Origin of the sequence: Paenirhodobacter populi, assembly GCF_004022215.1 — a bacterium.
In the GTDB taxonomy this organism is placed as follows: domain Bacteria; phylum Pseudomonadota; class Alphaproteobacteria; order Rhodobacterales; family Rhodobacteraceae; genus Rhodobacter; species Rhodobacter populi.
This window is the reverse complement of sequence record NZ_SAUZ01000010.1, coordinates 111,198-165,301: the sequence shown is the minus strand read 5'-3', so window position 1 is coordinate 165,301 and position 54,104 is coordinate 111,198. Positions and strand designations below refer to the sequence as shown.

The window sequence follows — 54,104 nt, the reverse complement described above, 5'->3', positions numbered from 1 at the left end:
TCGGCGACGGTGGCGATGGTTTCGGTCATGGCTTCCCCTCCTTTCGCGGGCAGGCGGCGCAGGCATTGCCGCAGGCCAGCCCACCGCACGATCCCTTCAGCGGCGCGCGCCGGCACAGGACGCCAAGACCCAGCCCCAGCATGGCCAGCGCGAAGACGACAAGGCTCAGGATCACGGTCTGCATGGCATTCCCCTCAGGCCAGATGCGCGGCGAAAGCCGCATTCGATGCGGCGCGCAGGCCGCCTGCGTCGCGGATCAGGTAGAGCACGCCGACCCCCTGCGCCTGTGCGAAGTCAAGCCCGCGTTCCTCCCCCATCACCCAGAGCGCGGTGGCCAGCGCATCGGCCCGCATCGCCGTTTCCGCGATGACCGAGACCGAGGCGATGTCGCCGCGCACCGGCGCGCGGGTGGCGGGGTCGATCGTGTGGCTGTAGCGCCGCCCGCCCATGTCGATCCGGTTCACCGCATCGCCCGAGGTGGCGACCGCACCCTCGCGCAACCGGATGCGGTCGTGCACCCCGCCCGCCAGCGGATCGGCGATGCCGATGGGCCAGCCGCCGTCGGCGGCCAGTCCCTCGGCCCGGATCTCGCCGCCGATTTCGATCAGGAAATCCCCGGTTTCGGCGCGCAGCAGATCCGCGATCCGGTCGGCCGCATACCCCTTGGCGATGCCGCACAGGTCGAGCGTCACCGCGCCCTCGCGCGTCAGCCGGTCGCCCTCGCAGGCGATGCGCCGCCAGTCGGCGCGTTCCGGGCCGGTGATCGGGCCGAAGCCGTAGCGGTGGACCGCCGGCCCCACCGTCGGATCGAAGGCCCCGCCGCTTGCCTGCGCGGTGGCCAGCGCCGCCCCCGCCACGCGGGCGAAATCGGGGGAGACCTGCATCGCGGGCATGAGGGTGTTGAAACGGGTGATCTCGCTGTCCGGGCGGAAGGGGCTCATCGCCCGGTCCACCTGCGCGAGCGTGGCGGCGATGCGCCGCGCCGTCGCCCGCGGATCGGTCAGCCCCGGCGTCACCACATGCCAGTCCGTCCCGAAGGCCCGCCCCGACAGCCGCAGCCGCTCTCCAGCCAGTGCCGCGCCGGGCATCAGCCCCACCCCGGCAAGCCCCGCCAGCACCAGACGCCGCGTCGGCCTAGATCCCGAAGTCATCATTGTGGATGTCCTCCCTGTCAACGCCGCAGTCGGCCAGCATCGCATAGACCGCCTGGATCATCAGCGGCGGCCCGCACAGATAGTATTCGCAGACCTCGGGCGCCGGATGATCGGCAAGATAGCGGCGGAACACCACGTCATGGATGAAGCCGGTTTCCCCCTGCCAGTCGTCGTCCCGCGCGGGTTGCGACAGCGCGGGCATCCAGCGGAAATTCGGATATCGCGCCGCCAGCGCCTCGAATTCGTCGGTGTAGAAGAGTTCCGCCCGGCTGCGCGCGCCATACCAGAAGCTGATCTTCCGCGCGGTTCCCACCTGTTCGAGCTGTTCGTGGATCATCGCGCGCAGGGGCGCCATGCCGACCCCGCCGCCGATGAAGATCATCTCGCGGTCCGTGTCGCGCACGCGGAAGTCGCCATAGGGGCCGGCGATCTCCACGCTGTCGCCCTCGCGCAGGCCGAAAAGCCAGGAGGACACAACCCCGGGCGGCGCATCGGGCGCACCGGGCGGCGGCGTGGCCAGCCGGATGTTCAGAACGACGAACCCCCGGTCCGCCGGGCGCGAGGCCACGGAATAGGCGCGCGACACCGGCGCCCCGCTTTCCGCGGTCAGCGCCCGCAGGCCGAGCCGGTCCCATTCGTCGCGGAATTCCTCGGGCAGTTCGATATCGGCATAGGCCAGACGATAGGCCGGCGCCGTGACCTGCACGAAGTTCCCGGCACGGAAATCGAAGACCGCGCCCTCGGGCAATGCCAGCACGATTTCGCGGATCAGCGGCGTCAGGCTGGTGACCCGCGCCACCCGGCATTCGTGGGTAGCGGAACCCAGAACATCCTCGGGCACCGACAGCGCCATATCGCCGCGCACCGTGACCTGACAGGCAAGCCGCACCCCGGCGCGCAGATCGGCAGGCGACAGGCGGGCGGTTTCCGTCGCAAGCGGGCCCTGCGTGCCGGTCACGTCGCTGACCCGGCACAGCCCGCAGGTGCCCTGCCCGGCGCAGCCCGAGGGCACCGGGATCCCCGCGCCGTTCAGCAGGTCGAGCAGCTTTTCATTGCTGCGCCCGGCGATCCGGCGCTGCCCGTTGATCGTCAGCGTCACCGGCCGCGAGGGCAGCAGCCGGTTGCGCACCCCCTGCAGCGCCAGCGCCAGCGCCACGGTCAGCGCGATGAGAAAGATGAGGGCCACAAGGATCTCGGTCACAGGCTCACCCCCACGAAGGCGGAAAAGCCCATCGACATGATCCCCGCCACGATGAAGGCGGCGCCCAGCCCCTCAAGCCCCTTCGGCATGTCGGCATAGCGCAGCCTTTCGCGGATCGCGGCGAAGGCGGTGATCGCCAGCGCCCAGCCGATGCCGGTGCCCAGCCCGTAGACCACGCTTTGGGTAAAGGTATAGTCGCGCTCGACCATGAACAGGCTGCCGCCGATGATCGCGCAGTTGATCGCCAGAAGCGGCAAGTAGATCCCCATCGCGGCGTAAAGCTTCGGCGCATAGCGGTCGAGCACCATTTCCAGCACCTGCACCATCGCGGCGACGATGCCGATGAAGGTGATCAGCCGCAGGAACCCCAGATCGACCCCGGCAAGCCCCGCCCATGCCAGCGCCCCCGGCCCCAGCACCCATGTATACAGCAGGTTGTTCAGCGGCACGCTCAGCCCCTGCACCACGATCAGCGACAGCCCGACGCCCGCCGCCGTCTCGACCCGCCGCGACACGGCGAGGAAGGTGCACATGCCCAGAAAGAACGACAGCGCGAGGTTTTCCGCGAATATCGCACGCTGGAACAGGTCGATCATGGCCGGGCCTCCTTCTCGCTTTCGCGCAGGGCGAATTCGCGCGCCTCGGCCAGACGCGGGCGGGCGGCATGCAGCGCCCAGACCATCAGGCCGAGGATGATGAAGGCCGAAGGCGCCAGCAGCATCAGCCGCAGCGGCACGAACCAGCCGCCCTCCGCCTGCGGGATCAGCACCTGCGCCCCGAACAGCGTTCCCGCCCCCAGCAGTTCGCGGATCGCCGCCACCACCATCAGCACGAGGCTGTAGCCCAGCCCGTTGCCGAAGGCGTCGATCATGCTGGGCACCGGGGGGTTGTGCATCGCATAGGCCTCGGTCCGGCCAAGGACGATGCAGTTCGTCGCGATCAGCGAGACGAAGACGGTCAGCCGCTGGCTCATTTCCCACGCGAAGGCCTGCAACAACTGATCCGCCACGATCACCAGCGAGGCGATGATCGTCAGCTGCACGATGATGCGGATCTGGCCGGGGATATGGGCGCGGATGGCGCTGATGATCCCGGCGGAGAGCGTGACCACCACCGTCAGCGCCACCGACATGGTCAGCGCCGTGGACATCGAGGTGGTCACCGCCAGCGCCGAGCAGATGCCAAGGATATGCACCGCGACCGGGTTCTTGTCGATCAGCGGATCGGAAAGCTGTCTCAGCGCCATGCCGTTCCCTCCCTGAGGTTTTCGAGGAAGGGGCCGAAGCCTTCGGGCCCCATCCAGAAATGCACCATGTCGATCGCCCCGTAGCCGGTGACAGAGGCGCCCGAGATCGCCTCGACCTCATAGGGGCCCTGCGCGCCGGGGGTGATGTCGATGGCGATGCCGCTGTCGTCGGCGATCCGCTTGCCGACCCAGCCCGCGCCGAAGGCCGGATCGGCGACGCGCGAGCCAAGCCCCGGCGTTTCCGCCTGATCGTAGACGGTGAATGCCGCGACGGTGTTCAGATCGCCCTCCAGCGCCAGATAGGCGCGGATGGTGGACTGATAGCCCGCGCCGCGCACCGGTAGGATGACCAGCACCGGGCGGTCGCCCTCGCGCACCATCCAGACGAGGGATTCATTCTCCCGCCGGCCGATGGCGGCAAGGTCGGCGGCGGGCGGCAGCGCGGTGCTGCGCGCGGGGTCGGCGGCGGCGGCGTCCTGATCGAAATCCACCGGGTCGGTGTCCGAGATCCGCCCCTCGGCCAGATCGACGACGAAGGTTTCCACCCCGCCGCGCGGCAAGAGTTCGGCGATGCCCGGCACGCCTTCCAGCATCGCGGTCATCTGCCCCGCGCGGGCGGCCAGCCGGTTTTCCTGCTGGATCGGGCGCAGCACCACCGCCGTCACCGATACCGCCAGCCCGCAGGTCGCCGCGACCAGCGCGGCGATGCCGACGCTTTTCACCGGATCGGTGTTCGGGCGGGCAAGGAAGCGCCGCCACGGGTTCGGTCGGCGCTCAGCCATGACGCAGCCTCCTTTCCCGCCGCCGCAGCCGGGCGACCTGCACCGCCAGCGCCAGATGGTCGATCAGCGGCGCGAAGACCGAGGTGAGCAGCGTGGCGAACACCAGCGCCCCGAAGGCCGGCCCGGCGGTGGCGAACAGCGCCGCTGTCCCCCCGGCCAGCAGCCCGCAGATCCACCGCCCCGCCGCCGTCGCGCCCGAGGTCACCGGATCCGCCGTCAGATACAGCACCGCCAGCACCAGCGCGCCGGACATCAGCGGCGCCAGCGGATCGGCCCCCGTCAGCCACGACAGCCCCGCAAGCCCCGCCGCCGCGCCCAGCACCGTGCCGACCGGCGCCTGCCCGGTGGCGATCAGCACCACCACCGCGGGCAGCGCCGTCCACAGCGGCAGCTCGGGCCCCGCGCGATAGGGCTGATCGGCGAAGGAAAAGATCAGGAAGGCCAGCACCAGCACCACCGGCTGCACGAAGGACCGCCCCCGCCCGCCAAAAACCGCCTCGCCCAGCACCACGCCGAAGCTGAGGCCGATCACCAGTTGCCAGTGCGGCGCCGTGTCGGGCACGAACAGCGCCACCAGCGCCGCCGTCGCCGCGCCGTGCAGGCTCAGCCCTTGCCCGCGCAGCCGGGCGAACAGCGCCTGCCAGCCGAAGACCACGATCAGGCACAGCGCCAGCCTTGGGCCAAGCCACGGGTCCCCCTGCGCACGCCAGATCACCGGAATGAGCAGCGCCAGCAGCGCCGGGAGATCATCCCTGAACAGCCCCGGGCGCATCATCATGCCTCCGCCTCCAGATCGTCCAGCGTCTGGCGCAGCAGCGCGGTGTAATCCGTGCCCTGCCGCCCGAAGCGGGCGTTGAGCAGGGCCAGATCCTCCTCGATCAGCCCGAGCGCACCCAGTCTGCGCGCCGTCTCGACATCCCCGGCGGCAAGGGCGCGCAGGAAGGGCACCGGGGCGATCCCGGGCGGCGCCAGCCGTTCGTCGAGCGCATTGGGGATCAGCGCCGGCCGCGCCGCATGCGCAAGCTGGCGCAGCCAGCCCCGCCCCGGTTCGCGCAGCCGGTGGCGCAGCGCGGTGACCTGCCGGATGTCGCGGCGCAGGAAGGGCACGGGCAGCCCATCCTCGGCCCCGCCCGCCACCAGCCGCGTCGACCCCGCGATCAGCCGGCCCGCCGCGATGTCATGCAGACGCGCGCCGGGCGGCACGGCCAGCAGCTCGGGCCGCAGGACGCCGGAGCCGGACAGCGCCACGATCCGGTGCCGCCAGATCCGCCCGGTTTCCAGCAGGCAGCCGAGCGCGATGACATCCTGCCAGCCGATCTGCCAGACGCTGCCGCCATGGGCGACGGGATGCAGCGCATGGACATGCGCGCCGGGCAGCCCGCCCGGCCCGTCGGGAAAGCCGCGCGGCGTCACGCCCGGAACCTGCGGGGGCGGATGCCCGCGCCGGTGGCACAGCCATGTCCGTCCCGGCGTCAGCGCGGTCAGCGCCGCAAGGCCGGGGCGGAACCATGGCTCATATTCCGCGATGACGGCAGCCGCATCGGGGGCACCACGCCGCGCCTCGGTCGCGGTGACGAAGAGCGCATCGGGCGTGGTCGCCGGATTGGGCACCCGGCCAAAAGGCCGCGCCCGCAGCGCCGTCCAGAGCCCGCTTTGCACCATCAGCGCGATCAGCCCCTCGCGGCTACCGGCGGCGGTCGTGTCGAATTCCAGCGCCTCATCCCCGCCGGCCCGGATTTCGAGCGCCGAGATTCCGCGCCGCGGCCCCGGCTCCAGCCGCACGACCTCCCCCGCGACGGGGGCGACAAGGACGATCCACGGCCGCCTGCGATCGGACAGCAGCCGCGATCCGGCCGCGACCCTTTGCCCCTCGGCCACCGCCAGCACCGGCCGCAGGGCCGCCAGATCGCTGCCGACAAATCCGAGCGTGCCGTGCAGGCGCACGTCTCCCACCGGCCCCGCCACCAGCGGGACACGGCTCGGTCGCCATGGAAAGCCCATTCCTCATCCTCCGTCGTCGCTACCGGCCAAGGCCGGCACGGCGGAAGCGCGCATGCTCCCGGTTTCCTCTCTCGGTTGTCAGTCTGCGCGGGATTCGCCGAAAGCGACATGATTCAGGTCAATATGGCGGAAATGACCGCAACGACCCTGACCTCCGCGAGATGCATGGCCGGGGAAACCTTGCCATGCAACAGCGGGAATTGCTTATCCAAAACATCAGGATAAGCTTTCAAAACATTGTTTTATTTAAAAATAAAGAACTCTCCCGATACCGGAAGAGGCGATCCGGGACTGCGGCGACGCAGCGATGGCCCATTTCATCGGATACGCCGCCGCAACGGCTCCCCGCCGCCCGTCCTGCCCGAGACGCCGCCCCGGCTCAGAACGCCTTGAAGGTCATCGTCGTCAGGGTGCGGCTGATGCCCGGAATGTCGAACAGCTTCTCGTTCAGGAAATGACCGGGATCGGCATCCTCGGGGATGTAGATCTTGGCGATCAGGTCGAACTCGCCCGAGGTGGAATAAAGCTCGCTCACCACCTCGCGTTCATAGATCGCGTCGGCAACCTCGTAGGTCTTGCCGGGAATGCAGCGGAACTGGACGAATACACAGCGCATGGGGGCCTCCTGTCTGGGGACACGATAGGGCGCGCGCCGGGAAAGGGAAAGGGCTCAGCTCTCCACCTCGGCCTCAAGCCGCAAGGCGGCGGGGCCGGCGGGCAGATCGTCGATCGACAGCGGCGCCGAGGGCCGCGCGAGCCGCGCCCGCGTCACCCACAACAGCCGGTTTTCGGCCCGCGTGATGGCGACATAGGCGAGGCGCTTCCACAGCGGGATCCCCGCCTCGGTCCGGCCGGCGCGGGCGGCGGCGTAAAGGTCGGGGGCGAAGACCTGCACATCGCGCCACTGGCTGCCCTGCGCCTTGTGGATCGTCACGGCGGCACCATGCAGGAAGGCCGCGCCCATCCGCGCGGCGGAGGGGATGAAGGGCTCTTCTTCATCCGGCAGCTCGATCTTGATGATCGAGGCGGCGGAGAGGCGCGGGTCTTCCGCCCCCATCACGTGGATGCGCGCGAAGCCGGGCTTCTTGCCGGGGCCGAGGTAGATCACCTGCGCCCCCTTGATAAGCCCGCGCGCCTCAAGGTCTATGCGCTTCTTGCGGTGCTTCAAGGGCAGCTCGATCCCGTCGCAGATCAGCGGCTCACCGGGCAAAAGCGCGTCCGCCGGCGCGCCATGCGCGGCGCGGAACGCCTGTATCAGCCGGATCCGCGTCGCGTTGCGCCACACCAGCACCGGGGACCGCGCCATCAGGTCGCTTTCCACCCGCTCGGCCCAGACGATGCGCGGATCAGCGGCGGCCATCCTTTCCACCATCCGCTCGAACGCCTCGAAGGTCAGGCTTTCGTCCGCCAACGCATGGGCGAGGTCGAGGATCGGGTTGTCCTCCGCCTGCCGGTGAATGCGGTGCAGGATATGCTTGCTCTCCTCGGGCAGACGCTCAAAGCTCATCTCGCCCGACTGGTTGACGGGGGCAAGCTGCGCCGGATCACCGAACAGCACCAGCGTCGAAAAGATCTCGCGCAGGTCGTCGAACTGCCGTTCGTCGAGCATCGAGGCCTCATCGACAAAGCCGATGTCCAGGGGATCCTCGCGCCGCTTCCAGCCCTGAATGAAATCGGACCCCCGCAGCCCGGCCGAGGCAAGCGCCCCGGGAATGGACTTGTGCAGGTCATAGAACGCCTTGGCGCGGTCCAGCACCTCTTCCGTCAGGCCCATGTCGCCCAGAAGGTCGGGCTTCGGCCGGTCGCCCTGCCCCGCCAGCCATTCGGCGATGCGCTCATATTCGGGATCGTAGACCGGGGTGTAGAGAATGCGGTGGATCGTCGTCGCCGGCACGCCGCGCGAGCGCAGCACCGAGGCCGCCTTGTTCGTCGGCGCAAGGATCGCGAGCGTCCGGCGCTCCTTCTTCTTGCGGCCCTCGAAATCGCCGGAAACGATCTCGACCCCGGCTTCGAGCAACGCCCGGTAAAGCCGCGACAGCAGCATGGTCTTGCCCGAGCCGGCCTTGCCGATCACCGACAGCACGCGCCGCTCCCCGCCCTCCGGCGTCAGCGACCCGTCGAGGATATCGACACCCGCCGCTTCGAGCGCGCCGGCCACGGCATCCCATGCCTCGGCCTGATCGTCGGAAAACTGGATTGCGGGAGGCGTCGGGGATGCGGTCATGGGATCAGTCTACAGGGCGGCGAAAGGCGCGGAAAGGCCCGGCGCGGCGTTTTGTGCGCCCGCAAGCGATCCTCCCTCTCGCGCGCACCGGCCCCCCGCAACTCCGCCCTCTTCCCATCATTCTTCCATAAATATCCCGGGGGATGAGGCGGATCAGGCAGCCTTCCAGTGGAAGGATGCCCCGCCGAATGCGGAACGCGCGAGGGGGCTGGCCCCCTCGCACCCTCTCCACAAACAGCCCGCTCAGGCGGCCGCCTTCTCCGGCACCCCGGCCGCCTTGCGCGCGGCGCGGGCGATGACCAGATCCTCATGCGTCGGCACGATCATCACCGTGGTGCGGGCGAATTCCGAGGAAATGATCGTCGCGCTTTCGGCATTCTTGCCGTGGTCGATCTCGATCCCCATCCAGCCGAGCCGTTCGCAGACCCGCCGCCGCACGACGCGCGAATTTTCCCCGATGCCGCCGCAGAAGACCAGCGCGTCGATCCCGCCCATGACCGCCGTCATCCCGCCAAGCTCGCGCTGCACGCGGAAGACGAAATAGTCGATCGCCCGGTGCGAGGCGGCGTTGTCGGCGGCCTCGAGCGTGCGCATGTCGTTCGACATCCCGCCCGACAGACCCAGCAGCCCGGATTCGTTATACAGGATCTGGCGGATCTCGTCGGTGGAAAGCTTTTCCTTTTCGAGCATATACAGCAGCACGCCCGGGTCGATCTGGCCGCAGCGGGTGCCCATCGGCAACCCGTCGAGCACGGAAAACCCCATCGAGGAGGCGACCGACCGCCCCTTGTAGATCGCGCACATGGACGCGCCATTGCCCAGATGCGCCACCACCACGCGCCCCGCCATCAGATGCGGCGCGATCCGTTCCAGCTCGCCGGTGACATATTCATAGCTCAGCCCGTGGAAACCGTAGCGCCGCACCCCCTCTTCGTAATAGCGGAAGGGAATGGCGAAGGTATCGTTCACGAAGGGCTGGCCGCGGTGAAAGGCCGTGTCGAAGCACGCCACCTGCGGCACGCCCGGAAACGCCTCCATCGCCGTCTTCACGCCCGCCATGTTGTGCGGCTGATGCAGCGGCGCGAAGGACGAGATCGCCACGAGATCGGCGAAGACCTGATCGTCGATCACCACGGGGGCCGCATATTTCAGTCCGCCATGCACCACCCGGTGGCCGACGGCGGCAAGCTGCATGTTCGGGAACCGCGCCCGGATCGCCGCGATCGCCGTCGCCAGCGCGCCGCTGTGCGTGGTCAGGTCGCCCGGCGGAATGGCCAGCGGCTTGCCTTCGCTGTCCTTCAGCTTCAGCGTTCCCTCCGGCCCGATGCGGTCGGCCTGACCGGTGACGATCGGATCGTCGCCATAGGCGCCATACATCGCCACCTTGAACGACGAGGACCCGGCGTTCAGCGTCAGAAAGACCTTGTGGGCCCAGGGATCTTCTTGCGGGATCATGTCGGCGCTCATCATTCGTCCCCCTTGCTGGCATGGCTCAGCGCCGCCACCGCGCAGGAGGCAAGCCGCGACATCGCGCTGTCCGACCGGGAATTCAGGATCACCGGCACCTTCGCGCCCAGCACCAGCCCGGCGCTTTCGGCATGGCTGATGAAGGTGAGCTGCTTGGCCAGCATGTTACCCGAATCGAGCCCCGGCACCACAAGGATGTTCGCCCGACCCGCGACCGAACCCGACAGCCCCTTGGTCCGCGCGGCCGCCAGATCGACGGCATTGTCCATGGCCAGCGGCCCCTCGACCGGCGCGCCCTTGATCTGGCCGCGATCGGCCATCTTCGACAGCAGCGCCGCGTCGATCGAGGACTGGATCGCCGGGTTCACCGTTTCCACCGCCGACAGCACGCCGACGCGCGGCTCCATCCCGATGGACAGCGCAAGGTCGATGGCGTTCTGGCAGATGTCCACCTTGGTCGCCAGATCGGGGGCGATGTTGATCGCCGCATCCGTCACCATCACCGGTTCCGGCTGGCCGGGCACGTCCATCACGAAGACATGGGTGAAGCGGCGCCCGACACGCAGCCCCGCCGCCTTGTCGAGCATCGGCTTCAGCAGATCGTCGGTGTGCAGATGCCCCTTCATCACCGCCGCCGCGCGCCCTTGATGGACAAGCTGGCAGGCAAGGATCGCCGCCTCGATGTCGCGGCCGGGCACGTCGATCAGTTCATAGGCCGAGATATCCTCGTTCATCTCGGACGCGGCCTTGCAGATCGCCGCGGCCTTGCCGATCAGGATCGGCTCGATCAGGCCTTCGCGCGCGGCAAGGATCGCACCGCCCAGAGAGTTCGGCTCATCCGGCACCACGACCGCGGTGGGGATCGCCGGCAGCGGTTTCGCACGGGCCAGCAGCGCCTCGAAATGGCGGTGGCTCTGCACCAGAAGGCCGGGCACCTCGACCCCCTCGCGGTCGAATTTGAAGGTGGGCGCCTCGACCTCGGCCTCGCCGGAAACCAGCAGTTCGCCGCTTTCGGCATGGCGGATATCGGTCCGCAGCAGGATGCGGCCGGCGGGCAGCTTCTTCAGCACCTCGACGCGGCAGACCACCTCGTCGCCCGCGCGGGCGAGATGGTGGAAATCCAGCACCTGCCGGCGGTAGACGGTGCCCGGCCCCGGCAGGCTGGTGCCCAGAATGGCCGAGATCAGCGAGCCGAGGAACATCCCCGGCGCGGTCTGTTCGGGCGTGCCGTCGCCGTCCAGATCGCCGTTCGGCAGGTGGACGGGATTACAGTTCCCCGAAGAGGCCGCGTAGATATACAGATCGTCCGGCGTCACCAGCCGGCGCAGCTCGGCCGTCTGTCCGGGCTCCAGTTCGTCGAAGGTGCGGTTCACAAGATGCATGGTCATTCACTCCGCTGGCGTCGGCAGATGCCGATCCCTGATATCGCGCCGGATCGTGTTAGACCGTGCGGCGGACCGGCGCCTTGATCGAGATCAGAACCATCCGGTTTCGATGCGAAAACCGTTCAGTCGAGCGTCCGAACCCCCGGCAGGTCGTCGATCCCCTGCCCGCGCGATTGCAGCCAGGCGATGAACAGCACCGCCATGCCGGTCAGCGTCAGCGCCATGCCGACGACCCCGGTGGCCCACCAGCCGAACCCCGCCGTCAGCGCGATACCGGCAAGCCAGGGACCAAGCGCGTTGGCCATGTTGAAGGCCGCGTGGTTCATCGCCGCCGCCATCGACTGCGCCTGCCCCGCGACATCCATCAGCCGCGTCTGCAACGGCACCACCAGCCCCGTGCCAAGCCCGAGCGCCAGCGACGACAGCACCATCATCCACCAATTGCCGACGCAGAGCGCGGAAAAGCCCTGCGTCGCCGCCATGAACAGCATCAGCAGGAAGGCCGCGCGGAACACGCCCAGCCGGATCGTCAGCCGCGCGGAAAAGATGCTGCCGAAGGTGCCGCCCACGCCGAACATCGCCAGCGCCAGCGCCACGCCCCAGACGGGCGGCGTCGTGGTCGCCAGCATGGCGGCGGAGAGGAAGGCATAGACGGAAAAGACCCCGCCCGTGCCGATCGCGCCGACCAGCAGCATCAGGATCACCGGCGGATCCACCAGCGCATGCAGCTCCTGCATCGGCTGCACATCGGGCGGCGCGACGCCGCGCGGGGCGAAGCGCAGGATCACCACCGCAGCGATCAGCGCGACCACGCCCGGCAGCGCAAAGCCCCACCGCCAGCCCAGCCCCTGCCCCAGCAGCCCCGCCAGCGGCACCCCGATGATATTCGCCACCATCAGCCCCAGCATCACCTGCGTCACGCCGCGGGCGCGCTGTTCCTTGGGCAGCGCATCGGCGGCGAACAGCATCGCCGCCCCCAGAAACCCGCCATGCGGCAACCCCGCCAGAAACCGCGCCCCCACCAGCGAGGAATATCCCGGCAGCACCGCCGCCAGCAGGTTCATCGCCCCGTAGATCGCGATCAGCGCCGCCAGATAGCGCCGCCGCGGCAGTCTGGCGCCCAGAATCGTGGTGATCGGCGCGCCAACCACGACGCCAAGCGCATAGACGCTGACCACATGGCCGGCCTCGGGTTCGGTGACGCCAAGGTCGCTCGCATACCAGGGCAAAAGCCCCATCGCCGCGAATTCGGACGTGCCGATCGCGAAGGCCCCGAGGGCCAGCGCCAGAATCGCGAAGCGGAAGGATTTCGGATCGGACATGTATCACCCGGGGCACGAGATTTCCGCCCTGTTAGCGATACCCGTGACGGCTGTCCATAGTGCCTTCGGGCGCCGGGGCCTGCGGATGCGGGCCCCGGCATCGCGCGCCCCGGAACGCCCAGATATCGAGCGTGTTTTCCCGTTCCCGGTGCGAAAAATGGGTCACGAAGGAATTCCGTTCCTGCACCTTCAGCCGGATGCAGGCGGCGGAAAATTCCTCCCCCATAGCGGCCTTCAGCGGCGCATCCGCGTCATAGGCGCGAATCGCATCCAGAAGATTCAGCCGCAGCTTCGGCGCGCCCCCGACCTTGTGGCCGTCGGCATAAATGTCGATGTCGTCGCGCGGGCCGGGATCGGCTTTGGATTTCAGCCCCACCGCGATGATGTTGGCCCGCAACCAGACAGGGGGTCACCGCCCCGTCGGCAAACTCAGCCGGGCCGGGCACGCGCACCATATGGGTGCGGTTGTTGCCGGTCCATCCGGGCCCGCTGCCGGCGTGTTTCGTCATCCGTTGGCTCCCCGTGCGTTCGCTTTCGCAAGTCCGCTTGCGCATGCGTGGAAAATGCAACCTGCCGCGTGCCCGCCCTGCACGGAGGGCGGGCGGAGGACTAGCGCGGCTGGTCGGAGACGATGGCCGACAGAAGCCCGAAGGCCGAGCGCCGCCCCGTCTGAAGCCGGTAGGCCAGCATCGCCTTCGACCGGCTGCCGGGCAGCATCGCGGCAAGGGTGAAGAAGGCGGAGAGGCCGACCTTGTTCTTCAGCCGCAGGTCGCGCTGCTGCCAGACGCGGCGCACCAGCCGCATGCAGGTCGCCGCGGGCGGCCTCCGGCCCACGGCGATGTCCCGATACAGGCTGCGCTCGAGATGGAAATACATCTGGTCGGGGGGCGTCATCTCATGCCCCCGCCCGAGGCGGGCGAGGATCCGGCCCAGATGTTCGGTGCGCCGTCTGAAGCGGCTGATGTCGCGCTCCAGAACCGCCGCCTCGGGCGTCCGGCCCAGACCCGAATCGTTGCTGCCGTGGACCCGGTAGCAGCCGAGTTCCTCGGAAATGCTGACCACATCGCCGAGGAAGGGAGCGGCGAAGACGATCGCGCCATCGACGAACTTGTCGTAGTCCGCCTCGCGCAGCATCTCGCACAGGTCGCGGCGGAAGACGTTGCCCGAGGTGGGCGGGCTGCGATAGGCGCCCTCGGCCAGCACGTTCCGCGCCAGCTCTTCGCTGTCGCGATAATCGTCGAGCGCGGGCACCGCGGTCGAGATCACCTCGTCGTCCGGCCCGATGCGGGTCAGCGCGAACTGAAGCTTGGCGACACGCGCATCCAGCATCGGGATGATCTTCGCCAGCGAGCCGGGCTTGAGCGCGTCATCCGCATCCAGAAACAGCACGAAAGGCGCGGTGGTGTGGTCGAGGCCGTAAAGGCAGGCATTGCGGGCGCCGGAATTGGGGATGCGGAAGGCCGGAACGCCGGTGCTGAGGATCGCGGACCAGGACCCGTCGGTGGATCCGTCGTCCACGACGACCACCTCGACATCCTGACGGTCTTGCGACAGCACGCTTTGAATGGCGCGGATGACGAAGGCTTCGTAGTTATAACATGGAATGACGATCGCAAGCGCAGGCGGAGCCGGAGGCCCCGTCGAAATTCTTTGACCCATAGGAATACCCATTCACTCATGACAAGAAACGGAACTCACCCCGGACGGGGCGCACCAAACAAAGCACCTGAATTTCCCGCTTTGCGCCCGTTTGAGGAGGGGGCGCGCAGCATCCGAAGTCATCTTCCAGAACGATGTTAATGATGGCTCTTTTGGCGAAAATGTGCAATATCGTCCAAGGTCGGTCGCGCGCTCATTGTCCGCAAGACCCGGGTCAGACAAGACTGGATCCGAATTCCTGTCATTTTAACCAGTTCGTGGACGGCGTTTCCCGCAATGGATGTTTTTCTCCACCCAATCTATCAACCCACAGTCGAAAAAACCGACCTGAAAGGCCTTGGCGATTTCCTGCCGAGGCAATGCGCGCCGGGAAAAACGCCCGTTTTTTCAGCAAATCCCGGCGGTGAAATGCCGTATTCCGCGGCCGGCGGCGGGGCGGGATCGCAATGAATGTCGCCCTGTTGCTGAGCTGCGGCGCGTTTGAAGGGTATTTCGGCCGCGTTCAGGGGCTGACTCGCGAAAGCTATCTGGCGAATTACCGGAACGACTGGTCCTGGTATTACGCGGCGGGGCTGCTGGCGAATGGAATACAGCCGCTGATCTATATCCCCTCGCTGCATGAAACGGGCCGGTATGACACCGATGTGGGCGTGCCGGTGCGGTTCCTGCCGCTGGCGCGCTGGTATCATCCGTTCGAGGGGGTCTGGCCCAAGCGGATCGCCCGGCGCAGCCCGGTCACGCTGCATGCCGATGACGTGCTGAACACGCGCGCCTTCATGGCGCCGCTGCGGGCGGCGCTGCGCGAGGACGGGATCGCCCTCATTTACGTGCAGGAATACTGGACCGGCCGGTTCGACCATCTGGTCACCCATCTCGACCTGCCCGTCGCGGCGGCGGATCATGGCGGCGGCGCGCGGGGCGCGATGACCCGGCGCAAGCGCGAGACCTTTGCCCGTGCCGCGGCGATTTACAGCCAGACCCCCGACGAATGCGACAGCGTGCGCGCCCATGGCGGCGATCCGATCCTGCTGCCGAACGGCTGCGACACGCAGGTCTTTTCGCCCGACCCGTCGATCCCGCGCGAAAAATCGGTGCTGACCATCGCCCGGCTGACCAACAAGCAGAAACGGACGAGCGACCTGATCGACGCCATGACCCATCTGCCCGAGGACTGGCGGCTCGACATCCTCGGCACCGGGCCGGACCTGGCCATGCTGCAACGCCGGGCCGAGACGGCGGGCGTGGCCGGACGGGTGAATTTCCTGGGCTTCGTCGGGCGGACAGAGCTGCGCGACAGGCTGCGCCGCGCCGGCGTCTACGCCATGCCTTCGGAGAACGAGGCCGTCGCCATCGCCGCGCTGGAGGCGATGGGCTGCGGCACGCCGCCGGTGCTGACGCGCATCCGCGCCTTCGAGATTCTGGTGGAGGACGGGGTCAGCGGCAGGCTGGTGCCGGTGGGCGATCCCGCGGCGCTCGCGCAGGGGATCCTCGACGCCTGGGACAATCGCGCGGCATGGGGGGCTGCCGCCGCGGAAACGGTGCGCGCGCGGTTCGATACCCGGGTGCTTTATCGTGAACTGGCGCGGACCCTGCGCGCGGCCTGTGCGCCACCGCCCGGTGGCGGGGATGCGGCCCCGCGGCCCGCAGAGGCCGGGGCCTGACATGCTGTCGATTCAGGCGCTGCGCGGCGCGGGCTGGCTGGTTCTGTCGCGCTTCCTCGGGCGGTTCGTGGATTTCTTCACGCTGCTCATCCTTGCCCGGCTGCTGACGCCAGCGGATTTCGGGCTGACCACGCTGGCGCTGACGCTGATCGTCGTGCTGGATGCGGTGCTGGAAATCCCGGTCACCCAGGCGCTGCTGCGTCTGCGCAGCTTTGACAAGTCGCATCTGGATACCGGCTTCACGCTGGGGCTGATGCGCGGCGCGATGATCGGCGCGGTGACGCTGGCCGCCGCCTGGCCCTTCGCCGCCTTCTACGACGACAGCCGGCTGATCCCGCTGATGGCGGTGCTGTCGCTCGGCCCGATCGCGCGCGGGCTGGCGAGCCCGGGGATGATCGTCTACATCCGCGCGATGAGCTTCCGGCAGACCTTCACCGCCGAGATCCTCGGCAAGATCTGCGCCTTCGCGCTGGCGATCACGCTGGTCCATCTGGGGGCGGGCTACTGGGCGATCGTGGCGAATACCGTGACGGCGGCCGTCGCCACCTCGCTTGCCACGCATTTCATCGCCCCCTATCGCCCGAAGATTTCCTTTGCGCGTTTCAAGGACTTCGCCGGCTTCACCGGCTGGTTTTCCTCGGCGCAGATCGTCGGCGCGCTGAACTGGCAGTTCGACCGCATCCTGCTCGGCCGGTTCGTGGACCGCCCGACGCTTGGCAGATTCGCCATCGCGAGCGACCTGTCCGTGATGCCGACGCAAAGCCTGATCGGCCCGGCGATGCAGCCGGTGATGGCCGCTTTCGCCACGATCAACGATCAGCCGGACCGGATGCGGACGGCCTTCCTCAAGGCCGCGCGCTTCGCCATGTTCGCGGCCCTGCCGACCGGGGTCGGCATCGCGCTGACGGCGGATCTGATCGTAGCGCTGCTGCTCGGCCCCGGCTGGGAAGAGGCGGGGCCGCTTCTCAGCCTTCTGGTGCTGGCGGTGCTGCCCGGAGCGTATTTCCAGACGCTTTCGTCGCTCTGCGTGGCGATGAACCGCCCCTCGGTGCTGTTCCGCGTCTGCGTCTTTGAGCTTGGCCTGCGCATCCCCCTCGTCTGCATCGGGCTTTTTCTCAGCGGGGTCGACGGCGTCGTCTGGGCGCGGGTCGCCATTTCGATGGCGATGCTCGGCATCTACATGCTTTACGCCCGGCTGCTGGTCGGTCTGGGGTTCCGCAGGCAGATCATCAACCTGTGGAAGCTCGCATTGGCGACGGGGCTGATGGCCGTCGCGGTGGCGCTGCTGCGCCCCGCGCTCGACGATCTGGGCCTGCCGGTGATCCTTGAGCTGCTGCTGGCCGCCGCGACGGGTCTGGCGATCTACGGCGCGGCGCTGTTCGTCCTTGGCGTGCGGCTGGAACTCGGCCGGGGGCGGTTCGCGCTGACCGACCGATGGGCCCGGCCTCAGGCATAGACGCGGACGTTGTCGACCCGCATATGCGTTTCATGATGCTCGGGCAGGAGCGGATCGGGAAAGGGATAATCCGCCCGCAGCGCCAGCGTGAGAAGCAGCCAGAACCCGTCATCCGCCGCATCCATCTGGCCCGAGCGCATCAGCGTCCATACCGCGGGCTGGCCGGTGTTCATGTCGATGACGGGGCGCCGGTTGAAATAGGTCGCGCAATAGTCGCCCTCGACCAGCATTCCGTAAAGATTGTAGCTTTGCGTCAGATCCTCGGTCGTCCAGACGCCGGTGCCCGCGTGATTGTCCTCGGGCGGGCCCCATTCATGGACATTGGTGCCGTAAAGCTTCGGCTCGAAGCCCTTGTGTTCCACGATGTCCAACTCGACCGCCGTTTCCGGTTGCAAGATCACCCGGTCGTTCAGCAGCCAGAACGCCGGCCAGGTCAGCGGATGCGCGGGAAAGATCATCCGCGCCTCGAAATAGCCGCGCCGCCAGCTGCGCATCACCGTGCCGTCGGATTTGGCGGTCTGGAGATTGCCGCCCACCCATTGCGCCTCGGGCTCGGAATTGCCCCAGTAGTTCGGGATGTTCATCTCGCGCCCGATATAGCGGGCGGAAATCTGCAGCGCCTTGCCGTTTTCGGTCAGCGGATCGTCGACGATCGCATAGGGGTCGAAGCGTTCCTCCCCGCCGAAGCGGGCAAAGGCCGCGCGCCCGTAATGGCCCGGGTCGGCCGTCCCCGCCTTCGGCCCCGCATCCCAGATCGAGCGGTCGATCCGCGTGAAGCTGTCCTCGAAGACAAGGCTCCGGCCCGCGACGGGATCGGCGGGCGGCGCCGCGGCCCATGCGGTGCGGACAAGTGCGGGTGTGGCAAGCGTCGCGGTCGCAGCCGCAATAAGCCCCCGACGGGACAGTGTGACCATCTGGCAACCTCCTGAAAACCCGGCGGACGATGGGGCCGCGCCGGCATACTCGTCAAAGAACCCGGTCGCGCGGGCTGTCATGTTCCGGATCGGGCAACATTCCCGAACGGAAGGCAGTCTCGTCAGGCCGGGAGTATGTGCGAGAATCGCCCCGCGGTCGAGAGCGCAGGCACCCCTTCCAGCGGTTTGCCGCATCGCGGCATGCGCGGCCCCGCATGCGGCGTTGTGAGGCCGGTTCTGACCCCGGAGCCGCGGCGCGGCGGACAGGCAGAAAGGGGGCACCGCCCCCTGCGGGCGTGGCCGAATCCGTTTCCCCCGCCCGCGCAGAGGATTGTCCCGATCGCCCGTGCGGGAATGGCAGATCTTGCCGCCGGTCCCCCGTTAGGCTTTCATCAACGATACCGGACGGGGCCGCCCCCGCCCTTCCCCGCGCGGAACCTCCGCGCCGCAACGCCCGAGGCCCGATGACCCTTCTGTTCAATTCCGATGCGACCCGCGGCACGATCTTCGCCGATATCCTCCGCACCGCCTTCCCCGACATCCCGGTGCGGATCGGCGCCGACAGCGTGGCAGGCCCCGAGGTGCGCTACCTGATGACCTGGACCGCCCCCGCCGACCTGTTCACCCGCTATCCGAATGTCGAGGTGATCTTCTCGCTCGGCGCGGGGGTGGACCAGTTCGACCTGCGGAGCTTCCCGCCGGGGGTGCAACTCGTGCGGCTGGTGGATGAGGATCTGGCCGCGATGATGCGCGATTACGTCTGCATGGGGGTGCTGGCCGCGCATCGGAACCTGCCCGAATATCTTGGCCAGCAACGGGATGAGGTCTGGCGCGCCCTGCCGGTGAAACTTGCGTCGGAACGGCGGGTCGGCGTGCTCGGCCTCGGCCAGCTCGGACAGGCGGCGCTGGCGGCGCTGGCGGGCTTCGGCTTCCGGCTTTCGGGCTGGAGCCGCAGCCCGCGCGAGATCGCGGGTGTCCGCTGCCATTCCGGGGCCGAAGGGCTGGACGCGATCCTGCGCGAAAGCGATATCCTCGTCTGCCTGCTGCCGCTGACGGCGGAGACGCGCGGCATCCTGAACGCCGATCTGTTCGCGAAACTGCCCGAGGGCGCGGCGCTGGTCCATGCCGGACGCGGGGCGCAGCTCGACCCGCAGGCGCTGCGCGCGGCGCTCGATTCGGGGCGGCTGTCGGGGGCGATCCTCGACGTGACGAACCCAGAACCCCTGCCGCCCGGCGATCCGCTCTGGCATCATCCGCGCGTCATCGTCACGCCGCATATCGCCTGCCAGACCCGGCCCGAGGTGATGGCGCGTCATACCATCACCGTCCTCCGCGCCCACCGGGAAGGCCGCCCCCTGCCCGGTCTTGTGGAAAGCGGGCGCGGGTACTAGGCCAGACGCCCGCGCCGGCGTTGCGGGCTTTCTGCCTTTCATCTTTCCTTAAATATCCCGGGGGTGAATTGCCCGGCACGGGCAAGAGGGGGCGGCGCCCCCTTTCTTGCGGTCTCCATCTGTCCGCGCGCCCGGGTTTTGGACAGGCCTTCGTGGCAGGCCCAAAGCCCGTGGGCTGGCTCGCGGTATGAAAGGAACCCCGGCGGGTCCGGGCTTACAGGCCGCCGATATGCAGCGCCTTGGTTTCCAGATATTCCTCGATCCCCTCCGCACCGCCCTCGCGGCCGAGGCCCGACAGCTTGACGCCGCCGAAGGGCGCCACCTCGGTCGAGACGCCGCCGCTGTTCAGCCCGATCAGGCCGAATTCCAGCGCCTCACCCACGCGGAAGCCGCGCGCGAGATCGCGGGTGTAGAAATAGGCGGCCAGCCCGAAGGGGGTGCCGTTGGCGATGGCGATGGCCTCCTCCTCGGTTTCAAAGCGGAAGATCGGGGCGACGGGGCCGAAGGTTTCCTCGTTCGCCAGCTGCATCCCGGTCGTCGCGCCGGTCAGCACCACCGGATCGGCATATTGCGGGGCCAGATCGCGCGCGGGCGTCGCCCGTTTCGCGCCCTTGGCCAGCGCATCCCCGACATGGCGGCGGATCTTGGTCAGCGCGGCCTCGTTGATCATCGGGCCGATGTCGGTGCCGGGCGCGGTGCCGGGGCCGACCTTCAGCGCCGCGACGCGGGCCGCGAGCTTTTCGACGAAGGCGTCATGCACCCCCGCCTGCACCAGAATCCGGTTGGCGCAGACGCAGGTCTGCCCGCCGTTGCGGAACTTCGACACCATCGCCCCCTCGACCGCCAGATCCAGATCGGCGTCGTCGAAGACGATGAAGGGCGCGTTGCCGCCCAGCTCCAGCGACAGCCGCTTGACCGTCGGCGCGCATTGCCCCATCAGCAGCGCGCCGACGCGGGTCGAGCCGGTGAAGGACAGCTTGCGCACCACGGGCGAGCCGGTCAGCACCGCGCCGATCACCTCGGGCCGGCCGGTCAGGATGTTGATCACCCCCGCCGGTATCCCCGCCCGTTCGGCCAGCACGCCAAGCGCCAGCGCCGAATAGGGGGTGAAGTCCGAGGGCTTGATGACCACCGTGCAGCCCGCCGCCAGCGCGGGCGCGACCTTGCGGGTAATCATCGCATTGGGGAAGTTCCATGGCGTGATGATCGCGCAGACGCCGCCCCCCTGTTTCATCGTCAGGATGCGCCGATCGCCCGTGGGCGAGGGGATGGTGCGGCCATAGATCCGCCGCGCCTCCTCGGCGAACCATTTGACGAAGCTGGCGCCGTAGCGGATTTCGCCCAGGGCCTCGGACAGCGGCTTGCCCTGTTCCTCGGTCAGGATCGCGGCGAGGTCGGATTCGTGCGCGACCATCAGGTCGAACCATTTCATCAACAGATCGGCGCGGTCGGCATGGGTGCGGGCACGCCAGGCGGACAGCGCGGCCTCGGCGGCGGCGATGGCGGCCTCGGCCTCGGCCCCGGTGCAGTCGGGCATGTGGCCCATGACCTCGCCCGTCGCGGGATTGGTCACGGGCATATCCGCGCGGTCGATCCATTGCCCGCCGATCAGGGCGGATTGGGTGAACAGGGCGGGATCGGCGAGCTTCACTTATGCCTCCAGCGCGGCCAGAACCGCGGTCGTGATCGTTTCGGTGGAATGGCTGCCGGGGCGGATGCCGATGCCCTGCGCGGTCGCGGCCTCGATCGCCGTCAGGATCGCGGCGGCGGCCTCCGCCTCGCCCAGATGGTCGAGCATCATCGCCGCCGACCAGATCGCCGCGATCGGATTGGCGATGTTCTTGCCCGCGATATCGGGGGCGGAGCCGTGCACCGGCTCGAACATCGACGGCGCAGAACGATCCGGGCAGATATTGGCCGAAGCCGCGAAGCCCAAGCCCCCCTGAATCGCCGCGCCCAGATCCGTCAGGATATCGCCGAACAGGTTCGAGGCGACGATCACGTCAAGGCTTTCGGGCGCCATCACCATCTTCGCCGCCATCGCGTCGATATGGGTATGCGTCACCTCGACATCCGGGTATTCGGCGGCCAGTTCGTCCGTCACCTCGTCCCAGAACACCATCGAATATTTCTGCGCGTTGGATTTGGTGACCGAGGTCAGCTTGCCCCGCCGCGACCGCGCCATCTCGAAGCCAAAGCGCAGGATGCGTTCCACCCCGGCCCGGGTGAAGATCGAGGTTTCGACCGCGACCTCGATCGGCGTGCCTTCGTGGACGCGGCCGCCCGCGCCGGAATATTCGCCCTCGGTATTCTCGCGGATGCAGAGAATGTCGAAGCCCTGCGTGCGCAGCGGCCCCTCGACACCCTTCAGCAGGCGGTGCGGGCGGATGTTGGCATATTGGCGAAAGGCCTTGCGGATCGGCAGCAGAAGCCCATGCAGCGAAACGTTGTCGGGCACCGCCCTGGGCCAGCCCACCGCACCCAGGAAGATCGCGTCGAAGGGGCGGAGTTGTTCGATCCCGTCCTCGGGCATCATGGCGCCGGTCTTCAGGTAGAAGTCGCACGACCAGGGGAAGCCGGTCCTGTCCAGCGCGAAGCCGAATTTCGCCGCCGCCGCATCCGCGACCCGCATCGCCGCATCGGTCACGTCGACGCCGATCCCGTCGCCGGGGATGAGCGCGATCGAATAGCTGTTCATGAAAGTGCCTTTCCGCATTTGCCGCAGGCATGATAGCCGCGCATCCCGGTATAGGGGACACGGTTTGCGGGCGGGATACACAATTTGATGCCGCAGGCGGGAAGCCGCGCGGCATGGAATGTGCCGGGCCGTTTTCGCGGGCCGGGAGGCGATCAGCTTGCGGGCGCGTCGGCGGCGGGCAGCCAGATGAAGAACCGCGTGCCCTCGCCCAATGTGCTTTCGGCGCGGATCTGCCCTTCCTGCCGGGCGACGATGGCCTGACAGATGGGCAGGCCAAGCCCCGTCCCCGCGCTGCCCCGCGTGGTGAAGAACGGATCGAAGATGCGCGACAGCGTTGCCGCATCCATCCCGGCGCCGGTGTCGCTGACGGTGAACAGGACCCCGGGGCGCCCGTCCGGCGCGGCTTCATCGCGGCAGGCGATGCGGATCACCCCGCCCGAAGGCATCGCCTGAATCGCGTTGACCGTCAGGTTGACAAGGATCTGCTGAAGCTCGTGCCGGTTGATCCGCAGCACCCGTCCGCTGTGCAGATCGGTTTCCAGCGTCACCCCGCTGCGGTCCAGCAGATGCCGGATCAGCGGCCGGATCCCCGCGACGGCGGCCTGCGGATCGGTGCTGGCGGCGCGGCCATCGGCGAATTCCTCGGGCCGGGCGAATTGCAGAAGCTGCCCGACCAGTGCCGAGATGCGGCGGATCTGTTCGTCGATCAGGGTCAGCTCGACCGTCGCATCGCCGCCCGCCTCGGCCACGATCATCCGCAGGATTTCGAGGTTGCCCTGCATGACCGCCAGCGGGTTGTTGATCTCATGCGCGACGCCGGCCGTGACCTCGCCGATGGTGGCAAGCTTTTCCGACAGGACAAGCTGGCGCGACGCGGCCTCAAGCGCCAGATTGCTGCGGGTCAGATCGGCGGTGCGTTCCTCCACCCGGGTGTTCAGATCGGCGTTCAGCTCGCGCAGGTCGCGTTCGCGCGCCTGCAGACGGTCGAGCAACTGGTCAAGGTGCTGCGACAGCCGGGTGATTTCCTCGGCCCCCTGCACCGCGCCCGTGCGCGCCCCCATGTCGCCCGCATCGACATGGCCGATGGTGCGGCCCATCGCCTCCAGCGGGCGAAAGATGCCGCGCGCCCAATGCAGGAACAGCGGCACCGACACCAGCGTCAGCGCGGTGAAGACGCCGATGATGATCGTCCATGTGATCCGGCGCGCCTGCCGGTAAGGGGCCTCGGGGATGCCGGCGTAAAGCATGCCCACCCGGTTTCCCCGGCTGTCGCGGATCGGCTCGTAGGCCGACAGATACCAGTCGTTCACGACAAAGGCGGTGTCGTTCCATGTCTCCCCCTCGACCAGCACCCTTTCGCGCACCGGGGGCGCGGCGCGGGTGCCGATGGCCCGCGCCCCGTTCGCCGCCCGCGCGGTGGTGGAGATGCGGATATCGTCGAGGAAAAGCGAGATGACGCCGTGATCGAGCGGCCCGTCGACCCGCCGCGCGACGCCCGGATCGCTGACCGGATAGACCAGCGCGCTGATCCCGTCGATGAAATCCGCGTTGTGGTTCAAGAGGATGCCGCCCACGATCCGGCCGCCCCCGCCGCGCAAGGGGCTGGAGGCGAGGATGACGAGCCCGCGCCGTTCCACCCCCGTGGGCGGGTCGAGCGCGATCTTCGCCCGTTCCGCGAGTGCCGGCGACAGCGCGGCCAGTTCGTCGGGACCCAGCACCTCGATCCCGCTGCTGGCCGGGCTGTTCGCCCCATCGTCGAGCCAGAGGAAATCGAGCCCCAGCCTTTCGCGGTTTTCCTCCAGCCAGCCGGCGCGGGCCGCGCCCTCGGGCATCTCGGCGGTCTCGCCGAAGACGGCGACGTTCTGCCCGGTGCTGTCGATCAGATGCGCAAGATACTGATGCGCGACGACAAGATCACTGGTCACCCGGGTCAGCAGGATCTGGTCGGTGCGCGCGATCCAGCGCTGCATCGTCACCCCGATCAGCACCGGCATCAGCACGAGGATCGGCAGGAGCGCGATCACCAGCAGCCGGAACCGGACCGAGGTATCCCGCTGCCAGAGCGGCGCGCGCCCGTCAGTCATCAGGCCCCGTCAGGTCGGGCTGCGTCAGGTCGGGCGGAAAGGTCCCGAGGATCAGCGCCCGCTCGATCAGGTTGCGCAATTCGCGCACATTGCCGGGCCAGTCGCGGCGGCGCAGGGCCGCCTCGATCCGGGGGGTGATGTCCAGCGCGGGCATGCCCAGCTGGCGCGACAGCCGTTCCATGAAGAAACCGGCCAGCGCCACCACATCGTCGCCGCGCTCCCGCAGGGGCGGCATGTGCAGATGGACGATGTTGATCCGGTAGAACAGATCGGCGCGGAAGCGCCCGGCGGCGACCTCGGCCTCAAGGTCGGTGTTGGTGGCGAAGATCAGGCGCAGATCGACGGGGATTTCCCGTTCCGCACCCACGGGACGGACGCGGTGATCCTCGATCACCCGCAGGAGCTTGGCCTGCGTCGACAGCGGCAGGCCCGAGACTTCATCGAGGAACAGGGTGCCGTCCTGCGCATGCAGGAACAGCCCCTCGCGCCGGTTGGTGGCACCGGCGAAGGCGCCCTCGACATGGCCGAAGAGCTCCGCCTCGACCATCTCGGCGCTCATCGCGGCGCAGTTGACCGGCACGAAATGGTGCTGCGCGCGGGGCGACAGGTCGTGGATCATCCGCGCCGCGACCTCCTTGCCGGTGCCCGAGGCCCCGGTCAGCAACACGGACGACGGCAGCGGCGCCACCCGGGCGATGGCGGCGCGGATCGCCTCGATCGCCGGGGAGTTGCCGGTGAGACGGTCCGAGGTCAGGCTGCTTTCGGCGGAACTGCGCAGCTTGTGCCGCAGCACGTGGTTTTCGTTTTCCAGCCGCATATGTTCGGCCGAGCGCGCGACGGCGTTCAGCAACTGGTTCGAGCGGAAGGGCTTGAGCAGCATGTCCACCGCACCGGCCTGCATCGCCTCGATCGCCGTTTCCAGATCGGCGAAGGCCGAGATCAGCACCACGGGCGGCAGGAACCCCCGCCCCCGCTGCCGCGCGAGCCAGTCAAGCCCGCGTTCCGCCCCAAGGATGTTGTCGAGCACGATCACGTCAAACTGCGCGCAGGCGAGCCAATCCTCGGCCTCGGCGATCGAGGCGGCCAGTTCCAGCCGCTTGCATTGGGGCCCAAGGATGCGGGCGATGAAATGCCGCATTCCCGGTTCGTCATCCACGATCAAGACGGATATGCTGGCCAGCCGGGTGCCGTAGGCCGAGGCGCGCTGCGGCAGGGCCGCGGCATCTACCGGATGGGTCATCTTGGATCTCCTCTTCCCGAACCGGGCATTTTCGGAGTGGAGCCCCCTTGTCGCATGTCCGCCACGGGCGGGCAAGCCGGGGTCAGGTTCCGGCGGCCTGCGCGGGCAGGCAGTCGCGGAAGGCGCGCACCATGGGCGATTGCGGATCGCGCGCGGACAGCACCGCCACCAGCGGCAGGCGCAGCGCCGGCGCGGTCATCGGGCGCAGCGCGATGCCGTCGCCCGGCGCCAGCAGCGCGGCGAAACTTTGCGGCACGACCGCGCACCACAGCCCGCCCCGCAGATGCGCCAGAATGCCCGCCAGCGAATTGCAGGTGATCCCCGCGCGGATCAGCGGCTTGCCCGCCCCATCCCCGGGCACCGGAAAGCCCGCGCCAAGCGTGACCAGCGGCTGGGTCATCGCATCGCGCCACGGGATCATCTTTTCCGCGGCAAAGGGATGATCCGGCGGGCAGGCGAACATCATTTCCTCTTGTGCGAGCACGATCCGCGACAGCGCGGCATTCCCCGCCACCGCATCGTCGAGCCACAGCAGCCCCCCGTCCAGCGCGAAACCCCCGATCCCCTGCACGATCTGTTCGGCACTCATCGGGCTTGCCGTGATGCGGGCCAGCGGGTTGCGCTCCTCGAACCGTTCGGTGATGCGCGGCAGGGCGGCCATCGCGGCGGGCGTGACGCCAAGCCGCAACTGCCCGGTCAGCCCGCCCTTGCGCCGGCCGCTCAGATCGTCCTTCAGGCTGCCGAAATCGGACAGGATCTGCCGCCCCCAAGGCAGGACCCGCTCCCCCTCGGCCGTCAGGCCCATGAACCGCTTGCCCCGGACGATCAGCGCGACGCCCAGATCCTGTTCGAGCTTGCGGATCGCCTGCGACAGCGTGGGCTGGCTGACGCCGCAAAGCTCGGCCGCGCGACCGAAATGCTGCTCTTCCGCGAGGGTGACGAAATATTCCAGATGCCGGATCAGCATGATGCCCCTGCCCGTCACGACGGACTTGATTTACGTTATGTTAATATGAATATATCGAAGTGGTAAGAATCGCGCCGCCGGTGACGGCATGCGCCGCATCGGCCCGCATGACCGCGGATTTCCCTGCATCTCCTACCTCTCACAACTGCGTGATCGACTTTGGCTATTACGAAATAGCTTACACCAATCAAAACGGAATTCCACTTGCGGCGCAAGATCTTGATTATCCCATGGAATTCATCAGGTTTTGCGAAAATGGCGCGACATATTGACCGGGGTGGAGCCGTTGCCCGCAAGCCTGTTTTTCAGCGCTTGTGCCCAAGTCGCAGGCAACATTACAGCTGAATGACGGCGGTGTGCCACGGCACACAGTCCGATCCAGGCATTATGGCAAGGGCAGGCGCGGCACCATGTATGGCACCAAACTCAACCTCGGACGGCGGCAATTCCTGAAGATCCTCGGCGCGGGGGCGGCGTCGGTCACGGCGACGGCGATGGGGCTTTCGACGGCCGAGGCGCAGGTCGCGGCCGCGGTCCGGCCCTACAAGCTGCTGCGCTCGAAAGAGACGCGCAACAACTGCACCTATTGCTCGGTCGGCTGCGGGATCTTGATGTATTCGATGGGCGACGGCGCGCGGAACGCCAAGCCGCGCATCTTCCATATCGAGGGAGACCCCGACCACCCGGTCAGCCGTGGCTCGCTCTGCCCCAAGGGGGCCGGGCTGCTCGACATGATCCATTCGAAGAACCGGCTGCTGTATCCCGAATACCGCGCGCCGGGGTCCAGCGAATGGAAGCGGATCGGCTGGGACGAGGCGGTCAAGCGCATCGCGCGCCTGCTGAAGGACGACCGCGACGCCAATTTCATCGCCAAAAACGACAAGGGCCAGACGGTGAACCGCTGGCTCAGCTCAGGGATGCTGGCATCGTCGGCGGCGTCGAACGAAACCGGCATCCTCGACTTCAAGTTCGCCCGGTCGCTCGGTATGCTCGGGCTCGACTGTCAGGCGCGGCTTTGCCATGCGCCGACGGTTTCGGCGCTGGCGCCTTCGTTCGGGCGCGGCGCGATGACCAACCACTGGGTCGACATAAAGAACGCCAACGTGGTCATGGTCATGGGCGGCAACCCGGCCGAGGCGCATCCCGTCGGCTTCAAATGGGTGATCGAGGCCAAGATCAAGAACAAGGCCAAGGTGATCGTCGTCGATCCGCGGTTCAACCGGACGGCCTCGGTCGCGGACATCTTCTCGCCGATCCGGGCCGGGTCTGATACCGCCTTCCTGATGGGGGTGGTGCGCTACCTGCTGGAAACCGGGCAGATCCAGCATGATTACGTGCGCGCCTACACCAATGCGCCGCTGATCGTGCGGGCGGATTACAGCTTCGACGAGGGGCTGTTCTCGGGCTTCGACGCGCAGACCGGCAATTACGACAAGACGAGCTGGACCTACGAACGCGACGCCGATGGCAACGCGCTGCGCGATCCGTCGATGAGCCATCCGCGCTCGGTCCTGCAGCTGCTGAAGAAACATGTGGACCGCTACACCCCCGAGGTGGTCGAGGAAATCACCGGCGTCAAACAGGCCGAGTTCCTGCGCATCGCCGGGATCATCGGCTCCTGCGCGGCGAAGGACAAGACGCTGACCTGGCTTTACGCGCTTGGCTGGACGCACCACACGGGCGGCGCGCAGATCATCCGCGGCGCGGCGATGATCCAGCTTCTGCTGGGCAATATCGGCATGGCGGGCGGCGGCGTGAACGCGCTGCGCGGGCATTCCAACATTCAGGGCTATACCGACCTCGGCCTGCTGTCGACGCGGATCCCCGGCTACATGAACCTGCCGACGGACAAGCAGCAGACGCTGGCGCAATACCTTGAGGAAACCACCCCCAGGGCGATGCAGCCGGGTCAGGTCAACTACTGGTCGAACACGCCCAAGTTCTTCGTCTCGCTGCAAAAGAACCTGTTCGGCAAACATGCGACGAGGGAAAACGACTGGGCCTACGATCTCTTGCCGAAATGGGACCGCAGCTACGACATGCTGGCCTATTTCGACCTGATGTATCAGGGCAAGGTCAACGGCTACATCGCGCAGGGCTTCAACCCGCTGGCCGCGATGCCGGACAAGAACAAGACCTCCAAGGCGCTGTCGAAGCTGAAATTCCTCGTCATCATCGACCCGCTGGTGACCGAGACCTCGAACTTCTGGCGCAACGAGGGCGCGTTCAACGACGTCCCCACCGAAGAGATCATGACCGAGGTGTTCCGCCTGCCCTCGAACTGCTTTGCCGAGGAAAACGGGGCCATCGTCAATTCCGGCCGTTGGCTGCAATGGCACTATGCCGGGCAGGAACCGCCCGGAGAGGCACGGCACGATCCGCGGATCCTTGGCGAGATCATGATGGAGATCCGCCGGCTTTACGAAACCGAAGGCGGCGCCTGCCCGGAACAGGTCCTGCACATGACCTGGGACCACGACACCTATCACGATCCCCATTCGCCCGAACCCGAGGAAATGGCGCGCGAGGCGAATGGCTATGCGCTTGAGGATGTCTATGACGACACCGGCAAGCAGATCCTGAAGAAGGGCCAGCTGCTTGACAGTTTCGCGCAGCTGCGCGACGACGGCACCACGGCCAGCTATTGCTGGGTGTTCACCGGGTCGTGGACCGAAAAGGGCAACCAGATGGCCAACCGGGACAACACCGACACCGGCCTTGGCAACACGCCGGGCTGGGCCTGGGCGTGGCCCGCGAACCGGCGCATCCTCTATAACCGCGCCTCGATGGACGAGATGGGCAACCCGTGGGATCCGAAGCGCCAGATCCTGCACTGGGACGGCGAGAAATGGACGGGCGCGGATGTGCCGGACTTCCCGGCGACCCTGCCGCCCGGCAGCCCCGCCCAGCCCTTCATCATGCTGCCCGAAGGCGTGGGCCGGCTGTTTTCGGAAAAGGGCATGGTGGACGGCCCCTTCCCCGAACATTACGAGCCGATCGAAAGCCCGATCGCGGGCAATCCGCTGCATGATCAGGTCGTCCACAACCCGACGACCCGGCTGTTCCGCGACGATGCCGAACGCATGGGCACCCGCGCGGACTACCCCTATGTCGCGACGACCTATTCCGTGACGGAACTGTTCCGCCACTGGACCAAGCACAGCCATCTGAACGCCATGCTGCAACCCGAACAGTTCATCGAGATCGGCGAAAAGCTCGCCGCCGACAAGGGCATCGCGCATGGCGACACGGTCAAGGTAACGACGAAGCGCGGCTACATCACGGCGAAGGCCGTGGTGACCAAGCGGATGCGCACGCTCAACGTCGCCGGGCAGGAGGTGCAGCAGATCGGCATTCCCTGCCACTGGGGCTTCGAGGGGGAAACGAAGAAGGGCTACCTTGCCAATACGCTGTCGCCCGGCGTGGGCGATGCGAATTCGCAGACGCCGGAATTCAAGGCCTTCCTCGTCAACCTCGAGAAACTGGAAGGAGCGTCGGCATGAATTCGCAAAACATCATCCGGCGGTCCGCCACATCCTCGCTGACCCCCGCGCCGCAGATCCGCGACCATCAGGTCGAGGTCGCCAAGCTGATCGACGTGACCACCTGCATCGGCTGCAAGGCCTGTCAGGTTGCCTGCAACGAATGGAACGACCTGCGCGGCGAGGTGGAAACCAACGTCGGTGTCTACGACAACCCGCGCGACCTGCACCCCGATACCTGGACGCTCATGCGCTTCACCGAGCATGAGACCGAGGACAACGGCCTCGAATGGCTGATCCGCAAGGACGGCTGCATGCATTGCGAGGATCCGGGCTGCCTCAAGGCCTGCCCGGCGCCCGGCGCGATCGTGCAATATGCGAATGGCGTGGTGGATTTCCAGTCCGACAACTGCATCGGCTGCGGCTATTGCGTGGCGGGTTGCCCCTTCGACGTGCCCCGCATCTCGAAGAAGGACAACAAGGCCTACAAATGCACGCTCTGCTCGGACCGTCTGGCGGTCGGGCAGGAACCGGCCTGCGCCAAGACCTGCCCGACCGGGGCGATCGCCTTCGGCTCGAAGGAGGACATGAAGGAACTCGCCGCGACGCGCGTGGCCGAATTGCAGGAACGCGGCTATGACAACGCCGGTCTGTATGACCCGGCGGGCGTCGGCGGCACCCATGTGATGTATGTGCTGCATCACGCCGACGAGCCGGGCCTTTACGCCGGGCTGCCGAAGGATCCGAAGATCTCGGCCGTGGTCGAGGGATGGAAGGATCTGCTCAAGCCCGCCGCCGCCGTCGCGGGCGCCGTGGCCGTGGGCGCGATGGCCGCGCATTTCATCGGCGTCGGCCCCAACACCACCGACGACGACCACCCCGACGGCCGTTCCGGCCTGCGCCCCGAGGACGAAACCGACACGACCGAGGCGGGCAAGGTCACCAACCTGCCCCGCCACGCGGCCGAATGAGGGAGAGAGCGAATGGCCCATAAACAGGACCAGATCCTGCGCACGAAATTCACCGAGCGGCTCTGCCACTGGTCGATCGTCGTGTGCTTCTTCCTCGCCGCGACCTCGGGGATCTCGTGGTTCTTCCCGACCTTCTCGTGGATGTCGAACTTCCTCGGCACGCCGCAGATGGCCCGCGCGCTGCACCCGTTCCTGGGCATCGCGGTGTTTGTCGGGCTTTGCTATATGTTCAAGCGCTTCGTCCATCACAACATGCCGGTGCGGTCGGATTCCATCTGGTTCCGCAATGTCAAAAGCGTGCTGCTGGCCGATCACTCGAAAAAGCTGCGGATCGGCAAGTACAACGCCGGGCAGAAGATCCTGTTCTGGCTGATCATGTCCTCGATCGTGGTGCTGCTGCTGTCCGGGCTGGTCATGTGGCGCGCCTATTTCGCCGAATTCTTCCCGATCTGGATGCTGCGCCTCGCGATCCTTGCGCATTCCGTCGCCGGGATCGGGCTGATCCTGCTGATCATGGGGCATATCTATCTGGCGATCTGGGTGCGCGGTTCGATCACCGGGATGGTGACGGGCTATGTCTCGAAATCCTGGGCGCGGCAGCACCATGACCGTTGGGCCGAGGAACTGAAGGCCAAGGAAAGCGAGAAGGCATGACGACCATCCCGGCGCTGCGCCCCGCCCCCGAAGGCAGCCATTTCGACCCGCTGCTGCGGCCGGATCTGGGCGGGCTTTATGCCGCGCGCGCGGATCGCCTGCGCCATCTGGCCGAGGGGCATGAACTTGCGGGCTATCTGCGCCTTGCGGCCGATGTGGCGCAGGCGCAGGCGGATTGCCTCGGGCCTGTCGCGGGCGAAGATCGCGTCGATCCGCTCGCCATCGCCGGTGCGGGGCACTGGATCGCGCATCTCGACCGGATCGTGGCCGAGGTGGCGCCGAAAGCCCCCGAAACCGCCCGCGAACATTTCTCCGCGCTTGCCGCGATGGACAGGGCGGATCGGCTGGCCGCCGGCAAGGCGCTGGCCGAGGGCCGGTTCGCCGATGTCGATCCCGCGCTTGCGCCGATCTTCTGGGCCGCCCTTTCGGTCGAGGTGGCGATGGTCGCGCGCGCGATCCCCCTGCCCGACCTTGGCACGCAGGAGTCCACGACCTGCCCGGTCTGCGGCACCGCCCCCGTCGCCAGTGTGATCCACATCAGCCCCCGGCAGGGCTTTCGCTATCTGCATTGTCCGCTGTGCGAATGCGAATGGCACATGGTGCGGGCCAAGTGTTCCAACTGCGGCGACGCCAAGACGCTGGACTATCTGAGCTTCGACACCGCCGATGCCACCGTCCGGGCCGAGGCCTGCGGCGCCTGCGGCGGCTATCTCAAGGTCGTCTCGCAGGAACGCGATCCTGCGGCCGAAGTGGTGGCGGACGATCTTGCGACGCTGGCGCTCGACGATGCCTCGGTGGCCGAGGGGTATGGCCGCAGCGGCTTCAACCCCTTCGCATTGCCGGGTTAGCGCCAAAGGCCGGACGGCCCTGTCATGAGAAATACCATAGGCACAAGACCAGCCACAAAAACGCGGCAGCGGCCCCGCGCAGCAGCATCGGCGCAAGATAGGACTGCCGGCCCCGGTTGACGGCGATGCAGATGGCAATGGTGCCGGACATTGCCACCCAACCTCCCCCGATGACGAAAGCCGCCCGGCAGAGAATCGACAACAACTGGTCCATCAACGAAAACTCCCGATCCCGGCGCATCAGGACGGAATGTTCCGGCCACCGGGACCGGCATCCTGCGCCGGAACCACCCCGACCCGAATGCCGCCGCGGAAGACCAGCCCCACCTTGAGCGCCCCCCGAAAGGGCGCGTCAAGGGCGTCCGCAAGGACATCTTCCCGGAAATCCGGTTGACAGCACAGGGGAGCGCGACCGTTACACCGAACGCTATTACTGTACGGCACAGTACAACACCGCAACGGGATAGCGAACCCGGATCATGTTCCGCGATACCGCGGAATGATCGATTCCCGGCGAAAACGACACTCCCTGCCGATGTGTTCGGCAACTGGGCGGCTGGCGGAAGATCACGGGCGTCCTGCTCAGGCCCGGAACGGCCGATTCCGCGCCGGGCATCCGGCGCGGGACGCAGGCCCCGGATTCGCCCCAGCGGCGGCTTTCGGCGCCACAATCCGAACCCTATCCTGCCTGAACACACCGCAAAACCCGACCGAGCCACGCCCGGTTGTTGCAGCAGTCGGCATGCCATGTTAGGAGCGGCTGTCCCCTCGTGTTTTCGCAGCGCTGCCATGAAAACCCGGGTCCGGTGGATGCCGGCTCGGCACCGAAGGAAACGGACATGCCGCGTTAGCTCAGCTGGTAGAGCAGCGCTCTTGTAAAGCGAAGGTCGTGGGTTCGATCCCCTCACGCGGCACCAATGTCTTTCCTCCGTGAAGGTCATCACTGTCCGGATCGGTGAAGGACTGCCGCCGTCCCCCTCGTGCCGCAATCCATCCCCTCCGCCGCAGGTCCCGAAACCGGCCTCCGACAAGCTGTGAAAAGGCAGAGCGGGCGAACCATTCCATTCAAGGCCCTGTGAAATGGAACGATTTCTCCTTATCTGTCTGCGTCTTAAGCGGCGTTCTTCATTCGCCCTTCCATGCCCGCCCATCGGCAAATCCCTTGAACCGCGCGGTGAAACGCCGCCACCGCGCACAATTCCGCGCCGACATTCTTATGCGGTTGCCCGTGCGGCGGCGGCTGCGTATCCTCCCGGTGCTGAACGGAGGATTCGATGAAATACGCAGCCATCTCGCTCGCCCTGCTGCTGGCCGGTTGCGGTTCAGGCAATGCGCTCGACGCGCTTTACGCGCAGCGCGCGGCGGCGCAATGCAGCCAGCAGGGCCTGACACAGGACAGCCCCGGCTGGCAGGCCTGCTACGAACCCGCCTTCGCCAAGGCCCGCGACGTCCGCTGAGCCCCTTTCGGCCGGTTTCCGCCCCTGCCCCGCTTGCCCCTTGATCCGGGGAGCGTTTGATGTATATTCCCCAACGTTAGCGATATCACCCTGCGCAGGCCATGCCTGCCCATATCGCTCCCCCACAGTTATTGGAGAGACAGGAATGCATGTGAAGAATGCCGTGTTGACGTTCGTCGCGATGGGCGGATTTGCTGTCCCCGTGTTGTTCCAATCCCAGCCGACCGGCGGCGTGCCCGCAACTCCCGCGGTGCAAAGCGCCAACACCGATACGCCGGACGACCGCAAGGCCGGCGACAAGGCCTGAACTCCTTTTCGCAGATCCTTTTCAGGGGCCCGGTTCCGTCGGGCCCCTTTCGTTTGCGCCGCGCCGCGTCAGAGCCCGATGACCGAGATCAGCCGCCCGTAATCCGCCTCCCCGCGATGGGTGGCGCGGCGATAGGAATAGAAGCGGTCGGGATCCGAATAGGTGCAGCGGCCGATCCATTCGGCCTCGCCCACGCCCGCTTCACGCAGACGATGGAGGCCGAAGGACGGCAGGTCGAACATCGGCCGGCCGTTCGGCCCGCCCGAGAAGAAGCGCCCGTAGGCATCATCCTCCATCAGGAAGGTCTGCATGAAATCCTCGCCGACCTCATAGGCGCGCTGCGAGATGCAGGGGCCGATGACGGCGGTGATCCGGCCGCGCGCGGCGCCAAGCCCCTCCATCGCGTCGAGGGTCGCCTCCAGCACGCCGTTCAGCGCGCCCTTCCAGCCGGCATGGGCGGCGCCGATCACGCCCGCCTCGCGGTCGGCGAACAGCACCGGCTGGCAATCCGCCGTCAGCACCGTCAACAACAGGCCGGGCGTCGCCGTGACCAGCGCATCCACGGCGGGCAGCGCGGCAGGCACGGCGTCGATCACCGCGACATCGGCGGAATGGGTCTGGTTCATGCCCACCATCGCCTCGGGCGCGACATGCATCGCAGTCGCCACGCGGGTCCGGTTCAGCATCACGATCTCGCGCTGGTCCGAGGATCCGTGGCCGCAGTTCAGCCCCTGGAATATGCCCGAGGAGGCCCCGCCCTTCCGCGTGAAGAACCCGTGCGAAACACCGGAAAGCGCAGGTGATTTCAGAATTTCGAGTGTGGTCGCCATCGTCTCGTATCAAACCTTCGCCGCGTCGAATCCCGGTGGGAGGGTGGCCTGCCGTGGATGGATCGCCAGCGTCCGGAACAACTGTCCCATTTCCGCCGGGTGGGTCAAGCGCCGATGCGCCGCGACGTGATTTTCCAGCGCCGCACCGGCCAATCCTTGCGCAAGTGCCTGCGCGCGCGCCGTGATGCCCAGCCGTTCCAGCAGCACGCCCTGCGGCACCAGCGCGCTGACCGCCGCGCCCTGCGCGCGCGCGGCGCGGGCCAGCAGCTCGAAGGCGACATGGGCGGTCAGATCGGCCTCACCGGGCGCGGCGAAGGGATCGCAGGGCCGATGATCCTTCAGCGCCTGAAAGGTATCGCCAAGGCTGCGCCAGTCGCCGTAATCGACGAAGATCGCCGCCCCGCCGTGCCGCGCGATCCGGCCCGCGATCGCCGCGACGATCGGTTCAGCGGCGGGACAGGTCTCAACGATATCCCCCTCGCGCGTGTCGTTCAGCCGCTCCTGCAACGGCGCGAAGGGCACCGGCGGCGCAAGTCCGGGCGCCAGCCTGTGGTCCGCCAGCCCCACCTGCCGTTCGGCCCACATCGCGCCGCGGCGTTCGAACTGGCGGATCGGCAGGGCGTCGAAGAATTCGTTGGCGACGAGGAAAAGCGGCATTTCGGGCAGCGTCTCGACCGTATCGTGCCAGCTTGTGGCATGACCGCGCAGCCGGTCGCGCTGCACCGCGCGCAGGGTGGACGAGGCCTCGACCAGATGCACCTGCGCCGCCCCGGTCATGCCCGGCACGGCGCGCATCGCGCGCAGCATGTCGGCCATCAGCGTGCCGCGCCCCGGACCGCATTCCGCCAGCGCGAAGGGCGCGGGGCGCCCCTGATCCAGCCAGACCTGCGCGAGGCAGAGGCCCAGCATCTCGCCGAACATCTGGCTGATTTCCGGCGCGGTGATGAAATCCCCGGCCCGTCCGAACGGGTCGCGCGTCGCGTAATAGCCGTGGTCCGGGTGCAGCAGGCATTCCGCCATGTAGTGGTCGAGCCGCATCGGCCCTTCGAGCGCGATCCGCCGCGCGAGGATATCGCCAAGCGCCGTCACGCGCGCCGTGCCCTCAGCACGAGGATCAGCCCCGCAAGGATCATCGGCAAGGACAGGATCTGCCCCATCGTCAGCCCATAGTCCCCGAATTGCAGCGCGTAGCCCAGCGGATTGCCCGGCCCCTGAAACTGCGCATCGGGCTGGCGGAAGAATTCCACGAAGCCGCGCGCAAGCCCGTAGCCGATCAGGAACACGCCGAAGACCGTGCCGGGGCGGCGCAGCGCCCCCGCCCCCCAGACCAGCGCCACCAGAATGGCACCAAGGAGCAGCCCCTCCAGCCCCGCCTCATACAGCTGCGAGGGATGGCGCGCGCAGATGCCATCCACCTGCCCGGCGATGCCTTCGCAATATTGCGCGGCCTCGACCGGGAAGATCACGCCCCATGGCACATCGGTCGGACGGCCCCAGAGTTCGGGCTTGATGAAATTCGCGATCCGCCCGAGCAGCAGCCCGATCGGCGTGACCAGCGCCGCCGCGTCGCCCACGCTGAGGATCGGCAGCCGGTGGCGCAGGCAGAAGGCGACGATCGCCACCACCGTGCCGAGGAAGCCGCCGTGGAACGACATTCCCCCCTGCCAGACCTTGAGGATCTCAAGCGGATGGGTCAGGTAATAGCCCGGCTCGTAGAACAGCACGAAACCGAGCCGCCCGCCCAGCACCACCCCCGCCACGACCCATGTCAGCAGGTCCTCGACCTGCTTGGGCTGCATCGGCGGGGTGCCGCCCCAGAGTGCCGGGCGCTTCATCAGCCGCGTGATGATCAGCCAGCCCGCGACCAGCCCGCCGATATAGGCCAGCGCATACCAGCGGATCGGCAGGCCCAGCCCCGGAATGACGAAGGCATTGGGGTCGATCTCGGGGAAGGCGATGGCCATGATATGCTCCGGCAGGTTGCGGCGGCAGGAAGCATGGCCCGCGCGGCCAAGTCAACCTTGTGTCTGCACCCGCCTCCGCCCATATAGGGCAAAACCCCGTGACCCAGAGGATCCACGATGAGCGCCCAGAACAAGTTCTTCGACGAGATGTCCAAGCTGATGACCAATGCCATGGGCGTCGCGCAAGGCGCGCGGACCGAGGCGGAGACGGCGATGAAAAGCTGGATGGACCGCTGGCTCGCCGAGCGCGATTTCGTCACGCGCGAGGAATTCGACGCAGTGAAGGCGATGGCACAGAAGGCGCGCGAGGAGAACGAGGCACTGAAGGTGCGGCTCGATGCGCTGGAGGCGAAGGCTTCGGCGGAAGCTCCGAAGGTCTGAGCCTTGTGGGGGCGGAGTGAGGGGGCCAGCCCCCTCGCGGCTGAAGCCGCTCACCCCCGGGATATTTATGGAAAGATGAATGGCAGAAGGGGCGTCTGTCGAGGATGCCCTGAAGCGGATTGGACGCAACGGTTTTGACCGGATGCAGCGGGGTCCGGGCGGCGCGCGGTTTTCGGTCGTGCGGCATCATGGGACCGGGTTCCGGGCGTGGGTTTGCTAGCTGCGCGCCCAAACGAGGGCGTGGCGCAGGACGTCATCGACGCCCTCGACCATCGCGGGGCTTTGCGGCAGGCGGTGGGCGAGGACATCCTCGATCCGCGCCCATTGCGCCGCCATCGCGTCGTCGGCGGCCAGAGGCTCGCCCGCGCGCCAGTGGCAGCCCACCGCGACCAGGTGATAGTGGAAGGCGACCTTGCCCGCGGCATCGCGGCTGAGCGCGTCGAGGCTGGTCAGCACCGGCCCCGGATCGGCGAGAAGGCCGGTTTCCTCATGCAGTTCGCGCAGGGCGGCCTCGAAGATCGTTTCGCCCCATTCGACCTTGCCGCCCGGAAAGCCCCATGTTCCGGCGGCGGGCGGGTGGCGGCGCTGGACGAGCGCCACCTCGTCGCCGCGGATCGTCACGGCCAGAACCCCGAGGCGCGGAATGTTCATGGCGCGATCCTCGTTTCGCCGATCAGGGCGCCGTCGGCGCGGTAGACCAGCACCCGGTCGTCTTGCGTCAGCACCACGATCCGGTCGCCTGCGAAGCTGAGACTGCGGGCGGTGGCGCCTTTGGGCAACTGGATGGCTTCGGGCAGCGCCGGCAGCACCGGCGCCCCCGGCAGGCGGGTGACAAGCAGCCAGATGATCGCTACAAGCCCGAGGATCATCGTGACGGCCAGCGCCGTCACCAGCAATTTCAGGAACCGGAGCAGCGGCACCGGAACCTCAGCCGGATCGGAAGGCGTCATGTCGGATATCCTTCGCATCGAAATCGGGGACCCCCCCGCCGACCGCCTTGATAAGGCCTTGGCGGCCCTTGTGCCAGAGGAAGCGGCGCTGTCGCGGTCGCGTCTGGCGAAGCTGATCGCCGAGGGGGCGGTGACGAAGGACGGCACCCCGGTGACCGACCAGAAGGCCAAGGTGGCGGAGGGCGAGGTCTACGAGATCGCCCTTGAGGCGCCGCGCCCGGTCGAGACGCAGGCGCAGGACATCCCCCTGACCGTGGTGTGGGAGGATGCCGACCTGATCGTCATCGACAAGCCCGCGGGGCTGGTGGTGCATCCCGCGCCCGGCTCGCCCGAGGGGACGCTGGTCAATGCGCTGTTGCATCATTTCGGCGGCAACCTGTCGGGCATCGGCGGCGAGGCGCGGCCGGGGATCGTCCACCGCATCGACAAGGATACCTCGGGCCTGCTGGTCGTGGCGAAATCCGACCGGGCGCATCACGGGCTGGCCGCGCAGTTCGAGAAGCACAGCGTCCACCGCCACTATCTGGCCGTGGTGCATGGCACGCCCGATGCCGCCGATCCGCGCCTGCGCGGCACGCGCGGCGTCAGTTTCGAGGCCGGAAACGTGCTGAAGATCACCTCGCAGTTGGCGCGCCACAAGACCGACCGGCAGCGGCAGGCGGTGATCTTCGAGGGTGGCCGCCACGCCGTCACCCGCGCCCGCGTGGTCGAGGATTTCGCCGGCGCCGCCGCGCTGGTCGATTGCTGGCTGGAAACCGGGCGCACGCATCAGATCCGCGCCCATATGGCCCATGCCGGCCACGGGCTGATCGGCGATCCGACCTATGGCGGCCGGCGCCGGCTGCCCGCCAAGGTGGTGGGCGAGGCGGCGGCCGAGGCGGCCGCCCTGTTTCCACGTCAGGCGCTGCATGCCGCGACGCTGGGATTCGTCCATCCGGTCAGCGGTGAGACGCTCAGCTTCTCCTCACCGCTGCCGGCGGATATCGAGGCGCTTCTGGCCGTTCTGCGGGCCGGCGCGGGCGGAAATACGAGCGCGAAAAAGTAAACAACACCGTTCACTTTTATGTAATAGGCGCTAGACAGGGAACGGAACCCCCTGCATCCTGCGTTATGAATCCGAGAGTGTGATCATCCCCCACGCCTTGAAACCCGCCAGCGGCAGTCCCAGATCCGGGAGTCCGCCGGCCGGAACGGGAGAAAGAAAGGGACATATGACGAGTTATGCAAACCTGCCCGCGCCCAGCCCAGAACAGGGCCTGAACCGCTACATGCAGGAAATCCGCAAGTTTCCGCTTCTGGAACCGGAAGAGGAATACATGCTGGCCAAACGCTGGGTCGACCACGAAGATCCCGAAGCGGCGCATAAGCTTGTCACCTCGCACCTGCGGCTCGCCGCGAAGATCGCCATGGGCTATCGCGGCTACGGCCTGCCGCAGGCCGAGGTGATTTCCGAGGCGAACGTGGGCCTGATGCAGGCGGTCAAGCGCTTCGATCCGGAAAAGGGCTTCCGGCTGGCGACCTATGCTATGTGGTGGATCCGCGCCGCGATCCAGGAATACATCCTGCGGTCCTGGTCGCTGGTGAAGCTGGGCACCACCTCGGCGCAGAAGAAGTTGTTCTTCAACCTGCGCAAGGCCAAGTCGAAGATCGGCGCCTATGAGGACGGCGACCTGCGCCCCGATGCGGTAAAGAAGATCGCCCATGATCTGAACGTCACCGAGACCGAGGTGATCGAGATGAACCGGCGCCTGTCGGGGGGCGATGCCTCGCTCAACGCGCAGGTGGGGTCTGGCGAAGGCGACAGCGCCGCGCAGTGGCAGGACTGGCTGGAAGATCAGGATGCCGATCAGGCCGGCGCCTATGCCGAGGCGGACGAGCTTGAGGCCCGCCGTGCCATGCTGACCGCCGCGATGGACGTGCTGAACGAACGCGAACGGGACATCCTGATGGAACGCCGCCTGCGCGACGAACCCGTCACGCTGGAAGAGCTTTCGACGAAATACGACGTGTCGCGCGAACGCATCCGCCAGATCGAGGTGCGCGCCTTTGAAAAGCTGCAAAACCGGATGCGCGTTCTGGCGAAGGACAAGGGGATGGCGATCCCCGCCTGACGACGCCGGACAGAAAGCCCGACAGAAAGACGAAGGCCGCCCACCGGGCGGCCTTTTCACTGGATCGGATCACCGCCACCCGGCGGACCGTCCGGGGCGCGTTCCTCTTCCTCGGCCAGATCTCCGGGGATCACATAGGACCCGTTCAGCCATTTCGCCAGATCGATATCCGCGCAGCGTTTGGAACAGAACGGGCGGTATTTCGGATCGGTTTCCTTGTGACAGATCGGACAGCTCATTCCCGTCCCTCCAGCAGCGCGCGCAGGGCGACCCGGTCGCGCTTGCGCACCAGTTCGAACATGCCAAGCGGGGTCCAGCCGGCAAGGCTGGTTTCCGCGGCCTCGCCCTTGAAGGCGGTGCGCAGCTGCTGTTCCAGCGTGGCGCGGTCCTTCTTGGGCATCGGGGCGAAGTCGATGACCACCTGCCCGCCCAGACCCCGCAACCGCAACTGCCGCGGCAGATCACGGGCGGCGGCGATATTCGCCTTGAGCGACGCGGCGGGCGAGGTATCGGCCCCGGTGTTCACATCGACGGCGATCAGCGCGCGGGTCGGCTCGATCATCATGTGACCGCCGCCCGGCAAGCCGACACGCGGCGACAGCAGCTCGTCCACCGCCTCCGGCACGCCATGGTCGGCGAAGCCTTCCGTCACCTCGTCCGGGGCGGGATCGGCCCATTCGCGCCAGGCTTCCTCATGCGGGCTGGCCGCATCGACCAGCAGCTCGGGCCCGCCCTCGGCATCAGCCAGCACCGCTTCGGCCAGCGCGCGCAGCGCGGCCACATCCTCGACGATCTCGCCATCCTCCGCGCCCTCGCAGGCGGAGCGCAGGATCAGCCCCAGATCGGAGCCTTCCAGCACCACCTGCGCCAGCGCCTGAAAATCGGCGCGCAGATCCTCGTCCCGGATGCGGCGCGAGACATTGATCCCCGGCGCGCCCGGCGTGACGATGCCGTAGCGCCCCTTGAACAGCAGCCGCAGCGAGACCGGCAGCGCCTTGCCCGGCTCGGTCCCGCCCGTCACCTGACAGACCACCGACTGACCGGGGGAAAGCCCCTTGGCGTCGCGCAGAAAGCCCTTCTCGTCGCCCGGAAGCTGGACGAATACGCCGCCCTGCCCTTTCATCTGCCGGTCCACGCGGCCGCGGCAGATGGCGCCGGGCGCCAGCGTCATGACATCGGAACTGTCGACCAGCAGGTCTTCCAGCCGCCCGTCGACCATCAGCGCGGCGGCTTCCAGCCCGCGCAATTCGCCAAGGATCACGATCCGGCCCTTCATGCCGAAACCCCCGCCGCGCGCAACAGCACCGCGGTTTCCGCCAGCGGCAGGCCGACGACCCCGGTGAAGGAACCCTGTATCCACGGGATGAACGCCCCGGCCCGGCCCTGAATCGCATAGCCGCCGGCCTTGCCCTCCCACTCGCGCGAGGCGAGGTAGGCGTTGACCTCTTCGTTCGACAGGGGACGGAATTTCACGATCGTATCGACCAGTCTTTCGCGCAGGCCGGATGCCGTGCGCACCGCGACCGCCGTCAGCACATGATGGCGTCGCCCGGACAGAAGCCACAGGAATTCCGCCGCTTCCTTCTCATCGACGGGCTTGCCGAGGATACGGCGCCCGCAGGCCACCGTCGTATCGGCGCACAGGACCACCTCATCCGCCGCGCAGTCCAGCACGGACGCCTTTTCCCGCGCCATCCGCGCCACGTAATCGCGCGCGACCTCCCCCTTCACCGGCGTTTCGTCGATGTCGGGCGCCCGCACCGCGTCGGGCGTCAACCCCAGCTGCGCGATCAGTTCCCGCCGCCGGGGGCTTGCGGACCCCAGAACCAGCTTCACTTGAAGCGATAGTTGATGCGGCCCTTGCTCAGGTCATAGGTGTTCATTTCCACCTGCACCTTGTCGCCGGCCAGAACGCGGATGCGGTTCTTCCGCATCTTTCCTGCCATATGCGCGATGATCTCATGGCCGTTCTCGAGCTCGACCCGGAATGTCGCATTCGGCAGGAGTTCCTTCACGACGCCGGGGAATTCGAGCATTTCTTCCTTGGCCATGGTCACTCCTGAATATGCACCCGCAGAAAGTCACGGGCGCGGCTCATATGCGCTGCGGGGCGGTAAAATTCAAGCGATATGTCAAGTTACGCAGGGGTTTTCCGGCGCAATCGTGATCCGTCGCCGCCCCGGGCCGGTATTGGCAGGCCTGACGGCGGCGTTCCTGCATATCGGACAGGCGCCCGGAACCGGCTCCTCATCGACGACCGCGCAGGATATCGGCCCCGCTCCGGCACGGACGCCAGATGCGTTCCGAACGATCAAAAGACGGGATTGGCTGGGGCGGTAGGACATTAATCCAACTTTTTCTAAGCCCATAAAATCACGCATCTAATTGACTATCAAGGCATTTCCGACCTAAAAGTGTTCCGGACGACTGTTCCGGACGGCTGGTCCGGCACCGGGTTTCAGGAGGCGCTTTTATGGCTCGTATCTCTTACCTCTGGCGGCGTGGAGCCACCTATTATGCGCGGATAGATGTGCCTCTTGATCTTGTTCCGATCCTGAAAAAGCCGACCCTGAAAAGATCGCTTCATACGAAGGATGAGGCTGAGGCGAAGCGCTTGCTCAACGCGGTCATCGAGGATTGGCGGCGTGAGTTTGACGACCTGCGCGCCCGTCGCGTCCTGACAGACGCCGACCGGGATCATGCCGTATGGGACCATTATGAGGCAGCACTCGACCATGACGATGCCGTGCGGGCAAACCTGCCGGGCGAGACTGAGATAGAGGCCGCGACGGAAGCCGCCGTGGAACGTGTCAGAACCGAGGGGGTCGACATGCGCGACCCTCTGGCGGCGCTAGACGTTGCCCTTGACGTTCAGGTGGTCAAGGACGCTGCCAGCGTTGACGCCACCGCCCGACAAGCAAAGTTGACCGACATGCGCAAGCATCTGGCGAAAGGCGAAACGGCCCTGATCGCGGACGAGGTAAACGAATATCTCAAACGAAATCGGGTTTATGTGGAGCCGAGAACGCCCGACTGGATCAGTCTCGCCAGACGCATGATGCGCTCCGAGATCGAGGCGCTACAGCGCACCCTTGAGCGCGACAAGGGCGACTTCACCGGCCAGCCCGCCGACCCTCTGGTGAAGCCCGCTATCGGCCCTCGCAGAGAGACGGCAAAGCCGGGCGAAACGCTTATGGAAATCTTTGAAGTCTTCGCCAGTGAAAACCCGCGTGGCGTCGCGAAGGACCGCGTTGACCAATCCCGGCGCGACATTGGGACGTTTGTCGAACTTGTTGGTTCCAGCTTCCCTATCGCGAAGATCACGAAGGCCGAGGTTCGGGAATGGAAACAGCTTTTGGTGAAGTATCCGGTGAAGGCCACGGAGACGAAAGCCTTTGCCGGGATGAACATTCGACAGATCGTCAAAGAGAATGAAGGTGTTGGCAAGCCCGTGCTGGCCGACCGGACTGTGAACCGCTATCTATCCAGCCTCGGCGCGTTTCTGTCGTGGGCGGTGAGCAACGGATATCTCGACAAAAACCCGACCGAAGGGCTGATGTTGAAAAAAGAGACAAAGACCCCGACGCTGCCCTTCACCACCGACCAACTGACAACCCTGTTCAACTCGCCGTGGTTCACGGGCTGCAAGAGCGCCGACGAATGGCGGAATGTGGCGAAGCCGGGCAATGTCCTGATCCGCGATCACCGATATTGGGTTCCTCTAATCATGCTGTTCTCGGGCGCGCGTCCGGGTGAAATTGGCCAGCTTGCCGTGAGCGATGTTCGACAACAGCATGGTCATTGGATCATGCACATCACCACCGAGGGCGACGACACCGCCGAAGGCAAATCGGTAAAGACTGAGGGGTCGATGCGCGTGGTTCCTGTTCATCCCGAACTGATCCGCCTTGGCTTCATCGACTATCATGCGCGCCGGATCAAAGAAGGCGGCTCCGCGCTCTTCCCCGGTGCGAAACGAAACGAGCGCGGGCAGATGATGGCTGATGTATCGCGGGAATTTGGGCGCTACATGACGCGCATCGGCCTGAAAGAGGGGCGCGGCCTGTCGCTCTATAGCTTCCGTCATGGCGCTGCGGATGCCCTTCGCCGGGCCGGATACCTCGACAATCAATTCGGCTTCATCCTCGGGCACACCGAGGCATCAATGACGGGCCGATATGGGCAGATGCCACAAGGGATGCTCGAACAGCGTGTCGAACTCATTAACGCGATAGCCTTCCCCGGTCTGAACTTGGATCACTTGAAGATGTAACACTATAACATTCCCTCTTGTCGCCCGGATCAACCGTAGGCATATTAATACCCATGGTTGATTAACGAGTGTGGCCCGATGGGTTGGTTTTCCAAGTCTCGCCACGCCCCCGACAAAGGGCGTGGCGAAATTGAACAAAAAAGCGTCAAGCTGACCGATCCGGCGATTTTCGAGTTGTTCGGGATCACGCCAGCTTCCTCTGGCGTTTCTGTCACCGCCGCCAGCGCGATGCGTGTTCCGGCAGTCAAGCGCGCGGTTTCCCTGATCTCGGAATCTATCGCCACCCTGCCATTCAAGACCTACACCGAGAACAAAGACGCCGCGAAGGATCATCCGGCCTATCGCCTTGTCCATGACTGGTCGAACGACTGGCTTAGCGCCGAGGCCCTGCGCGAACAACTGACCGCCGACGCCCTGTTGACCGGCAACGGCTACGCGCAGGTCACCCGCAACAGCGACAGCAAGCCGCTTGAACTGCTGCGGATGGACCCCGCCGCCGTCTCTGTCGATTACGATGACTTCGGTGAGCCGTCCTATACCATCCGGCTCTCGGATGGCGGCGAAGCGACCCTCCCCTATCACGATGTTCTCCATATTCAGGCGCTGGGCGGTGTGTCGCCTGTCATGCTGGCGCGTGAGGCGATTGGCCTTTGTCTTGCTGCTGAGAAGCACTTGTCCGGGTTCTTCGCCAATGGTGGCCGTCCCTCGGGCGTTATCAAGCACCCTGAGAAATTGACGCCGGAAGCTCTTAAAAAAATCAGTGCCAGTTGGTTCCGCGACCACGGCGGCGATCAGGCGGGCAAGACCGCTATCCTCGACGAGGGCATGGACTTCAAAGAGGTTGCCCTCAAGCTGGCCGACGCCGAGTTTTCCGAGGTCCGGCGCGAACAGGTGCGCGAGATCGCCCGCGCCTTCAACGTGCCGCCTGCGCTTCTCTATGAACTGTCACGCGGAACATGGTCGAACTTTGAACAGAGCCACCGCGACTTCCTGACCGGCACCCTGCGCCCTTGGATTGCCCGCTGGCAGGCAGCTTATACCCGCGTGCTGCTGACGCCCGAGGAACGCGCATCCTTTTATATCGAGGCTGTTGTCGATGACATGCAGTCGGTGGAGTTTGCGGCCCGTGCGACCGCCTATTCTCAATATCGCGGCATGGGTGCCATGACCGCGAACGAGGTCCGGGCCGGTCTGAACCTCACACCCCTGCCCGAGGGCAACGAACTCGCCAATCCCTTCACCACCACGTCCGGCGGTGCACCTGCCCCGGCTGCACCCGAGGAACCCAAAGATGAATGACCAGATCACCCACCGCGCATTCTTCGGTGACGGTGAACACGCCTTCACCCTAACCGATCCCATGATCGCGGAACTGGAACGCCTGACCGGCACCGGCTTCGGTGCCCTCGCCTTTCGCGTCATGCGCCATGAATTCCACCTGTCCGATCTGGTGGAGATCATCCGGCTTGGCCTGATCGGCGCTGGCACCCACCCCGAGGAAGCCGCCCGCATGGTGGACACTTACGCGCACAACCGCCCCGTGTCCGAAATCCTCCCGCTGGCGCTGGACGTTCTGATTGCCCGCGTCGGTGTTCAGGATGAACAGGAGCAACCGGCATGACCGAAGCACTGGAACAAATCGAGACCAAAGCCACGCTGACTGTGGCCGAGACGGGCGAGATCACCGGCATGGCTTGGCCGTTCGGCACCACGGACCTTGTAGGTGACGTGATTGAGAAAGGCGCGTTCGATCGGCCTCAGTCGCTTCCGATGCTGGCGGAACATGACAGCGGCCAGACTATCGGTGTCTGGTCCGAAATCACCGAGACGCCGGAAGGCCTGCACGTCAAGGGCAAGCTGTTGATCCATGACGTGCCCCGCGCCCGCGAAGTGGCAGATCAAATCCGCCAGGGCGATCTTGGCGGGCTGTCCATCGCATTCGTCACCAAAGCCGCGCAGCGCCACACCAAGGGCCGGAACATCACCGCCCTTTCGCTACGCGAGGTCTCAATCGTCAAACAACCCTGCAATCCGGGCGCGCATGTCGTGAGCCTGAAATCCATCGAAAAGGAATCCCATATGGAAAACGAAGCATCCCAGACACCGGCCAATGATGCGCCCCAGATCGACGCCAAGGCTTTCGACGCCGTTGTGCAGCGCCTCGACAAGCTGGAAGCCAAGGGCAACCGCCTTGGCGCGCCTGCTGTCGTTCAGGGCGATGCCGAACAGAAGGCTTTCGTCAACTACCTGATGACGGGCAGCGAAATCGACAAGAAGGCCCTGACCACCGCCGCCGACACCTCGAACCATATCCTGATGCCGGATGAGGTCAGCAACGAGTTTATCCGCAATCTGGTGGAGTTTTCGCCGGTGCGCGCCATCTCGGACGTGCGTTCCACCGGCGCGGCGAACATCATCCTGCCCAAACGCACCGGCATCACGAATGCCATCTGGGTGGGCGAAACCACCCCGCGCACCGGCAGTCAGCCGACGTTTGATCAGTCGGAAATCGCCGTGAAGGAACTGGCAACCTATGTGGACCTGTCGCTCCAACTGGCCGAAGACAGCGCCAACGTGCTTTCCGAAGTCACCACCGCGCTGGCCGAGGACTTCGGGCAGAAGGAAAGCCTCGCCTTTGTGAACGGCTCGACCGCGCTGGAACCCTCGGGCTTCATGAAGGACGCGAACATCGCCACCACGGCGAACGGTAGCAAGACCGCACTTTCGCCGGATGCGCTGATCTCGCTGATGTATGCCCTGCCCGCCACCTATCGCGCGACCGGCACATGGGTGATGAACGGCAAGACCCTCGCCACGATCCGCACCCTGAAAGACGGCCACGGCAATTACCTCTGGCAGCCGTCCTATCAGGCCGGGCAGCCGGAAACGATCCTCGGGCGTCCTGTCGTGGAAGCCGTGGACATGCCCGACATTGCGGCAGATGCCACGCCGGTCATCTTCGGGGATTTCAAACGTGGGTATCGCATCTATGACCGCCTGAATGTCGCGGTGCTGGCCGACCCCTACACGGTGCGCGTCAACGGCCTCATGCGTTACCATGCCCGCCGTCGCGTCGGTGCAAGCGTCGTGCGCCCGGATGCCTTCCGTAAGCTGGCAATGGCGGTCTGACCCATGCCCGCGATCACGCCCGCACCGGAAGTCCTGTTGCGCCACGGCCCCCATGCCGTGACGCTGCGGGCATCCCTGCGGGCGGCGGTTGCCCTCGACAGTCAGGAAGGCGGCATGGGGGGTCTGTATGACCAGATCGGCCGCTTTTCCCTCACCGCGATCAAGACGGTGATCCGCTGCGCCTGCACCGACAAGGCCGAGGCCGAGCGCCTGCTGACCTACGCATCAACGCAACCGCTCTTGCCCTTCATGCTCGACGCACAAGCCGCGTGTTTGGCGATCATGCAAGTGATCCTGCTGAACAACGACGACACCCAGACGGGCGAGGCGATCCCGCTGCGCGATTACTACGCGGACTTGTTCAGATGCGCGACCGGCTGGCTTGGCTGGACGCCTTCCGAGGTCTGGACCGCCAGCCTCGCAGAGATCGAAGCCGCGATGAACGCCCATTGCGACCGGCTGATTGCCGCTTCACCGGACGCCGAGCGTCCGCCCACCACCAGCGCCAAGCAGCGCGCCGAGAACATCGCCGCCGGTCTGGACCCCGAGTTTGACCGCGCCGCCCTTCACGCCCTGAAAGCGAGACACCAATGACCATCGACCTTTTCGCCGACCGCGCCCCGAACATGGCATTTCCCCGGAATGCCGTTCCCATCACCCCCTCGGATACGGAAGCGCTCGAATATGCCGCTGATAGTCTCTGGATTGGCAGCGCGGGCAACGTCAGACTCAAGACGATTAGCGGGCAGATCGCGACCTTCAAGAACATTGCATCCGGGACGATCCTTTCCGTTCGGACGGCGCAGGTCTTTGCGACCGATACCACGGCGGGGAGTATCGTCGGACTTGGCACATGGCCGATTGCCACCAGCACGAACGAGGAACCTGCGCCGGTGGAACCGGCCAAGGTGATGCTTGCTGGTCCGCGCTACGCCACCAACGGTGACAGCCAAATCCAAATGACGCAATCTGGCTACAGGCCAGCGACTGTGGGGCGTAGTATCAACCATAGTGTGTCTGGCTGGTCCGCGCCCCTGCATGACTTACTCGGGTGGAAACTCCGGCAAGTATCTGGGGAAGGAACCGGGGGAACTACCACGGCTCAAATCCTTAGCGCCACACCGCAACGAGTCGCGGATGCGGTTGCCTCCGGTGCTGACTTCGCGTTCATCATCGGCGGGGGCAACGATGGTCCTTCGGCGGATATCAACATCACCATAGACAACATGACCGCCATCTATGACCTGTATGAGGCCGCTGGCATCCAACAGGTGACCTACATCGTGCCCAAGAATGGGGCACCGACGCATGTTGCGCGGCGGGCGTGGTTTGCAGATGTGGAGGAACGCCGGAAACGCTGGCCTCGCTACATCTACGTTGACGTGTGGAATGAGCTGGCCAACCCGGCCAACGATCCCGATAGCGCAGGTGGGCCGGGCATCAATCCCCTCTACTCCGAGGACAACACGCACCTGAACACTCTGGGGAGCCGTGTTCTTGCCCAGACACTGGCAACGAAGCTGGCTCCGCTGATGCCCGCGGACTTCGGCGATGTGGCACCGAACCTGAACACTCCGATTGTCCCGGCGTTCATCACCCAAACCACGGGTGGCACGATCACCAACAACAGCACCGCTACTGTCACGGGGCAGCTTCCCACTGGTCTTACCATGACCATCCCGGAGGCGTTCAACGGATGCTCCATCGCGCTGTCCACGAACTTGTCCGGCGGCGTGCCGGAACTTGCCGTGCATGTAACGGGGCGCACGGGGGAAGCTGTTCCCGCTATGGTTGGTGGAGCAACCATCAATATTGCACCGGCGATCATCACCGACACCGCCATCCTCAATGCACTATCCGAGGGGGACGTTCTGGGAACCTATGCCGACCTTACAATCGACGCCGGGAGCAAGGGTGCGCGCTGGTCTACCGCCTTCCTGCGCTTCGCCGGAAACGGACACGTTTCCCGGGAACTCAGCACGGGCTCAACCGGGACTGCTTCCCTGCAATATCCTGCTAATAACACGGACACTGTGACCCGGGCGGATCGCGCAAATGTCGCATGGACACACCGGGCGCTAACTCCGGGGATGCCGCTCAAGTCGAACTGGGTTGGCTCTGCCAGCCGTAGCGTCACCTCGCGAATTGACCTGAACACCAACGCGGCCGGTGAGGTCGATGCCACGTTCCGCATCAAGAACTTCAAATTGGTGAAGGCTCACCCCACGCTCTATCCGTGGCCTTGGATTTAACCCCACTCCCGGCAAGCCGGGATTTCCCATCCCACCCGACAGACCACCACACTGGATGTAGAGGCATTATTGCCCCTGCATCCTGAAAGGCCGCAAGCATGAACACCGTTTTTCTATATGGCGCACTCGCCAAAGAGTTTGGCCGGGAACACCGCTTCAATATCGAAACCGCTGCGGAAGCTATTGACGCCTTGCGCGCCAACTTCCCTCGTTTTTTCAATACGATCCGTCATGGTCACTACCGCGTCATCGTCGGAAATGACCGCAAGACCGGCTTGCCGCTCGATGAAACGGAAATGCCAGCTTTCAACCTCGCCATGAAGCCGATCCATATCATCCCCGTCACCAAGGGCCGGAAACGTGGCGGCGTCGGCAAGGTGATCGCAGGCGTGGCCTTGATTGGCCTGTCTGCGATGACTGGCGGCAGCGCGCTTATGGGCACGGCCCTGTGGCAAGGGGGCATGACCCTTGGCGGCATGACTGGCGCGATGGGCATGGGTCTGGCGCTGACCGGCGCGGCCTCTCTGATCGCCCCGCAACAGAAGGCGGGCGAGACGAAGCAATCCTTCACCATGTCCGGTCCGACCAATGACACCCGCGAAGGCGGGATCGTTCCGATTGCCTACGGCGAGGTCATCACCGGCGGCATGATGATCAATGGCGCAGTCAGCATCAACAAGAAGGACAACACCACGTCCTCGGACGTGCTGGCGAACTTTCTGAGGTAATCCCATGCCTGCCCCGCCCCGTCTCTGCCGTTGTGGCAATATCGTTCCCGCTGGTGAGGTCTGCACTTGCCAGCGTGAGGCCATACGCGCCCGGAAGCGCCGTGCCGACAAGAACCGGCCTTCATCCTCGCAACGCGGCTACACCGGCGGCTGGCGGAAACTAAGGGCCGAGTTTCTGCGCCTGCATCCGTTCTGCAAAATGTGCGGGAACACCGCCGAGCATGTTGACCATATCAAACCGCACCGGGGCGATCAGGCGTTGTTTTGGGACTGGCGCAATTTGCAAGCCCTCTGTGCGCATTGCCACAATTCCGTGAAACAGCGACAGGAACGCGCCAATGTCCGAACTTGATCTATGGTGCGCCGTTCTTCTGAGCGCCGTTGATGATGCGCTTTTGGGGCCATCCAGCCGTGACCCGGCACACCGCGCCTTACAAGCCCAGATCATAGAACACGCCCGGTCCTACCTGACGACGCCGAGCAAAGACCTTTCAACGGTCTGTTCGCTTGCTGGTATCGACATGCCATGCCTGATTGACCGCATGAGGGTTCAAATCGCACAAGCCCCATCGGTCGATGAACTGCTAGGGCAGAAGCGGAAAACCTCTCTGAACGCCATCACAAAGAAACCGAAACCACCCAAACCAAAACGAACAGCCGAAACATATACCTACAACGGCGAAACCCTGACAATCCGGCAATGGTCAGAGAAGACCGGAATCCGTTGCGACACCATCCGAGGTCGAATCAATCGCGGCTGGCCTATCGGTGAAGCTGTTACGATGACCAAACAGGAAGCCGCCGAGCGGGAAAGCATCCGCAGGCACAAGACGACCAAGATCAGGCATAAGAGATCAAGTCCCGGCATCGCACCCACCCTATACGAACATAACGGCGAACGCCTGTCCCTGTCTGACTGGTCTATCCGCACCGGGATAAAGAAGGTGACGCTCTATGCGCGGCTCATGAAGGGCTGGCCTATGGAGGATGTATTGCGCCCCGACAACCTGCGGGGACGCACACTCATAACAGCTTAATCCTCTTAACTACCGGCATCTTGGCGTGACCGACAGGAATTGTCAAAAACACATACCCCTTATTGAATTGCTTCATCTGATCTGGAAAAACTGTAATTGTGAATTTTAGTGCTCCACCCTGCTCCAATCGCACGGGAAAATCTCCATTTGATACACGGACATTGAAACCTTTCAGCATAGGCAACACAACCTCCGGCTTCATAATTGTCCAAATTGGAAGGCGCCGACGTTCCACCCGCACAGATATAAGAGCCGCTGGAACTGGTCCTATATTCACGGCCGTTGCCTGTATACAATATCCACCGCTCAATTGATCTTTTTTAACGCTCACATCAAGCTTTATCTTCGGTCTATTTCCGAAATGGCTTATGACTTGAGCTATTGAGTTTATCACTGACAATGTTAGTGCAGCTACTGCAATCCAGTCGCTGTTAGTGAATTGTGCCATTTTCAGTCCTAAGGCATGAGACAAGACAACGGACCATATCGCACGGCGCAGGATGCTCAAGCATGTAGATTACCGGGCGGCGGGGGGTGGTTCTCAATTTGTCCGGTGATTTTCTAAACCGGCGGCATGTCCTCGACACAAGACACGCCGAATATAACTTTTCCATCTGAATGTTATGATGTAACATAACTCACAAGTTAACTACCTTGTGAGTAACGAGTTATGCCCATCTCCCCTGCCCTGATCCGGGCGCACCTGAACATTGACGACGACCGGGACGCGGAACTGTTGGAACATTACGCGAACGTGGCCGAGTCCTACGTCGCATCCTACACCGGCCAGCCCTTCACCGCCGACAATCCCCTGATGGTGCAGGCCGCGCTTCTGCTGATCGCCTGCCAATATGAATCGCGCGAAGCCGTCAGCTTTTCCAGCGTTCATCAGCTTCCCTTCGGTGTTTTCGACCTTCTGGCGTCGCTGAAAGAGCGTGTGACGGGCTATGTGCCGGAAGGCGGTGCAGCATGAGCGCGACCCGTCAATCATCGCTCGACCTGCAAAAGCGCCTGCTGAGCATCCCGAAAGAGATCGTCGCAGCCCTGCGCGCGCCTCTGGTGAAGTCCGCCGAGGAAGTCGCGGATGATGCGCGCACTCTGGCGAACGCCCACCGGCGCACGGGCAAGCTGGCGGACTCGATTGAGGCGACCGGCCCGAACGAGATCACGCCCGCTTACGCCGCCGATGGCGGACGGCGCACGGCGGGCGACCTGCAATCGTTTGTGACCGCTGGTTCCCCGGAAGCACGGCAGGGTCATTTGCTCGAATTTGGCACCGAGGAACGCCACCACAAGGACGGCGGAAGCACGGGCAAGATGCCGGAAACGCCCTTCCTTCTGCCCGCGTGGCGGCTGAACAAGCCGCGAATTGAGCGCCGTTTGAAGCGCGCCGTTACCAGCGCAATCAAGAAGGCGGCTCAAAATGACTGACCCGACCATCGCCCTGCAAAATGCCATTGCCTCCGCGCTGATCGCCGATCCGGTCATTGCCGCCCATGTCGCACCGGAACGTATCCGCGCCTCTGGTGTGCGCCCCGAAGAAATGCCGAGCCTGCTGTTTAGCCCGTCCAAGGTCACGATCTTGGGTCATGCGTCCGGTGGGCAGATCGTCGCAGAGGTGCGCCAGACGCTTCACCTCTGGGTGGTGCAGGACGGCACCGACACCGCGCAAGAGATCGCAAACGCGGTGCTGCTGGCGCTAATGGATGCACCCGTTGCGGCTGGCGTCTCCATTGACGCGTGGGATCGGCCCGTGCTGGCGTGGGCTTCGGACCCTGACCCGGCACAATCGTTTGTTCATGGTGCGTTCAGCCTGAACGCTGTTCTTCGGTGGAGGGTCTGATGCAGGCTGGCCGACTTCAACATCTGATCGAACTG

General features: G+C 65.9%; 58 protein-coding genes, 1 tRNA gene and 1 pseudogene (2 of these 60 cut by a window edge). 27 read left to right on the top strand and 33 right to left on the bottom strand.

Annotated elements, in window-relative coordinates; translation table 11 throughout:
- From D2T30_RS10095 to D2T30_RS10025, 16 genes and pseudogenes are all read right to left on the bottom strand, one after another.
- Positions 1-29, bottom strand: partial view of a CBS domain-containing protein gene (locus tag D2T30_RS10095; protein ID WP_128208768.1) — the start only. It extends 373 nt beyond the left edge of the window; the window shows 29 of its 402 coding nt (coding positions 1-29); it begins with the start codon at positions 27-29; its stop codon lies beyond the left edge, outside the window.
- Positions 26-184, bottom strand: coding sequence for a hypothetical protein (locus D2T30_RS23065; RefSeq protein ID WP_164882310.1), 159 nt, complete (start codon positions 182-184; stop codon positions 26-28). Before D2T30_RS23065 ends, D2T30_RS10095 begins: the two co-directional genes overlap by 4 nt.
- A gap of 10 nt (positions 185-194) precedes the next feature.
- Positions 195-1,154: an FAD:protein FMN transferase gene (locus D2T30_RS10090; protein ID WP_164884275.1), complete on the bottom strand. Its 960-nt coding sequence runs from the start codon at positions 1,152-1,154 to the stop codon at positions 195-197.
- Entirely contained in the window at positions 1,135-2,355 is a 1,221-nt protein-coding gene (nqrF, locus tag D2T30_RS10085) for an NADH:ubiquinone reductase (Na(+)-transporting) subunit F (RefSeq protein WP_128208766.1), read from the bottom strand. The genes D2T30_RS10090 and nqrF overlap by 20 nt, the downstream gene beginning before the upstream one ends.
- Positions 2,352-2,951 carry an NADH:ubiquinone reductase (Na(+)-transporting) subunit E gene (gene nqrE / locus D2T30_RS10080; protein ID WP_128187527.1) on the bottom strand — a complete coding sequence of 200 codons (600 nt, stop codon included), beginning with the start codon at positions 2,949-2,951 and terminating at the stop codon, positions 2,352-2,354. Before nqrE ends, nqrF begins: the two co-directional genes overlap by 4 nt.
- Positions 2,948-3,601 (bottom strand): NADH:ubiquinone reductase (Na(+)-transporting) subunit D, encoded by a 654-nt coding sequence (locus D2T30_RS10075; RefSeq protein ID WP_128208765.1) that lies wholly within the window; start codon positions 3,599-3,601, stop codon positions 2,948-2,950. The genes nqrE and D2T30_RS10075 overlap by 4 nt, the downstream gene beginning before the upstream one ends.
- On the bottom strand, positions 3,592-4,383 hold the full coding sequence (locus D2T30_RS10070; RefSeq protein ID WP_128208764.1) for an FMN-binding protein: 792 nt from the start codon (positions 4,381-4,383) through the stop codon (positions 3,592-3,594). Before D2T30_RS10070 ends, D2T30_RS10075 begins: the two co-directional genes overlap by 10 nt.
- Entirely contained in the window at positions 4,376-5,161 is a 786-nt protein-coding gene (locus D2T30_RS10065; protein WP_128208763.1) for an RnfABCDGE type electron transport complex subunit D, read from the bottom strand. Before D2T30_RS10065 ends, D2T30_RS10070 begins: the two co-directional genes overlap by 8 nt.
- A complete protein-coding gene (locus D2T30_RS10060) occupies positions 5,158-6,384 on the bottom strand; it encodes a hypothetical protein (protein WP_128208762.1) in 1,227 nt (408 codons plus the stop codon). The genes D2T30_RS10065 and D2T30_RS10060 overlap by 4 nt, the downstream gene beginning before the upstream one ends.
- Before the next feature lie 379 nt (positions 6,385-6,763).
- Positions 6,764-7,000, bottom strand: coding sequence for an Lrp/AsnC ligand binding domain-containing protein (locus D2T30_RS10055; RefSeq protein ID WP_128187537.1), 237 nt, complete (start codon positions 6,998-7,000; stop codon positions 6,764-6,766).
- A 54-nt stretch (positions 7,001-7,054) separates the two neighbouring features.
- Positions 7,055-8,608, bottom strand: coding sequence for an ATP-dependent DNA helicase (locus D2T30_RS10050; protein WP_128208761.1), 1,554 nt, complete (start codon positions 8,606-8,608; stop codon positions 7,055-7,057).
- A 243-nt stretch (positions 8,609-8,851) separates the two neighbouring features.
- A complete protein-coding gene (locus D2T30_RS10045) occupies positions 8,852-10,063 on the bottom strand; it encodes an acetate/propionate family kinase (RefSeq protein WP_128187541.1) in 1,212 nt (403 codons plus the stop codon).
- 11 nt (positions 10,064-10,074) lie between these two features.
- The gene (locus D2T30_RS10040) at positions 10,075-11,457 is read right to left on the bottom strand and encodes a bifunctional enoyl-CoA hydratase/phosphate acetyltransferase (RefSeq protein WP_128208779.1); all 1,383 of its coding nucleotides are present in this window, start codon (positions 11,455-11,457) and stop codon (positions 10,075-10,077) included.
- A gap of 125 nt (positions 11,458-11,582) precedes the next feature.
- Complete coding sequence (locus D2T30_RS10035; protein WP_128187543.1) at positions 11,583-12,782, bottom strand: MFS transporter; 1,200 nt, start codon at positions 12,780-12,782, stop codon at positions 11,583-11,585.
- A gap of 121 nt (positions 12,783-12,903) precedes the next feature.
- Positions 12,904-13,261, bottom strand: a pseudogene (locus D2T30_RS10030) (type III glutamate--ammonia ligase); the annotation flags it as partial.
- A 130-nt stretch (positions 13,262-13,391) separates the two neighbouring features.
- Positions 13,392-14,441, bottom strand: coding sequence for a glycosyltransferase family 2 protein (locus tag D2T30_RS10025; protein ID WP_128208760.1), 1,050 nt, complete (start codon positions 14,439-14,441; stop codon positions 13,392-13,394).
- Positions 14,442-14,717: 276 nt separating this feature from the next.
- Between D2T30_RS10025 and D2T30_RS23060 the strand changes: the two genes are divergently transcribed.
- From D2T30_RS23060 to D2T30_RS10015, 3 genes are read left to right on the top strand one after another with little or no spacing between them, the layout of a single operon-like run.
- On the top strand, positions 14,718-14,891 hold the full coding sequence (locus D2T30_RS23060; RefSeq protein WP_164884274.1) for a hypothetical protein: 174 nt from the start codon (positions 14,718-14,720) through the stop codon (positions 14,889-14,891).
- Positions 14,888-16,102 (top strand): glycosyltransferase family 4 protein, encoded by a 1,215-nt coding sequence (locus D2T30_RS10020; protein ID WP_128208759.1) that lies wholly within the window; start codon positions 14,888-14,890, stop codon positions 16,100-16,102. Before D2T30_RS23060 ends, D2T30_RS10020 begins: the two co-directional genes overlap by 4 nt.
- 1 nt (position 16,103) lies before the next feature.
- The gene (locus tag D2T30_RS10015) at positions 16,104-17,558 is read left to right on the top strand and encodes a lipopolysaccharide biosynthesis protein (RefSeq protein ID WP_128208758.1); all 1,455 of its coding nucleotides are present in this window, start codon (positions 16,104-16,106) and stop codon (positions 17,556-17,558) included.
- On the opposite strand, the gene D2T30_RS10010 is transcribed toward D2T30_RS10015, so the two are convergent.
- A complete protein-coding gene (locus D2T30_RS10010) occupies positions 17,549-18,472 on the bottom strand; it encodes a LamG domain-containing protein (RefSeq protein WP_128208757.1) in 924 nt (307 codons plus the stop codon). The genes D2T30_RS10015 and D2T30_RS10010 overlap by 10 nt on opposite strands.
- Before the next feature lie 464 nt (positions 18,473-18,936).
- Between D2T30_RS10010 and D2T30_RS10005 the strand changes: the two genes are divergently transcribed.
- On the top strand, positions 18,937-19,863 hold the full coding sequence (locus D2T30_RS10005; RefSeq protein WP_128208756.1) for a 2-hydroxyacid dehydrogenase: 927 nt from the start codon (positions 18,937-18,939) through the stop codon (positions 19,861-19,863).
- Between the two features lie 214 nt (positions 19,864-20,077).
- On the opposite strand, the gene D2T30_RS10000 is transcribed toward D2T30_RS10005, so the two are convergent.
- The 5 genes from D2T30_RS10000 to D2T30_RS09980 all read right to left on the bottom strand — a co-directional run bounded on the left by D2T30_RS10000 (position 20,078) and on the right by D2T30_RS09980 (position 26,852).
- Positions 20,078-21,514 (bottom strand): NAD-dependent succinate-semialdehyde dehydrogenase, encoded by a 1,437-nt coding sequence (locus D2T30_RS10000; protein ID WP_128208755.1) that lies wholly within the window; start codon positions 21,512-21,514, stop codon positions 20,078-20,080.
- Positions 21,515-22,561: a tartrate dehydrogenase gene (locus D2T30_RS09995; protein WP_128208754.1), complete on the bottom strand. Its 1,047-nt coding sequence runs from the start codon at positions 22,559-22,561 to the stop codon at positions 21,515-21,517. It abuts the gene before it with no gap.
- Positions 22,562-22,713: 152 nt separating this feature from the next.
- Complete coding sequence (locus D2T30_RS09990) at positions 22,714-24,645, bottom strand: sensor histidine kinase (RefSeq protein WP_128208753.1); 1,932 nt, start codon at positions 24,643-24,645, stop codon at positions 22,714-22,716.
- Positions 24,638-25,885 carry a sigma-54-dependent transcriptional regulator gene (locus D2T30_RS09985; RefSeq protein ID WP_128208752.1) on the bottom strand — a complete coding sequence of 416 codons (1,248 nt, stop codon included), beginning with the start codon at positions 25,883-25,885 and terminating at the stop codon, positions 24,638-24,640. The genes D2T30_RS09990 and D2T30_RS09985 overlap by 8 nt, the downstream gene beginning before the upstream one ends.
- An 82-nt stretch (positions 25,886-25,967) precedes the next feature.
- Positions 25,968-26,852 (bottom strand): LysR family transcriptional regulator, encoded by an 885-nt coding sequence (locus D2T30_RS09980; protein WP_128208751.1) that lies wholly within the window; start codon positions 26,850-26,852, stop codon positions 25,968-25,970.
- Between the two features lie 410 nt (positions 26,853-27,262).
- Between D2T30_RS09980 and fdnG the strand changes: the two genes are divergently transcribed.
- From fdnG to fdhE, 4 genes are read left to right on the top strand one after another with little or no spacing between them, the layout of a single operon-like run.
- Complete coding sequence (gene fdnG / locus D2T30_RS09975) at positions 27,263-30,355, top strand: formate dehydrogenase-N subunit alpha (protein ID WP_128208750.1); 3,093 nt, start codon at positions 27,263-27,265, stop codon at positions 30,353-30,355.
- Positions 30,352-31,305 carry a formate dehydrogenase subunit beta gene (gene fdxH, locus D2T30_RS09970; protein WP_128208749.1) on the top strand — a complete coding sequence of 318 codons (954 nt, stop codon included), beginning with the start codon at positions 30,352-30,354 and terminating at the stop codon, positions 31,303-31,305. The genes fdnG and fdxH overlap by 4 nt, the downstream gene beginning before the upstream one ends.
- A gap of 12 nt (positions 31,306-31,317) precedes the next feature.
- Positions 31,318-31,959, top strand: coding sequence for a formate dehydrogenase subunit gamma (locus tag D2T30_RS09965; RefSeq protein WP_128208748.1), 642 nt, complete (start codon positions 31,318-31,320; stop codon positions 31,957-31,959).
- Positions 31,956-32,807, top strand: a complete 852-nt coding sequence (gene fdhE / locus D2T30_RS09960) for a formate dehydrogenase accessory protein FdhE (protein ID WP_128208747.1) — start codon at positions 31,956-31,958, stop codon at positions 32,805-32,807. Before D2T30_RS09965 ends, fdhE begins: the two co-directional genes overlap by 4 nt.
- Positions 32,808-32,829: 22 nt before the next feature.
- Here fdhE and D2T30_RS09955 read toward each other — a convergent pair whose 3' ends face one another.
- Positions 32,830-33,021: a hypothetical protein gene (locus tag D2T30_RS09955; RefSeq protein WP_128208746.1), complete on the bottom strand. Its 192-nt coding sequence runs from the start codon at positions 33,019-33,021 to the stop codon at positions 32,830-32,832.
- A 627-nt stretch (positions 33,022-33,648) separates the two neighbouring features.
- On the opposite strand from D2T30_RS09955, the gene D2T30_RS09950 reads away from it, so the two are divergent.
- The 3 genes from D2T30_RS09950 (at position 33,649) to D2T30_RS23055 (ending at position 34,571) form a co-directional block, all read left to right on the top strand.
- A tRNA-Thr gene (locus D2T30_RS09950) sits at positions 33,649-33,724 on the top strand.
- Between the two features lie 357 nt (positions 33,725-34,081).
- Complete coding sequence (locus D2T30_RS09945) at positions 34,082-34,264, top strand: hypothetical protein (RefSeq protein ID WP_128208745.1); 183 nt, start codon at positions 34,082-34,084, stop codon at positions 34,262-34,264.
- 145 nt (positions 34,265-34,409) lie between these two features.
- Complete coding sequence (locus tag D2T30_RS23055; RefSeq protein ID WP_164884273.1) at positions 34,410-34,571, top strand: hypothetical protein; 162 nt, start codon at positions 34,410-34,412, stop codon at positions 34,569-34,571.
- A 68-nt stretch (positions 34,572-34,639) separates the two neighbouring features.
- Here D2T30_RS23055 and pgeF read toward each other — a convergent pair whose 3' ends face one another.
- The 3 genes from pgeF to lgt are packed head-to-tail and all read right to left on the bottom strand — an operon-like array spanning position 34,640 to position 37,368.
- Positions 34,640-35,401 carry a peptidoglycan editing factor PgeF gene (gene pgeF, locus D2T30_RS09940; RefSeq protein WP_128208744.1) on the bottom strand — a complete coding sequence of 254 codons (762 nt, stop codon included), beginning with the start codon at positions 35,399-35,401 and terminating at the stop codon, positions 34,640-34,642.
- Between the two features lie 9 nt (positions 35,402-35,410).
- Positions 35,411-36,490, bottom strand: coding sequence for a class I SAM-dependent methyltransferase (locus D2T30_RS09935; RefSeq protein WP_128208743.1), 1,080 nt, complete (start codon positions 36,488-36,490; stop codon positions 35,411-35,413).
- Positions 36,487-37,368 carry a prolipoprotein diacylglyceryl transferase gene (lgt, locus tag D2T30_RS09930; protein ID WP_380728290.1) on the bottom strand — a complete coding sequence of 294 codons (882 nt, stop codon included), beginning with the start codon at positions 37,366-37,368 and terminating at the stop codon, positions 36,487-36,489. The genes D2T30_RS09935 and lgt overlap by 4 nt, the downstream gene beginning before the upstream one ends.
- A 114-nt stretch (positions 37,369-37,482) precedes the next feature.
- Here lgt and D2T30_RS09925 point away from each other — a divergent pair, with 114 nt between their 5' ends.
- Entirely contained in the window at positions 37,483-37,746 is a 264-nt protein-coding gene (locus D2T30_RS09925; RefSeq protein WP_128208741.1) for an accessory factor UbiK family protein, read from the top strand.
- A 216-nt stretch (positions 37,747-37,962) separates the two neighbouring features.
- On the opposite strand, the gene D2T30_RS09920 is transcribed toward D2T30_RS09925, so the two are convergent.
- Complete coding sequence (locus D2T30_RS09920; RefSeq protein ID WP_128208740.1) at positions 37,963-38,397, bottom strand: NUDIX hydrolase; 435 nt, start codon at positions 38,395-38,397, stop codon at positions 37,963-37,965.
- A complete protein-coding gene (locus D2T30_RS09915; RefSeq protein ID WP_164884272.1) occupies positions 38,394-38,696 on the bottom strand; it encodes a DUF6476 family protein in 303 nt (100 codons plus the stop codon). Before D2T30_RS09915 ends, D2T30_RS09920 begins: the two co-directional genes overlap by 4 nt.
- Between D2T30_RS09915 and D2T30_RS09910 the strand changes: the two genes are divergently transcribed.
- Together D2T30_RS09910 and rpoH are read left to right on the top strand one after the other, a co-directional pair.
- A complete protein-coding gene (locus D2T30_RS09910; protein WP_128208739.1) occupies positions 38,695-39,741 on the top strand; it encodes an RluA family pseudouridine synthase in 1,047 nt (348 codons plus the stop codon). The two genes, D2T30_RS09915 and D2T30_RS09910, sit on opposite strands and share 2 nt — an antisense overlap.
- 166 nt (positions 39,742-39,907) lie before the next feature.
- Complete coding sequence (rpoH, locus tag D2T30_RS09905; protein WP_128186573.1) at positions 39,908-40,807, top strand: RNA polymerase sigma factor RpoH; 900 nt, start codon at positions 39,908-39,910, stop codon at positions 40,805-40,807.
- A 56-nt stretch (positions 40,808-40,863) separates the two neighbouring features.
- Here rpoH and D2T30_RS09900 read toward each other — a convergent pair whose 3' ends face one another.
- From D2T30_RS09900 to infA, 4 genes are read right to left on the bottom strand one after another with little or no spacing between them, the layout of a single operon-like run.
- The gene (locus tag D2T30_RS09900) at positions 40,864-41,046 is read right to left on the bottom strand and encodes a DNA gyrase inhibitor YacG (RefSeq protein ID WP_128186575.1); all 183 of its coding nucleotides are present in this window, start codon (positions 41,044-41,046) and stop codon (positions 40,864-40,866) included.
- Entirely contained in the window at positions 41,043-42,083 is a 1,041-nt protein-coding gene (locus D2T30_RS09895) for a ribonuclease E/G (protein ID WP_128208738.1), read from the bottom strand. Before D2T30_RS09895 ends, D2T30_RS09900 begins: the two co-directional genes overlap by 4 nt.
- Positions 42,080-42,643, bottom strand: a complete 564-nt coding sequence (locus tag D2T30_RS09890; RefSeq protein ID WP_128208737.1) for a Maf family protein — start codon at positions 42,641-42,643, stop codon at positions 42,080-42,082. Before D2T30_RS09890 ends, D2T30_RS09895 begins: the two co-directional genes overlap by 4 nt.
- Complete coding sequence (infA, locus tag D2T30_RS09885; protein ID WP_036636451.1) at positions 42,640-42,858, bottom strand: translation initiation factor IF-1; 219 nt, start codon at positions 42,856-42,858, stop codon at positions 42,640-42,642. Before infA ends, D2T30_RS09890 begins: the two co-directional genes overlap by 4 nt.
- Positions 42,859-43,280: 422 nt before the next feature.
- Between infA and D2T30_RS09880 the strand changes: the two genes are divergently transcribed.
- The 9 genes from D2T30_RS09880 to D2T30_RS09840 all read left to right on the top strand — a co-directional run bounded on the left by D2T30_RS09880 (position 43,281) and on the right by D2T30_RS09840 (position 52,226).
- A complete protein-coding gene (locus tag D2T30_RS09880) occupies positions 43,281-45,080 on the top strand; it encodes a site-specific integrase (protein WP_128208736.1) in 1,800 nt (599 codons plus the stop codon).
- 78 nt (positions 45,081-45,158) lie between these two features.
- Entirely contained in the window at positions 45,159-46,379 is a 1,221-nt protein-coding gene (locus D2T30_RS09875) for a phage portal protein (protein WP_128208735.1), read from the top strand.
- Positions 46,372-46,701 carry a gene transfer agent family protein gene (locus tag D2T30_RS09870; RefSeq protein WP_128208734.1) on the top strand — a complete coding sequence of 110 codons (330 nt, stop codon included), beginning with the start codon at positions 46,372-46,374 and terminating at the stop codon, positions 46,699-46,701. Before D2T30_RS09875 ends, D2T30_RS09870 begins: the two co-directional genes overlap by 8 nt.
- Positions 46,698-48,209, top strand: a complete 1,512-nt coding sequence (locus D2T30_RS09865) for a phage major capsid protein (RefSeq protein WP_128208733.1) — start codon at positions 46,698-46,700, stop codon at positions 48,207-48,209. Before D2T30_RS09870 ends, D2T30_RS09865 begins: the two co-directional genes overlap by 4 nt.
- A gap of 3 nt (positions 48,210-48,212) precedes the next feature.
- A complete protein-coding gene (locus D2T30_RS09860; RefSeq protein WP_128208732.1) occupies positions 48,213-48,803 on the top strand; it encodes a hypothetical protein in 591 nt (196 codons plus the stop codon).
- Complete coding sequence (locus D2T30_RS09855) at positions 48,800-50,461, top strand: spike base protein, RCAP_Rcc01079 family (protein WP_128208731.1); 1,662 nt, start codon at positions 48,800-48,802, stop codon at positions 50,459-50,461. The genes D2T30_RS09860 and D2T30_RS09855 overlap by 4 nt, the downstream gene beginning before the upstream one ends.
- A 98-nt stretch (positions 50,462-50,559) precedes the next feature.
- Entirely contained in the window at positions 50,560-51,189 is a 630-nt protein-coding gene (locus D2T30_RS09850) for a tail assembly protein (RefSeq protein WP_128208730.1), read from the top strand.
- A 4-nt stretch (positions 51,190-51,193) separates the two neighbouring features.
- Positions 51,194-51,541, top strand: a complete 348-nt coding sequence (locus D2T30_RS09845) for an HNH endonuclease (protein WP_128208729.1) — start codon at positions 51,194-51,196, stop codon at positions 51,539-51,541.
- Positions 51,528-52,226, top strand: coding sequence for a hypothetical protein (locus D2T30_RS09840; protein WP_128208728.1), 699 nt, complete (start codon positions 51,528-51,530; stop codon positions 52,224-52,226). Before D2T30_RS09845 ends, D2T30_RS09840 begins: the two co-directional genes overlap by 14 nt.
- Here the strand turns inward: D2T30_RS09840 and D2T30_RS09835 are convergent.
- Positions 52,213-52,674 carry a hypothetical protein gene (locus D2T30_RS09835; RefSeq protein ID WP_128208727.1) on the bottom strand — a complete coding sequence of 154 codons (462 nt, stop codon included), beginning with the start codon at positions 52,672-52,674 and terminating at the stop codon, positions 52,213-52,215. The two genes, D2T30_RS09840 and D2T30_RS09835, sit on opposite strands and share 14 nt — an antisense overlap.
- A 222-nt stretch (positions 52,675-52,896) precedes the next feature.
- On the opposite strand from D2T30_RS09835, the gene D2T30_RS09830 reads away from it, so the two are divergent.
- The 4 genes in view from D2T30_RS09830 to D2T30_RS09815 are tightly spaced (each overlapping or abutting the next) and all read left to right on the top strand, a layout consistent with a single transcriptional unit that may run on beyond the window.
- The gene (locus D2T30_RS09830) at positions 52,897-53,199 is read left to right on the top strand and encodes a head-tail connector protein (RefSeq protein ID WP_128208726.1); all 303 of its coding nucleotides are present in this window, start codon (positions 52,897-52,899) and stop codon (positions 53,197-53,199) included.
- Positions 53,196-53,657 carry an HK97 gp10 family phage protein gene (locus tag D2T30_RS09825; RefSeq protein WP_128208725.1) on the top strand — a complete coding sequence of 154 codons (462 nt, stop codon included), beginning with the start codon at positions 53,196-53,198 and terminating at the stop codon, positions 53,655-53,657. Before D2T30_RS09830 ends, D2T30_RS09825 begins: the two co-directional genes overlap by 4 nt.
- Positions 53,650-54,069 (top strand): tail completion protein gp17, encoded by a 420-nt coding sequence (gene gp17, locus D2T30_RS09820; RefSeq protein ID WP_128208724.1) that lies wholly within the window; start codon positions 53,650-53,652, stop codon positions 54,067-54,069. The genes D2T30_RS09825 and gp17 overlap by 8 nt, the downstream gene beginning before the upstream one ends.
- Positions 54,069-54,104, top strand: partial view of a head-tail adaptor protein gene (locus tag D2T30_RS09815; protein ID WP_128208723.1) — the 5' portion only. 279 nt of this gene lie beyond the right edge of the window; the window shows 36 of its 315 coding nt (coding positions 1-36); it begins with the start codon at positions 54,069-54,071; the stop codon falls past the right edge of the window. Before gp17 ends, D2T30_RS09815 begins: the two co-directional genes overlap by 1 nt.

What these genes read in the sequence shown, in the direction of transcription:
- D2T30_RS23065 (WP_164882310.1), bottom strand. Translation starts at nt 184, where the DNA reads ATGCAGACCGTGATCCTGAGCCTTGTCGTCTTCGCGCTGGCCATGCTG.
- D2T30_RS10090 (WP_164884275.1), bottom strand. Translation starts at nt 1,154, where the DNA reads ATGATGACTTCGGGATCTAGGCCGACGCGGCGTCTGGTGCTGGCGGGG.
- nqrE (WP_128187527.1), bottom strand. Translation starts at nt 2,951, where the DNA reads ATGATCGACCTGTTCCAGCGTGCGATATTCGCGGAAAACCTCGCGCTG.
- D2T30_RS10075 (WP_128208765.1), bottom strand. Translation starts at nt 3,601, where the DNA reads ATGGCGCTGAGACAGCTTTCCGATCCGCTGATCGACAAGAACCCGGTC.
- D2T30_RS10070 (WP_128208764.1), bottom strand. Translation starts at nt 4,383, where the DNA reads ATGGCTGAGCGCCGACCGAACCCGTGGCGGCGCTTCCTTGCCCGCCCG.
- D2T30_RS10065 (WP_128208763.1), bottom strand. Translation starts at nt 5,161, where the DNA reads ATGATGATGCGCCCGGGGCTGTTCAGGGATGATCTCCCGGCGCTGCTG.
- D2T30_RS10060 (WP_128208762.1), bottom strand. Translation starts at nt 6,384, where the DNA reads ATGGGCTTTCCATGGCGACCGAGCCGTGTCCCGCTGGTGGCGGGGCCG.
- D2T30_RS10055 (WP_128187537.1), bottom strand. Translation starts at nt 7,000, where the DNA reads ATGCGCTGTGTATTCGTCCAGTTCCGCTGCATTCCCGGCAAGACCTAC.
- D2T30_RS10050 (WP_128208761.1), bottom strand. Translation starts at nt 8,608, where the DNA reads ATGACCGCATCCCCGACGCCTCCCGCAATCCAGTTTTCCGACGATCAG.
- D2T30_RS10045 (WP_128187541.1), bottom strand. Translation starts at nt 10,063, where the DNA reads ATGATCCCGCAAGAAGATCCCTGGGCCCACAAGGTCTTTCTGACGCTG.
- D2T30_RS10040 (WP_128208779.1), bottom strand. Translation starts at nt 11,457, where the DNA reads ATGCATCTTGTGAACCGCACCTTCGACGAACTGGAGCCCGGACAGACG.
- D2T30_RS10035 (WP_128187543.1), bottom strand. Translation starts at nt 12,782, where the DNA reads ATGTCCGATCCGAAATCCTTCCGCTTCGCGATTCTGGCGCTGGCCCTC.
- D2T30_RS10025 (WP_128208760.1), bottom strand. Translation starts at nt 14,441, where the DNA reads ATGGGTCAAAGAATTTCGACGGGGCCTCCGGCTCCGCCTGCGCTTGCG.
- D2T30_RS23060 (WP_164884274.1), top strand. Translation starts at nt 14,718, where the DNA reads ATGGATGTTTTTCTCCACCCAATCTATCAACCCACAGTCGAAAAAACC.
- D2T30_RS10020 (WP_128208759.1), top strand. Translation starts at nt 14,888, where the DNA reads ATGAATGTCGCCCTGTTGCTGAGCTGCGGCGCGTTTGAAGGGTATTTC.
- D2T30_RS10015 (WP_128208758.1), top strand. Translation starts at nt 16,104, where the DNA reads ATGCTGTCGATTCAGGCGCTGCGCGGCGCGGGCTGGCTGGTTCTGTCG.
- D2T30_RS10010 (WP_128208757.1), bottom strand. Translation starts at nt 18,472, where the DNA reads ATGGTCACACTGTCCCGTCGGGGGCTTATTGCGGCTGCGACCGCGACG.
- D2T30_RS10005 (WP_128208756.1), top strand. Translation starts at nt 18,937, where the DNA reads ATGACCCTTCTGTTCAATTCCGATGCGACCCGCGGCACGATCTTCGCC.
- D2T30_RS09995 (WP_128208754.1), bottom strand. Translation starts at nt 22,561, where the DNA reads ATGAACAGCTATTCGATCGCGCTCATCCCCGGCGACGGGATCGGCGTC.
- D2T30_RS09990 (WP_128208753.1), bottom strand. Translation starts at nt 24,645, where the DNA reads ATGACTGACGGGCGCGCGCCGCTCTGGCAGCGGGATACCTCGGTCCGG.
- D2T30_RS09985 (WP_128208752.1), bottom strand. Translation starts at nt 25,885, where the DNA reads ATGACCCATCCGGTAGATGCCGCGGCCCTGCCGCAGCGCGCCTCGGCC.
- D2T30_RS09980 (WP_128208751.1), bottom strand. Translation starts at nt 26,852, where the DNA reads ATGCTGATCCGGCATCTGGAATATTTCGTCACCCTCGCGGAAGAGCAG.
- fdnG (WP_128208750.1), top strand. Translation starts at nt 27,263, where the DNA reads ATGTATGGCACCAAACTCAACCTCGGACGGCGGCAATTCCTGAAGATC.
- fdxH (WP_128208749.1), top strand. Translation starts at nt 30,352, where the DNA reads ATGAATTCGCAAAACATCATCCGGCGGTCCGCCACATCCTCGCTGACC.
- D2T30_RS09965 (WP_128208748.1), top strand. Translation starts at nt 31,318, where the DNA reads ATGGCCCATAAACAGGACCAGATCCTGCGCACGAAATTCACCGAGCGG.
- fdhE (WP_128208747.1), top strand. Translation starts at nt 31,956, where the DNA reads ATGACGACCATCCCGGCGCTGCGCCCCGCCCCCGAAGGCAGCCATTTC.
- D2T30_RS09955 (WP_128208746.1), bottom strand. Translation starts at nt 33,021, where the DNA reads ATGGACCAGTTGTTGTCGATTCTCTGCCGGGCGGCTTTCGTCATCGGG.
- D2T30_RS09945 (WP_128208745.1), top strand. Translation starts at nt 34,082, where the DNA reads ATGAAATACGCAGCCATCTCGCTCGCCCTGCTGCTGGCCGGTTGCGGT.
- D2T30_RS23055 (WP_164884273.1), top strand. Translation starts at nt 34,410, where the DNA reads ATGCATGTGAAGAATGCCGTGTTGACGTTCGTCGCGATGGGCGGATTT.
- pgeF (WP_128208744.1), bottom strand. Translation starts at nt 35,401, where the DNA reads ATGGCGACCACACTCGAAATTCTGAAATCACCTGCGCTTTCCGGTGTT.
- D2T30_RS09925 (WP_128208741.1), top strand. Translation starts at nt 37,483, where the DNA reads ATGAGCGCCCAGAACAAGTTCTTCGACGAGATGTCCAAGCTGATGACC.
- D2T30_RS09920 (WP_128208740.1), bottom strand. Translation starts at nt 38,397, where the DNA reads ATGAACATTCCGCGCCTCGGGGTTCTGGCCGTGACGATCCGCGGCGAC.
- D2T30_RS09910 (WP_128208739.1), top strand. Translation starts at nt 38,695, where the DNA reads ATGTCGGATATCCTTCGCATCGAAATCGGGGACCCCCCCGCCGACCGC.
- D2T30_RS09915 (WP_164884272.1), bottom strand. Translation starts at nt 38,696, where the DNA reads ATGACGCCTTCCGATCCGGCTGAGGTTCCGGTGCCGCTGCTCCGGTTC.
- rpoH (WP_128186573.1), top strand. Translation starts at nt 39,908, where the DNA reads ATGACGAGTTATGCAAACCTGCCCGCGCCCAGCCCAGAACAGGGCCTG.
- D2T30_RS09900 (WP_128186575.1), bottom strand. Translation starts at nt 41,046, where the DNA reads ATGAGCTGTCCGATCTGTCACAAGGAAACCGATCCGAAATACCGCCCG.
- D2T30_RS09895 (WP_128208738.1), bottom strand. Translation starts at nt 42,083, where the DNA reads ATGAAGGGCCGGATCGTGATCCTTGGCGAATTGCGCGGGCTGGAAGCC.
- infA (WP_036636451.1), bottom strand. Translation starts at nt 42,858, where the DNA reads ATGGCCAAGGAAGAAATGCTCGAATTCCCCGGCGTCGTGAAGGAACTC.
- D2T30_RS09880 (WP_128208736.1), top strand. Translation starts at nt 43,281, where the DNA reads ATGGCTCGTATCTCTTACCTCTGGCGGCGTGGAGCCACCTATTATGCG.
- D2T30_RS09875 (WP_128208735.1), top strand. Translation starts at nt 45,159, where the DNA reads ATGGGTTGGTTTTCCAAGTCTCGCCACGCCCCCGACAAAGGGCGTGGC.
- D2T30_RS09870 (WP_128208734.1), top strand. Translation starts at nt 46,372, where the DNA reads ATGAATGACCAGATCACCCACCGCGCATTCTTCGGTGACGGTGAACAC.
- D2T30_RS09865 (WP_128208733.1), top strand. Translation starts at nt 46,698, where the DNA reads ATGACCGAAGCACTGGAACAAATCGAGACCAAAGCCACGCTGACTGTG.
- D2T30_RS09860 (WP_128208732.1), top strand. Translation starts at nt 48,213, where the DNA reads ATGCCCGCGATCACGCCCGCACCGGAAGTCCTGTTGCGCCACGGCCCC.
- D2T30_RS09855 (WP_128208731.1), top strand. Translation starts at nt 48,800, where the DNA reads ATGACCATCGACCTTTTCGCCGACCGCGCCCCGAACATGGCATTTCCC.
- D2T30_RS09850 (WP_128208730.1), top strand. Translation starts at nt 50,560, where the DNA reads ATGAACACCGTTTTTCTATATGGCGCACTCGCCAAAGAGTTTGGCCGG.
- D2T30_RS09845 (WP_128208729.1), top strand. Translation starts at nt 51,194, where the DNA reads ATGCCTGCCCCGCCCCGTCTCTGCCGTTGTGGCAATATCGTTCCCGCT.
- D2T30_RS09840 (WP_128208728.1), top strand. Translation starts at nt 51,528, where the DNA reads ATGTCCGAACTTGATCTATGGTGCGCCGTTCTTCTGAGCGCCGTTGAT.
- D2T30_RS09835 (WP_128208727.1), bottom strand. Translation starts at nt 52,674, where the DNA reads ATGGCACAATTCACTAACAGCGACTGGATTGCAGTAGCTGCACTAACA.
- D2T30_RS09830 (WP_128208726.1), top strand. Translation starts at nt 52,897, where the DNA reads ATGCCCATCTCCCCTGCCCTGATCCGGGCGCACCTGAACATTGACGAC.
- D2T30_RS09825 (WP_128208725.1), top strand. Translation starts at nt 53,196, where the DNA reads ATGAGCGCGACCCGTCAATCATCGCTCGACCTGCAAAAGCGCCTGCTG.
- gp17 (WP_128208724.1), top strand. Translation starts at nt 53,650, where the DNA reads ATGACTGACCCGACCATCGCCCTGCAAAATGCCATTGCCTCCGCGCTG.